The following is a 57,671-nucleotide window of genomic DNA, read 5'->3' on the forward strand; positions in this document are numbered from 1 at the left end:
GTTCCAGAGCCGGTTAAGCTTCCGATTATCACCTGATGGGTGGAAACCGGCAGCCTCCTCCAGTTGGAAATAATTATCAAAATGGCGGATACCAGCAAAGATATCCCCAAAATACGCAAATCCATTTCTACAATATCTTTTCCAACCGTCTTCATCACCTTTCGGCCTTGCAACAGTATTCCAATCAGAACAAATACCCCAAAGAGGATTACAGCCCTTCTAAAGGATATTATCCTGCATCCTATACATATTCCCAGGGCATTGGAGGTATCGTTGGAACCAACACTAAGAGCTATAAGAACAGAAGCTATAATTGGAATGGGCTGCATTCAGGTGGCGAGCTCATCGTAGGCTTATATTTATTATCTGCAGATAATCACTGGCATCTTCGATTAAATCGCTTATGCTGGTAAGATCATGTATAAAATCAGAGAGTGCTTTGCCCTCCCAGAAGTTTTTAATCTCTTTTGTCCGGAGCCTTTTGAGCAGGTCAAATTCTATCTCATCAACCTTCTTTTCATAAATTCTAATAGCCAGGCTTTTTTCTCTCAAATCAGCACGTCCGGATAATGTCTCAATGGCCGCTAAAAGCATCTCGCACATCTTCGCACTGATGTCCGCAATTCTGGCACAATCATCCTTTGTTTCTTCATCTAACTCTAAATCCGTGTATTCAATAGCCGCATCTTTCGTTACGTCCAGGGCATTATCTACTATCTCCACGAATCTGCATATATTAGGCCGTAGAAACGGTAAAAAGGCCCCTTCATAGATATTTGAAAATATCTCCCTCCTTACTATATCTCCCTCTCTTTCCAAATCGGAGACACTCGATATTAACTCCTTATCCCAGTTCTCTATCGCGGCCTTAAGGGTCGTACAGGCTGAACAAAGAAACCCCATGTGTTTCTTCATCTTATCTACGACTTCCAGTTCCTTCTTGCCGCCCAGAAACAGTTCTTTAAGCACTATGCCCCTCTATTGCTTTCTCTATCAGCGAACCAGCCATGACATCAAATAAAGATACAACCCCGCGGACTTTGCCTTCTTCACAGACAATGACCCTGGCAATATTAAACTTTTCCATCAAGGCCATGACATGCTCGATGGGCATGTCTTTGGTAACACATACCAATGGCTTGGAAGTAATTTCTCCGACCTTTATTTTCCTTGGGTTAAGATTCTTATTTATGATCTTAAACACAATATCTCTTACCGTGATTAATCCATAAACATCCTGTTCATCCTTGGGATTTACCAGTAAAGACCGGATCCTTTTATCAACCATCTTTTCTATGGCATCGTACACCGTGGCCTCGGGTTGTATGTATTCTATCTTTTTGTTCATTACCTCTTCTACCTTCATACGCTTTCCTCCAGTCTAACCGTACACATCCGGTATGCCCACTCCCTATGGGTCCTAACACATATTTCTAAACTATTTTATCCGTAGAAGCCATCTTTTTATTATCTACTATGTCGCCTGACGTTTCTGACAGAATGGCGGCCTTCATATAACGCCTGAGGCACAGACGAAGCCGTTAGGTTTGTAAGTTTCCGTTTGTGTTGTTGTTTATCTGCCGTTGGTCATGTATCTATTTTGATATTATCTCCTTTTTGCTTTGCAAAAAAGGCATTTAACCCTGCTGCTGAAAGATTTAATACAAAAGTCAACCAGAAACCAAAGGTATATTCAAGCTGTACCATACCCCCAGTCTGGTTAAGTACGTCATTATCCATCTTTGATTTGAGCAGTAAAAGCATAACAGCTCCAATGCCACCGATGATAGCTGTTACAATAGGACTTTTTTTAGTTTTCAAAAGGCTTAAACCTAACCCAACAATTACGGATAAAAAGGCGCAAATTGCCAGCGGTTCTCTTTTTAACTTTTGAGTTTGCTTTTGTTCAAACATCCCGGGTTGCTTAATGGTCGTGCCTGTAACCAATTGAATTCCGGTGAAACTGGCAACTTTCTGACCACCGCAAGAAACATTGACAAACGGCAGGAAGAAACAGATTAAAGCAACTCCAAAGATAGCCGGTGAAATTTTCCTAAGCCCACTTTCCATGATACTCCTCGTTTATCATGTTTTAATGACCAATGGCGTATAACGGGCTGGCAGGGCTTTTCACTAACCCTCCTAAAGCCTAATTTTTCGATTATTACTCCCCTCCCTACCGGGAAGCATCCCGAAGCCTGCCGAGCGAGCGATGTCCTGCCTATCGTCAAGCACAAACGAAGCCGTCTGGTTTTGGCTTTAGCTGTTTGCACTGTGTTAGGCGACGTGTTTCTTCAGTTCGATTGAGAGAGGTGTTTGCTCTTTCAGCGTACTAACTTTCAATATGGAAAATCCAATGACATTCCCTTCATTATCTACTTTTTCCATCACTGCGTCATTTTCTGTTTCTTTGAAATAGCCCGTCTTTCGTTCAAAGAGAACTTCAAGATAATCCCCTTCTTTATCATACCAAACTTTTATTGCTTCTCCCATAACACCTCTCCTTTTTTGATAGTGTCCGTAAAATACGCCGTTAATATAAAAACATCATCAACTCTTACTTCACGATAACACACAGATATTTCTCACCAGCAGGAGTCACCAGGTAATGGCGATAAAAGAGTTCCGCTTCTGAATCTGTCTTCGATCTGACAACAATCTCCGGCTGTGATAACGTTTCTGCAACCTTGTCAATTTGACCAGCCATTTCCGGATGATCATTCTCAAAATGTTCAAGACGCTCATCAGTAAGCCGCACGTTCCTATCATATAAATCCTTAAACCATCTGGTAGTCTTTTTATTTCACCTCCGAAGCAAGGCAACCCTTTTTCTGCACATTCTCTTTTCAAGTAGTCGTTTGGATGGCACGCTATAGAAACTTCTACCAAATATTCATTGTGCATAGCCCCTTTTTCTACTAATAAACCCTCACAATAAACCTTGGCTTCAAAGTTTTCAGTCGTAGATCCTTTTTGATTACGCGGGAAGTACTGACAATATAAATTTAATCCGGGTCTTTCAAAACACGCCAAAAAAGTTGCAATTGGCAATATTTCTTCAATCAACCCCTTGCAGCCATCTTTTCTTAATCTGAGGTTTGATATACCAGTCTCCGACTGCAACAAGCCCTCAAAGGCATTGAAAGCCTTATCGATAAAGGTTCTTGACTCCAATTTAGTTTCAAAATCTCTTAATTGAATCATCATCTATTGCGGCAAGTAATTTTGTACAACTCCTTCATAAGCGAACTGGTTCGGATATACCTCTAGATTTGGGGTTATATCCGAAGTACTTCGGATATTTCAACTCTAGCTGAAGACCAGAATCTCTCCCCTGCCAAATATATTGCCGATCCCTATTACGGCTCTCATATTCGCCTATAACCATCGGAATTGTCAAATATTTTTATAGGTGTGTGATATCGGCTAAAGCGCTTCAAGCAGTAATCTGATCGAAGGAACACTCTATATTGGGAGATTATGATGCGGCTACTTGTACCAGTTCTCCGGTGGTGTCAACAAAAAGTCCTGCAGAGGGATGCCGGAGCCTCCCACTAACAGCTTTTTCTTAACTGTAAATTCACTGGAAAAGGCCTCCAGCCCAGGCAGGGTACCCTTCTTCCGGCTGCTCTTTACCTCGATAGCGATTATAGTTTTGCCCCGGCTCAACACATAGTCTATTTCGCGGTTGCGGCTCGCCCAGTAGAATAATTCCATGTTCTTTCCTCTTATGGCATTAGCCAGTGCTGCGCCAACCGTTGATTCCACGAGGCGTCCCCAGAATTCTGTATCCTGCTTCGCCTCGCTTAAGGTAAAATGGGACTGTGCGGTCATAAGGGCCGTATTCAATACAAGCAGTTTGGGGCTGGAAGCCCTTTGGCGTACACGCTGTCCCGCATATTTAGACAACCCCGTCAATAAGCCGGCCCCGCTTAGAAGGTCAAGATAATGAGCCAGTGTAGTGGTGTTGCCTGCGTCCTGAAGCTGTCCGAGCATTTTTTGATAGGAGAGGATTTGGCCGGAATAGGCACAACCCAATTCAAACAGACGACGCAGCAAAGCGGGTTTATCCACGCGCGTCATCAATAAGATATCTCGTGAAAGCGTGGTTTCAATAAGAGATTCCAAGACATAACGCGACCATCTTTGGGGGTCATTAATCAGACCGGCTGCGCCTGGATAGCCGCCGTAGAAAATGAATTTATCCACATCCCATCCGAACGCCCGGTGCATCTCTTCAAAAGACCAGTGAGTGACCGGCACAACCTCGAACCGGCCAGCAAGGCTCTCGGTAAGCCCACGCTGGACGAGCAAGGGAGAGGAGCCAAGAATCATGACCTGAAGATGGATGCCGCTGGCGGTGTCTTCATCCCAAAGGCGTTTTACGCTTTCAGACCACCCGGGTATCTTTTGGATTTCATCCAAGACCAATAAGGCCCTTCGGGGTTCGCCCGTAGATCCGGCCTTGAAACGTGCAGTTTCCCATTGTTGTTCGATCCATATCCGATCCTTTAACGCAGGCTCATCGGCTGAGGCATAATGGCCCGGAATGGCTATGGATTCAAGTACCTGCCGGGCCAGGGTGGTTTTCCCGGTCTGGCGGGGGCCGGCCAAAACCTGGATAAACCGGCGCGTCTCGGTGAACCTGCTGAAAAGGACGTTAAATACCGCTCTCTTATACATAATTTGCCTTTTTAATTTTAACTCATAGCCTTGAGTAAAATTACTCAGGATGTTGAGTAATTTGTCTGAGTTAAAAAATTTATATAGTATTCCGGGCGTCATGTCAACAGCTACATGCTTAGGGTACATCTTTGGCGTACCATTTAACTTTTTCTCTCCTCCGCCGATATTTCCCATTGTGGATAATACGAAAGAAGATGTTATCGGCCATCGCGAGCGGCTGAAGGAACGCTATCTTAAGAATGGTGCGGCCGGGCTTCAGGGCTATGAGGTACTGGAACTCCTCCTGACCTATGCCCTCGCCCGCCGCGATGTCAAACCTCTGGCCAAGAAACTGTTAAAGGAGTTCAAATCCTTTCGGGGCGTACTCAGCGCCGCGCCGGATGAGCTTCAGACCATCCAGGGGTTGGGTAAACACACCGCCGCACTAATCAAACTGGTCCGGGACTGCTCGGATCTTTACCTAAAAGAAGAAGTCATGGGGAAAGAGACCATCTCCTCGCCCCGGGCCCTTATCGATTATTGCCGGTCGGCCATGGCCGGTCTCAAAAACGAGTATTTTCGCTGCCTGTTTCTCAACACCAAAAACAAGGTGCTGGCCGATGAAATAATACAGGAAGGAACCATCAGTCAGGCCGTGGTCTATCCCCGCAAGATAATAGAAAGGGCCATCCACCATAAGGCCACCGCCTTGATCTTCGTACACAACCACCCCAGCGGTGACGTAAAACCCTCCAGTGAAGACCTGTCCCTGACGGAGACCTTAAAGAAAGCGGCCGCGGCTGTAGGCATCGCCGTCCACGACCATTTAATTGTAGGCGAAGACGGGTGTTTCAGCTTCCGGGAAGAGGGGCTGCTGTAAGATAAGCATTCAGCCATCAGCTTTCAGCGGTCAGCCTTCCATAGGAGACTCGTGTGGTGCGTCATAAGCCCCTTTACTTTGATTGTCATCCCGGGCTTGACCCGGAATCCAGTCTTTTTGCCTTTCTGGATTCCTGCTTCCGCAGGAATGAAGGTTTTTGATGCCACAATATATGTAAAGAAATGTTGGACGCACTGCACTAGATTTTTCTTTTTGCTGACAGCTGATAGCTGATAGCTTCTTACAATAATAAAGGTTCTCATTGACCCCGGATTGGCTATTATGTTAGAGATTCGATAACCTATGCATGAACTATCCATCGCCCAGGGAATTCTTGACATCATCCAGAACGAGGCAGAGAAAAACGCCATTGAACGCATATCTGCCGTAAGGCTTAAACTGGGCAAGTTGACCGCCGTTGAACCCTCTTCCCTTTCTTTTTGTTTTGAGCTAATAACCAAAGGAACTCTGGCCGAAGGGGCAAGATTAGAGATAGATACCGTCCCGATCACCGGCCGCTGCGCCCAATGCGGAAGGGAATTTACATTAGAAGACCCTTTCTGCAACTGTCCGGGTTGTCAGGGTCTTAAAATCGACATCCTCACCGGTCGCGAATTTTACATTTGCGAGATCGAAAGCGATGATTAGATACACTATTCAGCCACAAAGTCACCAAGGCACAAAGGGTCGATATAATTTATGACTGGAAAGAATCACGGTTTAACAAAATTATTCTATAAAATCTTCGTGTCTTTGTGCCTTAGTGGCTAAATAAGTTAGGGTCAATGAAAGGAGCTAATCTTTGAAGGTATCCGTCGTCCGCAATATCCTGGAGGCCAACGAGGCCATTGCCCAAAAGAATAGAAAATTATTCAAGGGAAAAGGCATATTCACCATAAATCTCATGAGTTCACCTGGCGCGGGGAAAACCACCCTTTTGGAAAATACGGTCGAAGCGCTGAAGGACAGATTGCGTATGGCGGTAATAGAAGGGGATATACAATCCTCGGTCGATGCCAGGCGCATAGCCAAAAAAGGGGTTCAGGCCATACAGATTAACACTGACGGAGGTTGCCACCTGGACGCCAACATGATTCAGAATGTCCTCGCCCACCTGGACCTGGATAACCTTGACCTCCTTATCGTAGAAAACGTGGGGAACCTGGTATGCCCGGCGGAGTTTGACATAGGTGAAAACGTGAAGACCATGATCCTGAGCGTGACCGAAGGCGACGATAAGCCGCTCAAATATCCGGTCATGTTCCGTGAATCAACGGTCCTTTTAATAAACAAGATCGACCTCCTGCCATACACAAACTGCAAGATAAACAATATAAAGAAGGCCGTCCTTAAACTGAACCCAAAGATAAAGATATTCGAGGTCTCCTGCCGCACCGGAGAGGGCCTGGAAAACTGGTATAAATGGATCAGACAGCAGACAAAGAAAAAGTAACCCGCCGGATTAAGGCCACCGTCCATGGAATAGTACAGGGCGTGGGGTTTCGTCCTTTTATTTATCAACTGGCGCGGCGGTACGACCTCAAGGGCTATGTAACCAATACCTCCCATGGCGTAGATATTGACGTCGAAGGAGAGTCCCAGGCCATAGACTCTTTTTTAAAGGCCATCCGCTCTGAATCCCCTCCCCTGGCCAATATCACCGCCCTGGAGAAATCCGAACATCCCCCGGCCGGATACGGCGATTTTAGCATCCATGAAAGTCAGGCTTCAGACGGCCGCTCCGCCCTTATCTCCCCGGACATCTGTGTCTGCGACGAGTGTCTGGCCGAACTTCTGGACATTAAAAACCGCCGCTATGGCTATCCCTTCATCAACTGCACCAATTGCGGGCCCCGCTATACCATTATCGAAGATATACCTTACGACCGCCCCAAGACCTCTATGAAGTCATTTCCCATGTGCCCGGAATGTGAGGCCGAATACCGCGACCCCCTTAACCGCCGTTTTCATGCCCAGCCCAATGCCTGCTGGACCTGCGGCCCCCGGGTAACTCTTTACGACGCGAATAAAAACCGTGTAGTATGCAAAGACCCTGTCATTCAAGCGGCTAATCTTCTCCGTCAAGGCAAGATACTGGCCATAAAAGGCCTGGGGGGATTTCACCTGGTAGTTGACGCCACAATAGACGAGACCGTGCGTACCCTTCGCCAACGCAAGCACCGTGAGGAAAAGCCGCTGGCCCTTATGTCTCCGGATGTTGAAACCATAGAAACCTACGCCCGGGTAAATTCTTACGAATCAAAGGTTCTCCTATCGCCTCAGCGCCCCATTGTCCTTTTAAAAAAGAGGCCGCGCCCTGCCATCTCTGCCGGGGTGGCCCCGCATAATAAATATTTGGGGGTCATGCTCCCCTACACACCCCTACATTACTTACTGCTGAAACAAGGGTTCGTGGCGCTGGTCATGACCAGCGGCAATCTGAGTGAAGAACCCATTGCCATCGGCAACGATGAGGCCTTCCGTCGCCTGGGCCATATTACAGACTACTTTCTTATGCACGACCGGGATATCTATATGCGCTGCGATGACTCGGTGGTGCGGGTTAATAGAGGAAAGGCCCACCCTGTCCGCCGGGCCCGCGGCTATGTCCCGATGCCGATAATACTTAAAGAAAATATGCCGGAAATTCTGGCCTGCGGGGCCGAATTAAAAAATACTATTTGCCTGACTAAAGGACAAAACACCTTTCTCAGCCAGCATATCGGTGACCTGGAAAACCTGGAGACCCTGGAATCTTTTACCGAGGTTATTGAACATCTCAAGCGCATCCTGGAAATCACCCCCCGGATCATTGCCTATGACCTCCACCCCGAATATTTAAGCACCAAATATGCCCTGGCCCAAAATGACCTGACCAAATACGGCGTCCAGCATCACCATGCCCATATTGTTAGTTGTATGGCCGAACATGGGTTAAATGAAGAGGTGATTGGTCTGGGTATGGATGGAACCGGCTATGGCACAGACGGCGCTATCTGGGGAGGCGAAATACTGATAGCCCGCCGGGACTCATTCGAGAGGGCCGGGCACCTGGATTACGTCCCCTTACCCGGCGGAGCCGCCGCTATCAAAGAGCCTTGGCGCATGGCGGTAAGTTATCTCCATGAAGCCTACGGTGAAGGCTTTCTCAATTTAGATATCCCCTTCGTGAAAAATCACGACGAAAAAACCCTATCCCTCTTAGCCGCAGCCATTAAGAAAAAAATTAACACCCCCCTGACATCGAGCTGCGGCCGTCTATTTGACGGTATCGCGGCCCTTTTGTGTTTGCGAGATAAGGTAGCCTATGAGGGACAGGCCGCCGTGGAATTGGAGATGTCCATTACCGGCTACGGAGTGGCGGCCTATGACTACCGCATAGAAAAAAGAGATGGCAAATGGGCTGTGGATGTCAGGCCGATTATTGAGCAAGTCGTGACGGACATACAGAAAGAGACAAAAAAGGGACTTATTGCCCATAAGTTTCACCACACCCTGGCCCGGATGTTTACAGATATATGTATAAAGCTGAGGAGTGAACGAGGCCTCACGAAAGTGGCCTTAAGCGGCGGTGTTTTCCAAAATATGACTCTCCTCTCAAGGCTGACAAGTCTCTTGCGGAGAAACCGTTTTAAGGTCTATACTCACCGCATGGTGCCGACAAATGACGGAGGAATATCCCTGGGTCAGGCCGTAGCGGCATGTGCTATGGAGAAGAAAAAGGGCGGTGAAATATAGGGCGGTGAAATATAATGTAGGATGAAAAAACGTTGGCTAAGGTAGTTTCAGAGCTACGCTGGTGGATGCTGACTGTAACAAATGACCAGTCGTCTTGTGCGGTTGGCCCAAACACCCCAAATCAACAGAGCATTGACGATGGGAAGAATGCCAAGAATTAAACAAGAGTGGAGGCCCTAAGATGTTTGAAGCTATTGTACAGACAGTACGTGAACCCCTTATTGTACTGGATTCAGACTTGAGGGTTTTTTTAGCAAACCGCAGTTTTTATAAATCATTCAAGGTAACGCCTGAGGAGACTATAGGTAATCTTATATATGACCTCGGAAACCGGCAGTGGGATATTCCCAGGCTTCGGACGTTGCTGGAAGAGATTCTGCCCAAAGATAACAAGTTCGATGACTATGAAGTTGAGCATATATTTTCAAACATAGGACACAAAATAATGCTTCTCAATGCCCGCCGTATCACTCACAAAGAAATAGGTTCCCAGATGATCCTCCTTGCTATTGAAGATATTACAAAATTCAGAAAGCTGGAAAGAGAGCGAAAGAATATCCTGTCCATGTTTGCACATGACATGAAAAACCCTGCGCTCATATCGGAGGGTTTTCTGTCGAGACTCATCTTAGGCAAGACAGGGGCCCTGACGGAAGAGCAACAGGACTACCTTAAAATTATCCATAGTGAACTCAACAAATTATCACAATTAATATCAGATTTTCTGCAGTTTTCGAGATTTGAAGCAATAGAATATAAGCCTGTTTACGCTCCATTTAATATAGAAGAGGAAATTCGGAAAAATATTGAAGCGGAAAAAGTGGAGGCTGAAAAGAAAAAAATCATTATAGGCATTGAACACCCGGATACAATAACTCCTATAGTTAATGCAGATGCTGCTATGGTAAATCGCGTGATCAGAAATCTTCTCGTCAACGCAATAAAATATACCGACACTGGAGGAGCTGTAACAATCAAAATATCAGACCGAGGCAATGAAATACTTGTCTCTGTTAAAGATACAGGCATAGGAATACCGGAAGATCATCTGCCTTATATATTTGATGCATTCTACCGTGCGGGAAACTCAAAGGGTTCGGGGCTTGGGTTGTCCATTGCCAAAGCAATAATAGAAGGCCATGGAGGATGGATATGGGCTGAAAGCATACCCGCCAATGGCAGTACCTTTAGCTTCATTTTGCCGAAATAGCAAAATAATCTTTGGCGTGTAAGCGGCAAGGATGGCACAGCAGAGATATAAGAAATGAACAAAAAAAATATTTCATCTAAACTTCTTCGATTTTGGAAAATACTTGGACCCGGACTTGTTACCGGTGCAAGCGATGATGACCCTTCAGGCATTGCAACCTACTCACAGGCAGGCGCTGCATACGGACTTTCAACTCTCTGGACTGCACTTATTACATTTCCACTCATGGCTTCAATTCAGGAAATGTGTGCAAGAATTGGCTTGGTTACTTCACATGGTTTAGCAGGAACGCTTAAAACTCATTATTCAAAACCTGTTTTGTATTTAATGTTGTTGTTTAGTTTTCCTGCCATTGTACTGAATATTGGCGCTGACATTGCGGGAATGGGAGCAGTGGGTAATCTATTGTTCCCTTCCATTAAGGCAACGTATTTCAGCATTGTTTTCACCATCATACTTTTGGAGTAGTTATCTATGTGCCTAGCCGTACCTATGCAAGTCCTGGAGCTTAAGGAAAATACAGCCGTGGTGGATATGGGCGGCACGCGCAAGGCAGTACGCCTGGACGCTATTGACAGGCCGCCCACGGTAGGCGACTATGTGATTGTACACGCCGGATTCGCCATCCACTGCATTGACGAAGAAGAGGCCAAAATCACCCTGCAATACTTTGAGGAAATATTTGCCGATGAAACATCTCGATGAATACCGCGATCCGCATCTAGCCGGGAAGTTAATAGATAAAATAAAGGCGTTATCGCACCGGCCGGTCCGGCTTATGGAGGTTTGCGGAACCCACACCGTTTCTATATTCAGAAGCGGGATACGAAGCCTGCTGCCGCCCTCTATTACCCTGCTGTCCGGCCCCGGCTGCCCTGTCTGTGTCACGGCCACGGAGGAAATAGATAAGTTTATCAAGCTCGGCCAACAAAAGGATACGATTGTTGCTACCTTTGGCGACCTGGTACGCGTGCCGGGGTCCTCGTCGTCCCTGCAGAAGGAGCGGGCGGATGGGGCAGATATCCGCGTGGTCTATTCCACATTTGACGCCTTGGACATCGCCCGCCGGAATCCATCCCGCACGGTTGTCTTCCTGGCGGTGGGCTTTGAGACCACTGCGCCGACTATTGCGGCGGCAGTAAAAGAGACCAAAAAAGAAGGAATTGGCAACTTTTATATTATCCCGGCCCATAAGATTATCCCCCCGGCCATGGAGGCCCTTTTGGCCGGCGGAGAGCTGGCCATCGACGGCTTCATCTGCCCGGGGCATGTATCCGTCATCATTGGCGCAGATGCCTACCGGCCGGTCGCCGATAAATATCACATCCCCTGCGTAGTGGCCGGTTTCGAACCCGTAGATATATTGCAGACCATTTACATGTTATTGTCCCAGATTGAAGAGGGAAAGGCTATAGTGGAAATCCAGTACCGGAGGGCGGTCAACTTCACCGGCAATGAAAAGGCATTGGCCCTGCTCTCGGAGGTCTTTGAGACCTGCGACGCGCCATGGCGCGGGCTTGGCACTATACCTGATAGCGGCTTAAGATTAAGGGATAATTACCGCGCCCTGGATATTGAGACAAAGTTCGATCTAACCGTGCCCAGGACCCAGGATCATCCCGGTTGCAGTTGTGGGGACATACTGCGGGGCGTCAAAACCCCGCTTGACTGCGTCCTTTACCGGAAGGTCTGCACGCCTTCCAATCCCTATGGCCCCTGTATGGTCTCGACCGAAGGGACATGCGCAGCCTATTACAAATATCATGATTGATGATCTCGTAAAAAGTAAAATTTACCGCAGAGGTCGCCGAGAACGCTGAGATAACATATTAAATAGGTTAAAGTTTTCCTCTGCGGACTCTGCGTGCTCAGCAGTGAAAAGGCTTTTTTACGAATTGATCTTTATTGATATTCTTATTTTCTCTGTGTGCTCTGTGGTAAAAATCTTTTGGCAATACATTATTAAGCCTATGGAGATCCTATGAAACACGACCGGATACTTCTCGACCACGGAAGCGGAGGCCGGGCCTCGCATGAGTTGATCGCCTCTCTTTTCCTCCCCCAATTTGATAATGAATTCCTCAGAGAAATGAACGATAGCGCGGTTATGACCATCGGAGGGACCAAACTGGCCTTCTCTACCGATTCTTATGTAGTCGATCCCATTTTCTTTCCCGGCGGGGATATAGGCAGCCTGGCCATACACGGCACGGTAAACGACCTGGCCATGCGCGGGGCCCGGCCGCTCTATCTGAGTGTCGGGTTCATCATAGAAGAAGGGCTCCCCATGGCCGACCTTAAAGCCATAGCCGGCAGCATGAAAAATGCAGCGGCTGAGGCCGGGGTAGTCATTGCTACGGGAGACACCAAGGTTGTGCCCAAAGGCGCTACAGACAAGGTCTTCATAAATACCGCCGGCATCGGGATAATTGATCCGGACGTCAACATCTCCGGACAAAACGCCAGGCCCGGAGACAAGATAATCTTGAGCGGCACCATCGCCGACCACGGCATAACCATCCTTACCTGCCGGGAAGGCCTGCGATTCGATGCCCCCTTAAAGAGCGATTCCGCTCCCTTAAATACCCTGGTGGCCGAGATGCTGGCGGCGAGCCGGAAAATCAACGTCCTCCGCGACCCCACCCGTGGCGGTCTGGGCACATCCCTCAATGAAATCGCCGGACAATCCCGGGTAGGTATCCGTGTCCACGAAGAGACCATACCCGTTCGTCCCGAGGTACAGGCCGCATGCGAACTCTTAGGGATAGACCCGCTCTATTTAGCCAATGAGGGCAAACTGATAGCCTGCGCAGCGGCCCAGGATGCTGAAAAACTAATTGATATTATGCATAAAAATCCCTATGGCCGGGATGCCTGCATTATTGGCGAGGTCATATCCGATCATCCTGGTAAGGTATTTATGAAAACCATTATCGGCGGTAACCGAATCGTGGACATGCTTACCGGCGAACCCCTCCCGCGCATCTGCTGAATAAAAAGTCATCCATCAGTCATCAACTTTCAGCTATCAGCCATGGGCCATGCGTCATGTGCCTTTTCCTGCCAAGCGCTGAATATTTGCGAAAAAATACCCGGCCGGGAGACAAACATGGCCAAAATACTTGACTTTTGTGTATCGAGTGTTAAATTGCCCTGCTAGATTAATATTATTCACTATACAATTATAGACAGGGAGTGGTGGTTATGTTTTTTGGGTACTTGGTGTTGGGGGGAGGGGAAGCTGGATGCCGGGCATCAGAGTTAAAACAGATGAGTCCTTTGAATTTGCCCTAAAGCGTTTTAAAAAGCAATGCGAGAAGGCTGGCATATTATCCGAAATTCGTAAAAGGGAACACTACGAAAAGCCTAGTATTAAACGAAAAAAGAAAATATTGGCCGCGAAAAAAAGGGCGTTAAAGAAGACGCGCAGGTACGTAGAGAGATAATACTCTTAGTTGGAACCATTAAGCCGACAGGAAGTTTGTCTTAAAGCGCGAATATCCGCCCGATCTATTTTATACTTGTAATGCGTTAAGAGTTCTCACCCCGCAAATAAAGGGGGTGAGACATATCATAAGTTGACCGACAAAAAGTCATTAACATTATTACAGGCGCAACCGAGACAACGAAGATGGCCTGTCAAGGGATTTAACAGGCATTAAAGTCTAAGGGTTTGTTTTGCTGTCTTTCTGTATTATCTTGTTCGCCGTATAAAGTTGGTTTTCTCTCTGATTATTAAAAGGCCTCCTATACGGGCCCATACATAATGAGAAAGTCAACACAAATAAAAGGCGTCTCAAATTTGTCTTTATTCCAGTGTGTTTCCCGCCCACACAAGCCGGGGAAGCATGGGGCATTTTTGATTGTCAACCCCATCTGCTTTTCTGTGTCATCTTGCTTCGATTATTACGCCCGCCGGGTAGCTATTAACTATAGGATGGTTGCTTGATGGCGCTATTACCGGACAGTAAAATCGACGAAATCGGGAATACGGCCAACATAGTTGAAGTCATCAGTAACTATGTATCTCTAAAAAAAGTCGGCCGCAATTATCAGGGGCTTTGTCCGTTCCATTCTGAGAAGACTCCCTCTTTCAGCGTAAGCGAAGAAAAACAAATCTTTCATTGTTTCGGCTGCGGCATCGGAGGCAATGTCTTTAGCTTTCTAATGCGATACCACAACATATCCTTTGTGCAGGCAGTGCGAGACCTGGCCAAACAATATCAAATCCCCCTCCCTGATATCCGGACCTCCCCACATAAACGAAATGAAACAGACAAAACAGAACTAATTTATAACCTAAACGAAAAAGCTGCGGCCTACTATACTTACATTCTCAATAATCACCCGGAGGCCAAACCGGCCATGGCCTATCTGGAAAAGAGGGGGTTTCCCCCTGATCTAACCGCCTTATTCGGCCTTGGCTACGCACTGCCGAACTGGGACGGTCTTTGCCGCCAGTTAACCCGGCATAATCACCCTCTCCCCCTGGCAGAAGAGGCGGGATTGGTTATACAGAAAAAAAATGGGGGATATTATGATCGTTTCCGTAATCGCATAATCTTCCCTATCTTCGATGTCGCAGGAAGAGTTATTGCCTTTGGAGGCCGCGTCCTGGACGATACCCTGCCCAAATATCTCAATTCACCGGAAACACCTGTCTATCATAAAGGAAATTCCCTCTACGGCCTTCATCTGGCCAGGAATGAATTCAGACATAAAGGCCGTGGATTCATCGTGGAGGGCTATTTTGACTTTTTATCTCTCTACGCCTATGGCATAAAAAATGTCGTGGCTACGCTGGGAACAGCCCTGACCCCAAATCATATCCGGATCTTAAAAGGCTATGCCGAAGAGTTCATAATCCTCTTTGACTCTGATCAGGCCGGCGTCAATGCCGCTCTGCGGAGCATTCCCCTCTTTTTAAAAGAGGGGGCCTCAGCTAAGGTCTTGATATTACCCAGCGGTCATGACCCGGACACCTTTATCCGCGCCCATGGTGTTGAAAAATTTGAAGATATGGCGGATAAGGCCATGCCCTTGACTAAATTTTTGTTAGACAAACTTACTCAAAAATGGGGACAGTCTCTGGAGGGCAAGGCACAAATTCTCCGGGAGATAAGACCGGCTATCCAGGACATAACCGACCCCATCAAACGATCCCTCTACATAGCCGAGATAGCCGATAGCCTGAAAATAACCGAAGGGCTTATTGAAAAAGCGCTGCGCTGGAATTCGGATATGGAAACTCAAAAGGCGCTCATAAATATAAAGCCGGCGCCCGGAAATGCTGATTTATACCTGGAGAAAACGATTATAGAAATCCTGCTGTCTTATCCGCAATATCTACCAATTTTCTTAAAAGAAAGGAGGGGGGAAGATCTCTTTAAAGATGAAGGGCTTAAGTACATCTTTACTCACCTGAAAAGTATATTTGAAGAAGACGGTGCGGTCGATGCCAGACAATTGCTGGCGAGGGTTAAAGATCCTGCTATGGAAAGCAAGATCGCAGCCATTATGCTCGATGCCCCAACATACACCGGAACTGAGGTGGAATCAGTAGTACAGGATCTTCTAACTAAGGTCCGCGGGCGGGAACTGCAGCGTCAGACAAAAATGCTACTTGGACAAATCAAAGAGGCAGAAAGAACAAAACAATATGGTGTCGCCAACAATGCGGCCAAGGAACTCATGGAAGAGCATAAAAAGCTTTTGGTCCGGCATAAGGGATGATTAATCAAGTAGTTAAGGAGAAAAACCATATGGGCAAAGAGGTAGAGATGGAAGACCTGCGAGAGTTGCTTTCTATAAACGAAGAGGGACGTTACTGCTATAGCGAAAAACTACCGGAAGGCGTCATAGGTTCAGGACAATTAGAAGACACTGTTATCCCCTTTGAGGAGATAGAGATCGGTATCGTGGAAAATGCCAAGGCGGGCGTAGATGCTAAAAAGGCGTTTGTATCCGACCAGGAGTCAGACCGTGATGACGTAACCGTCGATTCAGAAATCATTACCGAGATATCAGACCCGGTCAAGATATACCTGCGAGAAATGGGTCTGGTCTCATTACTAAGTCGCGATGGGGAAGTAGAACTGGCCAAAAAGATCGAACAAGGTGAGCGGGAAATCATGGCCGCCCTCCTGGAAACACCGTTTGGACTGCAAGAAATCCTTAGCCTGGGAGAAAAACTAAAAAAGGGGCGGGTTAACCTCCGGGATATAGTAAAGGATCTGGATGAAGAAAATTCAGATGAAACGGAAAATATCCAGCGCGAACAAAAAGTGATCAGCCTGATCGAGACTGTTGGACGAATTAATAAAGAAAATAAAAAAATAAAAGATGAGTTGCTGGTTACTACCGAGGGTCCTGATTATAAAAAACGCCTCAAAAGAAAACTTATAAAGAATAAACTCGATATTATAAGGTTCCTTAAGGAAATCAAATTAGAACAAAACCAACTCGACAGAATCATTGGCAAGCTCTCCGGCATGGCTAATCAACTGGCCAAAACAGAAGAAACGGTCAAGAAATGTAGAAAAATTCTAAGTATTCCCATTAGCGATATAAAACGACTATTAGGAAAGCCCTTAACCCCTGAGAAAAACAGTAACCTGGCCAAGGCCCTCAAAATAAAACCCTCCAATCTTCGAGAAACGATTGCCACCCTCGCCATCTCCCTGAAGAAAATTCGGCACATCGAATCCGAGGCTAAGATAAGTTCAACCACTCTGAAAAAACTAGTCTTCCAAATAGAAAAAGGGGGCCAAAAAACTCAATATGCCAAGAATGAATTAATAAGGGCCAACCTGAGACTGGTAGTAAGCATAGCTAAAAAGTACACTAACCGCGGTCTGCAATTTCTCGACTTGATTCAAGAAGGTAATATTGGCCTGATGAAGGCTGTAGAAAAGTTTGAATATCAGCGGGGCTATAAATTCAGCACATACGCCACATGGTGGATACGGCAGGCCATCAACCGGGCTATTGCCGACCAGGCTCGGACCATACGCATCCCGGTGCATATGATAGAAACTATTAACAAGCTGATCCGCACTTCCCGATATCTCGTGCAAGAGCTGGGCCGCGAACCAACTCCAGAGGAGATTGCGGAAAGGATGGACTTCCCCGTGGATAAGGTACGTAAGATACTAAAAATCGCCAAGGAGCCCATATCGCTGGAAACTCCCATCGGGGATGAAGAAGACAGTCATCTCGGGGACTTCATAGAGGACAAGAAAACAGCTATACCCCTGGAGGCAGTAGTCAACATGGGTCTGATAGAACAAACCCGAAAAGTTCTGTCCACACTCACTCCACGAGAAGAAAAGGTCTTACGTATGCGTTTTGGGATTGGAGAGCAGACCGACCACACCTTAGAGGAAGTGGGGCAGGATTTTACTGTAACCCGGGAACGTATCCGTCAGATTGAAGCCAAGGCATTGCGCAAATTACGTCACCCTAGCCGGAGCAAACAATTGAAGGGATTTATTGAAAATTAGACCATTTTTTCTTGACAAGGGGTGATTAACCTTTTAATTAGAAGACACTTTGGGGGGCCCATAGCTCAGCTGGAAGAGCCACCGGCTCATAACCGGTAGGTCCCTGGTTCGAACCCAGGTGGGCCCATTATTTTGTTTCATGCTAAAAAATCCCTATGTAACACCTGAAAAGATATCTTTATGTCCGTATGAACCTTAAAAAGGTTCATAGAAAGGGTGCATCATCGGCAGGATGCACCTTTTTTATTGAAACGTTGCCTATGACCTTAATACAAGACATAATAAATATCATTGAGGAAATTGCTCCCTCCGCCTGGGCTGAGAAGTGGGACAATGCCGGCCTGCAGATAGGGTCATTGAGACAGCCGGTCAGCGCAGTCTTTGTGGCGGTTGATCCGACCGCTTCGGTCCTGGAACGGGCCATCAAGTCCAATGCCCAGCTCATAATAACCCACCATCCTCTTTTCTTTCACCCGCTCCGTCAGCTATCTCTTGAAACTTCAACCGGTAAGATCATAACCCGGGCTATACGTAAAAATATCTCTATATATTCCGCTCACACCAACCTGGACATGGCCCCGGACGGGGTCAGCAACGCCTTGATAGAAAGGTTGGCCTTAAAAGATATACATATCCTTAAGGAAGAGGAAACGCCGCCCCCGCCCCATAACAAACTCGTCCCTCTAGGTTACGGCTGCATCGGCACATTTAAGACACCCATAACCTTCAAGCAATTTATTACCAAAATAAAGACCGACTTACAGTTACCATATCTACAGATGGCCGGTAAGGCCCCGGCCAGGGTACGCAAGGTAGCCGTATGCGGTGGAAGTGGTTCTCAATTTATAGAAAAGGCATACAAATCAGGTGCAAACCTGTATATAACCGCCGAACTAAAACATAGCCATGCCCGTATGGCGGAAGAACTCAACTTCTGTGCCCTGGACATTGGCCATTTCCATTCTGAAAAGTTTGGTATGATGGCCCTGGCCCGATTAATACGTAAGAGGCTGGAAAAACAGGATCTAAAAGTTGACATAATAGAAGACCGAACAGAAAAAAGTCCTTTACAGTTAATAAAATGATTGGAGGAAACCACATTGCAACAAGAGGTAAAATTGCTCATCAAGCTCCAGGCCGTTGATCTGGAAGTAAAACACATTCAGGACAAAAAAGAGGAAGGCCCAAAGGGGTTGCGCCATATCGAAAAAAAGGCAGAAGAACAAGAAGAAGAGCTAAAGGCTATCCTGGAAAAACAAGAGGAACTAAAACAAAAGAAAAAAGGAAAGGAAACAGAGTTAGAAGACGAAATAGCTCATCTCAAAAAATGCCAGGGCAAGTTAATGGCAGTGAAGACAAACAGGGAATACCAGGCCCTCTTAAAAGAAATAGAGGAAATTAAAAAGGCGAATCGCAAACGGGAAGATGAGATCGTAGCCGTCATGGAAGATATAGAGCGGCTGGAAAAAGAAATCAAAGAAAAACAAGAGGAGCTAAGTAAAATTGGGGAAGAGATAAACATCGAAAAAGGGAAATTAGATTCGCTTTTTCAGAAATATGACAAGGCATTGGCTAAATTTGAAGGAAATAGGAAAACAATGGTCAAAGACATACCGGAGGAGCTCCTCAAACGCTATGATTTTTTGAGAAGCAAGAGAAACGGCCTGGCCGTAGTGGGTGTCCTAAATGCCGTATGCCTGGGATGTCACATGAATATCCCGCCACAATTGTATAATGAACTGCTTAAGGAAAAAAAGATGATATACTGCCCAAGCTGCCAACGCATAATTTACTACCAGGATGTCCCTAAGGCAGCAAATGAAAAAGGATAGTTTCTTTTCTCCTGCCCTAATCTGGATCCGCCGAAGGCGGAGAACTAAAAAAGTGATAGCACAATTTCAAATGGCAAAATGTCAAACAGCCTTCAGCTTTGAGTTTTGGGCTTTGGCATTCATTTGAACTTTAAACTTTGAACTTACCAACCAGAGTCTTTGCGTTATGAGATTGAAGATTTCCTGTCATAAAAAACGAGAATTTCAGAACTAACAGCCTAACGCACATCCGGCAATGGATCTTATTGAATAAATTGGTTAACTGTGCTATTTTTATAGTGACATAGTTAGAGTAGGCAAGGTGGTCGCTCGTCCTCTCCTGCAAAGCGAGGGGATAAGAGGAAAGTCCGAGCTCCAGAGGGCAAGGTGGTCCGTAACGCGGACTGGGGGTGACCCCAAGGAAAGTGCCACAGAAAATATACCGTCCGCCTCTGGCGTGATAAGGGTGAAAAGGCGAGGTAAGAGCTCACCGTCCCGGTGGTGACACCGGGAGCTAGGCAAACCCCACCTGGAGCAAAACCAAATAGGGGGACGTTTGAGGGCGGCCCGTCCGAGGTTCCCGGGTTGGTTGCTAGAGGCGTCAAGCAATTGACGTCGTAGAGGAATGACCATCGTCCACCTCCGGTGGATAACAGAACTCGGCTTACAGCCTACTCTAACTTGTTTTTCCATAACACCTTAGCTGTTTGAAAACATTGGATCACCTCAGCTCTCAACAGCCTGAAATGCTACAGATTCTTAAATTTGGAACTCAGGAACTCATGAAGAAAAATGCTGTCCTATTCCTGATTTCTTGATTTCCAGATTCATTCATATAAGTGGTAACACTTTAGGTTTTACAACGCATCACATTCACGACAGGCTTTCAAAAATCTAAATTGTTACGTTTTTTCAAGTTGTGGCGCCGCTAACGGCGTTTTTGCTTTTCTATAAATGAGCACCATAGCTATAATAACTGCAGCAGGCAAAGGGGTGCGGATAGGCGCGCCCGTCGCCAAACAATTTTTGCCTGTCCTTGGGAAACCTCTCCTCTGGCATACAATCAAGGTCTTTGAAAACTGTCCGGGTATTGATAATATCATCTTAGTGCTCCCCCCGGATATGGTTAAAATCGGCCGGGAACTATTCCAGACTAAGGGTGAATTTAAAAAACTATGGAAAGTGGTGGCCGGTGGAAAAACCAGACAACAGTCTGTAAGTAACGGGCTGCGGGCTATACCTGAAAAATACAAAATAGTCGTTGTGCATGATGGGGTGCGGCCGCTGGTCAATGAGGATACTATAAAAGAAGTAATAGAATTGGCCAAAGAAAAAGGGGCAGCCATTGCCGCTATGCCGGCGAACGATACGTTGAAGCAGGTTTCGGCCGACGGGTGCATTATAAGAACGGTAGAAAGAAGTCTTATATGGCAGGCGCAGACGCCGCAGGCCTTCCGTGCTGAACTCTTAAGAAGGGCATTTACAGAGGCCCAAAAAGACAATTTCTATGGTACGGATGAGGCCTCGCTCGTAGAGAGGCTGGAAGAACCGGTCTATATAATCAAGGGGGCTTCCACCAATATAAAGGTAACCACGCCTGCCGATCTAAAATTAGTGGAGATATTGCTGAGATATAGATATGGAGACAGCACATAGGGTAGGTTTTGGCTACGACGTACACCGCCTGGTAGAGGGCCGAAGACTGGTGATCGGTGGTGTGGAAATACCCTTTGAAAAGGGGTTGTTGGGCCACTCTGACGCCGATGTCCTTATCCATGCCCTGTGTGATGCCTTACTGGGCGCCGCCTGCGAGGGTGATATCGGACGTCACTTTCCGGATGACGACCTGCGTTATAAAGATAGCTCCAGTATGTACTTATTAAAAGAAGTTATGCATATCGTCAACCGTAAGCGACTTTGTGTGCGCAATGCAGACTTGACCCTCGTGGCAGAAAGGCCAAAGATTCAAAAAATCATCCCGCAAATGGTACAGAATATCAGCTCAGTCTTGAAAATATCCCCTCTTTGCGTAAACATAAAGGCCACCACCACTGAAGGACTGGGGTTTACAGGGCAGGGAGAGGGTATGGCTGCTTTTGCCGTGGTTCTCCTTGGACAAAACCCCTCGAGCGCCTGAAAAAGAGAGATAATATGACGCTTAGATTATACAACTCCTTTAGCAGTCAAAAGGAAGACTTTAAGCCTCTGCAGGATAACCAGGTCGGTATCTACGTCTGCGGTATTACTGCCTATGATGATTGCCATTTGGGCCATGCCCGCGCAGCCGTAGTTTTTGATGTCATCATTCGCTACCTGCGCCACCGTGGATTTAAGGTGACTCACGTACAAAACATTACCGATATAGATGACAAGATCATCAACCGGGCCAGAGAAAAGGGAGTCTCCTGTAAGGAGCTTTCCGAACACTATACCGGGGAATTCCACCGGGATATGGAGAGCTTGGGCGTGGCCCGGCCGGACGTGGAGCCAAAGGCCACCGAGCATATCCAGGATATCATCCGTTTGATTGAGACCCTGATAAGCAAAGGGTATGCGTATGCGGCTGAAGGTAATGTCTTCTTCTCTGTGGAAAAGTTCCCTGGTTACGGACGGCTTTCCCATCGCAGCCCGGAAGAGATGCAGGCCGGCGCCAGAGTAGAAATTGACCCCCGAAAACACCATCCCATGGACTTTGCCCTCTGGAAGACCGGCAAGCCGGGCGAACCCGCCTGGGAAAGCCCCTGGGGGCCGGGCCGGCCCGGATGGCACATAGAATGCTCGGCCATGAGTATCCGCTACCTGGGGGAGACCTTCGATATCCATGGAGGGGGACAGGACCTCATCTTTCCGCATCATGAAAATGAGATAGCCCAGTCCGTGGCCGCCACTGGAAAACCATTTGTACGCTATTTTGTGCACAACGGATTTGTGACCATAAATGGTGAAAAGATGTCCAAATCCCTTGGCAACTTCTTGACTATAAAGGATATCCTGTCCGGTTACCATCCTGAGGCCCTACGCCTGTTTTTACTCTCCAAACATTACCGCAGCCCCCTGGATTACTCAGAAGACTTTATCCGGGAGAAGCAGGTCAGTCTGGATAGAATATACGCTACATTAGGTGAGGCCCTGGAAATCACCGCCGCCCCTCCGGGTAAGCGCCCCGGCGCAGCTGCGACAGGAGTTTCGCTGCCGCCTGAAGCAGAAGCCGCCTGTGCCCGGATCAAAGATCTTAAAAAACTATTTTACCAGGCCATGGACGATGACTTTAACACGGCCCAGGCCATGGGCCATATCTTTGATGCGGCAAAAGGGATAAACACCCTCTTGCAGATCAGCAAAAAGGAGCCAGCCCGGGCCTGTCTGGATGCTATCGGGGCCGGCGCCTCGGCCATCAGGGAAGTGGGCCAGGTACTGGATCTCTTCGCTACCGAGCCCAGGGTCTATCTGGAAAAACGACGGACAGAAAAACTGAGAAAAATCCCTCTCCCGGAAAAAGAGATCAGCGATCTCATACGCCAAAGGGAAGAGGCCCGCACAAAGAAAGACTGGGCTGCCGCCGATACTATCCGCAAAAAGTTGGCCGGGGCCAATATAATTCTCAAAGACAGCCCACAGGGAACAACCTGGGAGATAAAGGAGTAAGTGTCCTTATTTAATCTGGTTTCAGACTTCAAGCCGCTAGGCGACCAGCCTAAGGCCATTGAGGCCCTCACCCGTTCCCTGCAGAAAGGCCACAAGCACCAGGTACTCCTCGGTGTTACCGGTTCCGGCAAGACCTTTACCATGGCCCACGTCATTGCCCGGACAGAGCGGCCCGCCCTTGTTATAGCCCCAAATAAGACCCTGGCCGCCCAACTCTTCAATGAATTCAAACAGCTTTTTCCCGAAAACGCCGTGGAGTACTTCGTCAGCTATTATGACTATTATCAGCCGGAAGCCTATATACCGCAAACAGATACCTATATCGCCAAAGACGCCTCTATAAACGACGCCATAGACCGCCTGCGCCATTCCGCAACCAGTTCCCTCCTGCAGAGGCGGGACGTAATCATCGTGGCCAGTGTATCCTGTATCTATGGCCTCGGCTCTCCCGATGAATATCGCAGCATGCACCTGGCCCTCGTTGAAGGGCAGGAACTTGGCCGGGAAGAACTCCTGCGGGCCCTGGTCGCCATGCTTTATGAGCGAAATGACATAGATTTTCACCGGGGGACCTTTCGTGTACGCGGCGACATCGTGGAGATATTCCCTTCCTGTGAAGAGGACCGTGCCATCCGCGTCGAATACTTTGGCGATACCATCGAGGCCATTAAGGAAATAGACCCGTTACGTGGGGTAGTCAGAAGGACTATGAAAGAGGCGCTCATATACCCTGGCAGCCACTACGTGACCACACGCCCCCGCTTGCTGCAGGCCATCGAGAGCATAAAGGCAGAATTAACGGAAAGGATCGATTTTCTCAGGGATCAAGGAAGTCTGGTAGAGGCCCAGCGCATTGAGGAGCGCGCCAATTTTGACCTGGAGATGCTGCAGGAGCTTGGTTACTGCCACGGCATAGAAAATTATTCACGCCACCTGACCGGCCGAAGACCCGGAGAACCTCCACCCACCCTCCTGTCTTATTTCCCGGAAGATTTTCTCCTATTTATCGACGAAAGTCACATCACCATCCCTCAGCTTCAGGCCATGTACCGGGGAGATCGCTCCCGCAAAGAAACCCTGGTGGGATACGGCTTTCGTCTGCCTTCGGCCCTGGATAATCGCCCGCTGAACTTCGCCGAGTTTGAACAACGCGCAAGGCGGGTAATTTACGTCTCCGCCACACCCGGCCCCCACGAACTTAAAAAGGCGTCCGGCCATATAGCCGAACAGGTCATCCGGCCTACCGGTCTGATTGATCCCAGGGTTATTGTGAAACCGGCAGTGAGCCAGGTCGATGATCTCCTGGAGGAAATAAGAAAACGCCTTAAGCGAAAAGAACGGGTCCTCGTAACCACACTTACCAAACGTATGTCCGAAGACCTGGCCGAATATTATGCAGAGCTGGGGCTCAGGGTAAAGTATCTCCATTCCGATATTGCCACCCTGGAAAGAACAAAAATTATACGGGACCTGCGCCTCGGAGTCTTTGATATCCTCATTGGCATTAACCTCCTCAGGGAGGGTCTGGATATACCGGAGGTCTCGCTGGTAGCCATCCTGGACGCAGACAAAGAAGGCTTTTTACGTTCGGAGCGCTCCCTGATTCAGACCTGTGGCCGGGCCGCCCGGAACATACACGGCGAGGTTATTTTCTACGCCGATCATATGACCACGGCTATTATGCGGGCGTTAGAAGAAACCGAACGCAGGCGGAAGCTGCAGGCCGGATATAACCGCCGGCACCATATTACCCCGACCACTATCAAAAAATCCATAAGGGATGTCCTTACCTCGGTTTATGAGGCTGACTACTACACGGTGCCCGTGGCCGCAGAAGAAACAGAGGCGTTTTTAACCGTTGAAGACATCGCCCGGCGCATAGAATCCCTGGAGGAAGAGATGAAGCGCGCCGCCAGGGACCTGGAATTTGAGCGGGCTGCAGAACTGCGTGACCGCGTACGCGCCCTCAGACAGCAGGAGTTGGCATGGCGTTAAGTGAGGATATTCTTTCTACTATTTCCCACGGAACAGGTGTGTATCTGTTCAAGGATGCTAAAGACCTCGTCCTTTATGTGGGAAAGGCCAAAGACTTAAGAAAAAGGCTCGCTTCATATTTTCAAAAAAGACGGGAACAGGGGACCAGGACGGAGGCCCTGTTCACCCGGGCCGCCTCTATCGAGACTATCCTGACGGAGAACGAGAAAGAGGCCCTCATCCTGGAATGCAACCTGATTAAAAAACACCGGCCTCGATACAATGTAGTTTTACGCGATGACAAAAACTATCTCTCGCTGCGTCTCGACCCTTGTCAGAAGTTCCCCCGCATTACCATCGTCCGGCGCCCGGCCGATGATGGCGCCATATACTTTGGCCCGTTTTCCTCCGCCGCGTCCGTGCGTGAGACTCTGCGCTCCCTGCAGCATATCTTCCCGCTGCGCCGTTGCGGTGACATCGTATTTAAATCACGTACCCGCCCCTGTCTCAATTACCAGATCAAACGCTGCGCGGCCCCTTGCGTTGGTCTGATTTCGGAAGAAGAATATCGAAAACTGGTTGCCCAGGTCGTTTTGTTCTTTCGCGGGCAACTCCAGGACCTCGTAAAAATCTTCGAAAAAGAGATGCAGACCCTCGCCGGCCGCCTGGAATATGAAAAGGCCGCCCTTTATCGGGATCGCCTATCGGCCATAAAACGGACTTTAGAAAAGCAATCCGTGACCTCCACACGCCTTGTTGACCGGGATGTCATCGGGCTATACCGGCAGGACGGGTCTGTCCAGATATCCATCCTTTTCGTCCGTAACGGGGCCGTGATCGGCCATAAAACCTTTCCTTTCCGGGAAGCGCCGGCGACAAACGAAGAGATATTATCCCATTTTCTAAGACAATTTTATGGTGAGGGGAAATACATACCCGGGGAAATTCTTATACCGCTGGCCATGGAAGACCATGCGGTGATCGCCTCCTGGCTCGGGGAAAAGACGGGAAAAAAGGTATCGATCTTGATACCCCAAAAAGGAGACAGGCATCGACTCTTGCTTCTGTCCATGAAAAACGCCGAGGGTTCCTTCCGCCAAAAACTAAAGGAGGAAGGGGATCGCCATAATCTCCTGACACTTTTGCAGGAAAAACTGGGCCTCAGGTATTATCCCGAACGCATCGAGGGCCTCGATATATCCAATATCGGCGGGGAAATGGCCGTGGGTTCCCTGGTAGCATTTATCAATGGCATCCCTGGTCGAAGCCTCTATCGACGATACAAAATAAAGTTGCCCGAGCGGCCGGATGATTACGCCATGATGCGTGAGGTGGTCTCACGGCGTCTGCGCCGGGCCAAAGAGGAAGATCCATGGCCGAATATGCTGCTCATAGACGGCGGTAAGGGCCATCTTAACGTGGCCAGGCAGGCATTGAAAGACCTGGGTTGCAGTGGCCGCGTGGACCTGATCGCTCTGGCCAAGGGGAAAAAGGGCGAAACAGACAAAGTATATCTCCCGGAACGTAAAAATCCCGTTTTATGGAAAAGGAACTCCCCGCTCCTCCTTTACCTGCAACGCATTCGGGATGAGGCCCACCGGTTCGCCATAGAATACCACCACAAGCTGCGCAAAAGGGGTTTAACCCGGTCGCTTTTGGATGAGATCCCGGGGGTCGGCAGTGTGCTCAAAAAAAGATTACTTATACATTTCGGCAGCGTAGAAAAACTGAAAGGGGCTTCAGTCGAAGAAATCGCCTCGGTCAAGGGGATAAATCCCTCTTTAGCGGCTAACATAAAGGCTTTTCTGGAAAATTATAAAAGGGCTCATTCCATAACAGAATGAGCCCTCGCTAACCCACCTTAAACTATATGAACTTTACCTAAAAAGTTTCTAAGCTATCTCTTTCTTGACCGAGACAGCCACCTTCCAGAGAACAGTTAATATCAGCGCGCCGGTCGCATACACCATCATAGAAACCGCCAGTTCCGGGATCGTCGGTGCATACTCTGTTACCCTTTCAAACATATTCGGAACAAACCCGGCCACCAACAAGGCCAGTCCTTTGTCAATCCAGCTCGCGCCAACCAGCATAAGAAGAGCCGGGATCAATATATTTTCGTTGTTCCGGAAGGCAGGCGGAATCAGTAAAACCAAGGAACCAAAGGCCATCACTACAGCAGCCCACATAAAGGGGACCAAAAGATTGTGCCCTTCCAGGCCGTAGAAAAGGTATTCAAATGAATGCATATGCCCTGGGATATTGCTGTAGAAGGCAGTGAATAGTTCAAGTCCAAAGAAGAAGACGTTGACACACATGGCATAGGTGATAATCTTCGCCAAAGATTGGATCGCCTCTTTCCCGGGATCGTACTTTGTCAACCTTCTCAACAGCAGGGACAGCAGAAGGAGTATCGCAGGCCCGGAACAAAACGCCGAGGCCAGAAATCGTGCAGCCATAATAGCGGTAAGCCAGTAATGTCTGCCTGGGATACCAGCGTAGAGGAAGGCCGTCACGGTGTGGATGCTGAAGGCCCAGATTACAGAAAGATACACAAGGGGCTTTATCCACGAGGCCGGCGTTACGCCTTTGCGTTCTGCCTGGAGTGTAGTCCAGCCGATAATGATATTCAGAAAGAGATACCCATTCAAAACGACCATATCCCAGAAAAGGATTGAATTAGGTGTGGGGTGCAAAATGACATTCAGGAGACGCTGTGGCTGGCCAAGATCCACGACGATGAAAAGCATACACATGCTCACCGCGGAGATGGCCATAAACTCCCCTAAAATAATCATCTTGCTAAACGCCTTGTAGTGATGGAAGTAGTAAGGCAAAACCAACATCACTGCCGAGGCGGCCACGCCGACCAGATAGGTAAACTGGGCGATATAAAAACCCCACGAGACATCCCGGCTCATACCGGTTATCTTCAGCCCCTGTGTGAGCTGTGTGTAGTAGGCAATAGAGCCCAACCCAATGAGACCAAGCAGCAACAATATCCATACATAATAGCCTTTACTTCCGTATAGTGCCTTCTCAAGCATAGCCCTTACCTCATACTATGTAATAAACGCAAGGTTGCGTACCCAGGTTTGGTTTACGCCGGATGCTGTAATTGGAACGAAGCACCTGCCTGACCTCTGAGTTCGGGTCATCCAGATCGCCAAAAATCAGCGCCCCATTGGAGACTTCCACGCAGGCCGGCATCAGCCCTTCTTCCAATCTCTCCGTGCAGAAGGTGCACTTTTCCACAACTCCGCGCATCCGCGTCGGATACTTTCGATTTTCCTCTTTGATATACGGCCGTGGGTCTCCGAAGTTAAAGCTCCTGGCTCCAAAGGGACAGGCAGCCATACAGAAACGGCACCCTATGCATCGGTGCATATCCATCATCACGATACCGTCTGGCCTTTTATATGTGGCCTTTGTGGGGCACACCCGCACGCAGGCCGGCTCGTCGCAGTGGTTGCAAAGCAACAGAAACGGCTTATGCTTAACCTCATCCGAGACAAATTTGTTCATATCATCCGGGAAGGCGTGCTCATATTCCTCGGTCCAGATCCATTTTACCTCTTGTTTCGTTCCGATGTCCGGGACATTGTGAACGCGATGGCAGGCCTCAATCATCCTTTTGCAATCGGCCTCGGTCAGCTTCCGCGTATCAATGACCATGGCCCATCTCTTTGCCGTTAACGCCTTTGGATTGGGTGAAACCTGCGAAGCCTCCACCGGGGCTCTTCGAAGCAAGTCAACAGCGGTCGCGCCTCCAAGCCCGGCTACAGCGGAGATTCCGACTATCTTCAGGAATTCTCTTCTATTGATGCCCATGCCACCTTCTCCTTCTCTTTCGGTTCGATATGGCAAGTCCAGCAGTACGGTTTTACATCCGTGTAATTATGACATTCGTCACAGAACTGCTTTTTATTCGAATGGCAGTTCATGCATTCATTCTGAAGGCTCATATTAAACGTCTTACCGCTACTGCTCACATATAACTTGTTCCCATCGCGGACCACGGAATCACGCCAGTCGTTAAGAATTTTCATATGCTCGGCCTGCATGAATGCCTTCGGCTCTATACACTTTTTCTCTGCCAACTGCTGGATTACAGGGGTGTCGATTTTTGGGTCTGGCTTCTTAGCGGCCTTGCCCACATTGCTCCAAAGCGGGAAGGTTACCAGGCCAACGAAAACGACCAGTCCGGTTATGATTTTGCCTCCGTCATACATCAGCCTCTTCCTCCATTCCCTTTAAGGGTCGAAAACGGAAATCTTGAGTCCTCTTCTTCTCTCCAGGTACGACCAGGGCATTCGCTACCATTTCATGGATACCTGTTACCTCCACCCCTGGCGCCCAGTAGTTACACAGAGTCACCAGCGTAGCCCGGTCAATGGCGCAGATGCAACCCAAGTGGTTCACGCCGTGTTTTTTTTGGACATACTGCACCGCGTTTCCTCTGGGCAGCCCACCCCGCAGTCTCATCTCCATCATCTCATCCGTACCCAGTCCGGCCCCGCCTGCGCAGCAGAAGGTCTGCTCCCGGATGGTATTCTCAGGCATCTCATGAAAATTATTACATACGTTCTTGATGACATAGCGCGGCTCCTCCAATATTCCCATGCCCCGAGCCGGGTTGCAGGAGTCATGGAAGGTTAGCGTTATGTGATCGTTTCGGCTCGGATCCAGTTTCAATTTGTTGTGTTTGATAAGGTCGGCAGTAAATTCACAGATATGCACCATCTTGGTGGAGTTGGCATTTTCGAATTTCGTGCCGGTAATAGGAGAGACCGGTTCTTCCAGAAAATCGGCCGGTCCGTTCATGGTGCCCATATATTGGTTAATTACCCTCCACATGTGGCCGCACTCCCCACCCAGGATCCATTTAACCCCCAGCCTCTTGGCCTCGGCATACATCTTGGCGTTCAGCCTCTTCATCATTTCATGTGAGGTAAATAGGCCGAAGTTCCCGCCTTCAGATGCATAGGTGCTCCAAGTAATGTCGAGTCCCATACTCTCCAAGTAATGAAATAGGTAGTGATATCCCATATAGGTGTAGGTGCCAGGATCACCAAAGATGTCTCCTGAGGGAGTAATAAATAGTATCTCTGCCCCTTTCCGGTTGAAACTTGGCGTCACCTTGATGCCGGTTACGGTCTCCAGGTCTTCTAAAAGGAATTCAGTCATCTCCTTGTAGGCATGGGGCTGAATGCCCATATGGTTTCCAGTCCGGTAACAATTCGCCACGGGCTCGAGTACCCAGTTGACGTTAAGGCCGATCAGGTTAAGGAGTTCCCGGCCGATTATGGTAATCTCCGCCGTGTCAATACCGTAGGGGCAGAATACCGAGCAGCGCCGGCATTCCGTACACTGGAAAAAGTAAAAGAACCACTCTTTTACCACGTCATAGGTGAGGTCTCTGGCCCCGGCCATCTTCCCCAGTATCTTTCCGGCAGTGGTAAAATGCTTTCTATATACCGACCGGAGAAGCTCCGCCCTCAGAACCGGCATATTCTTGGGGTCTCCGCCGCCGATGAAGAAATGACACTTGTCCGCGCAGGCGCCGCATCTTACGCAGATATCCATAAAGAGCCGGAAGGAACGATACTTTTCCAGCCGCTCGGCAATCCCTTCGAGGAGAATCTCTTTCCAATTTTCAGGCAGTTTCCAGTCCTCATCCATCGGCGCCCACTCCCGCGGATTCGGAAGGCCGACATACTTCAGATTCTTTGGCTTTGCCGGATAGATAAAGTTGCCGATCTTGAACTCCGGCTTGGTATCCATCCAGTCTTCTCGTGGCGGTTTATGATCGACTCTCGATACCACCTCGCGGTCGTAATAACCCATCTGATCTGGTTTAAACTTTTTTGCAGGACCTGCCATGGTTACTCCTTTTCCACTGGTAATCCAGCTTCTTTCATGTGTTCTCTGAATTCGTCTTCATATTCTTCGTAGGTATGGACCTTTACCGGGTAATTCCAGGGATTGATGTGTCTTACTGCCCGGTTGTTGTTAGCCAGATTTCTGGTGGGACTGAGGAAGACCCCGCCCAGATGCATCAGCTTGCTGAATGGGAAGTATGCAAACAGGGTGCTGACCAGGAAGAGATGGATGTAAAAAATAACACCAATCCCTTCCGGGATCTTGGGGCTGAAAGTGACCAGTCCCATAGTCAGCTCTTTCACGCCCACGATATTTGTCTTGAAGAAATAACGCATCAGAATACCACTCAGGGCTATGGCCAGAATCAGAAAGAGCGGAAAGTAGTCATTCGCCAGCGAGATGTACCGCAACTGGGGGACAAAGACCCTTCTCAAGAAAAGATACGCCACGGCCGCCAAAATGACCATATCCGTCTGATAGAACACAGGAACACCTATCTGTAAAATTCCGTCCAGCGTCTCAGCCCATTTTACGAAGAAAGGTATCGGCTCAGTAACAAATCTAAGGTGTCTAACTAAAATAGTCAGGAAGGAGTAATGAAAGGCTAAAGCGCCCAGCCAGAGCCACTTCGCCGAACCGTATCGAAGTATCGGCCCTTCTCTCAAATCAACCTTTGTGTTTCTGAACAGTGAACGGAAGAGAAAGACCTCCAACAACATCCTTATGATAACCTCACCGGTAGTAAACGGGTTATCGAATCTATTCCGTTTGACCCATGTCTGACTTTTTTGCTGGCCGCAGGTGGCAGGTATCCGAAATGGAACCGGCGAACGTCCCCACTGTACAACGCGACGAATGAACCCTATCAGAAATATAAGAAAGGCGGCATAGGGGATAAAAACACCGAAAAGGTAGTTCATTCCAGCGCCACTCACTCCCGCGTAAGCAATTAAGGTGAGCGCCAGGACTGCGATGAGGGGAAGCAAAAGTCTCATTTACCGTTACCTCACTTCGTTTAGGCTATCAATATTAGTATCTTTGGGATCCGGCTGTTCCTCCGGGATTTCGCCCATCATATTTGTTTTTTGCAACAATCTAAAGAGCCTGTTTTTCCACTCGGTTGCCCTGATTTCATAGACCTGCTCACGGCATTTCATGTAGATGTCAAAAGAGAGGAGGGCCAAGCCATCTATTCTGGACTCGACAAACAACAGCTCGTCAGAAAGCTGGTGCTTTTGGATATCAGATCCCAGCTCTTCCCGAATCAGTCTCTTGAGCACGAAGACAAAGGCAATAGCCTGCGTGGGGGTAAGGTCCTGAACCGCCCTGATTCGAATAACCTTGTCGAGAAAGGGAGAAACTTTCTCAGGATCCACCCCATTGAGAAGCTCTTCGAACAGGCCTTCTATCCCTTCAGATATCATAGCGCCTACGGGATTAGCGAACTGGTTCTTTTGTGACTTCAAGAAGTTGGCCGTGTCAGCCGGGTAGGTCTCCAGGATCGCGTCGATCCACTTTCTCACAATAGCGGATTTCTTTTGTAATAAAAGGCTTTCCAGGGTTATATCCCGAACTTGTTGGGGCGAAGACATGCTGTTAAATCCACCTGAATTTAGATACGGCTACCCTTGTAGCACGTTATTTCTTTCACTGTCAATAAAAAATATTATATGAATGGCGGCTCACTCAGTTTAGAATTCTATAGACAAATTCCGTTTGCGTGTCAAGAATAAAACGCATGTCTGGCTGTGACATTTTTCACTATGCCCTAAGACTTAAAGGCCTTAAATTAAGTTAGCTTAGTCAGGCCGTCAGAGTCACTGTATTAATTTTTATCAAAAAGGCTAAGTTGCGCATCTTGAATTCTTGCCAACGGTTTTCTGGAAAAAGGGTTTTCGTATTTTTTGAGATACTGCTCTATATCCTGCAGAAAAGGAGAGATTTTTTGTGATGACCTTGTGCCGAAAAGCAGGCGTTTTCTGGCGTAGCTCAGAAAGAGCTTTTCCTGCGTCCGAGTCAACCCCACATAAAACAGCCTCCTCTCCTCTGAACTATCTGTCTGCTTTTCCTTATTATACAGGTAAGGGATCAGGCCCTCTTCGCAGCCGGTAATGAATACCACCGGAAACTCCAGGCCCTTAGCGGCATGGAGGGTCATCAGGGTTACCTTTTCTGCCCTGGGGTCATAGAGATCTGCTTCACCCTGAAGTGCCAACTGGGTGAGAAAATCCGAGACATTGTCTCCGAACCGTTCAGAAAAAGACAGGATATAGCGTACGTCTTCCTGGAATTCTGTCTCTTTTGACAGATCACGAAAAAAATCGACACGTTCGTAAATCCGCTCCAATTTCTCTCGAACGGTCTTTCCTTTTAATGTTATTTTCAGCGGGTTCAGCCCATCTCTAAGACCCCGCATCCGCTTTCTATTGAAAAACTCCAACCTGTCCAGACCGCACCCTAAAGGCTCCAGCATCCTTAAACAAAAAAGGAGTTGAGCTGTCCCCTTCCGGTCCACGATCTTTTCTTTCCCCACTCTCTGGAATGGAATCCCCGAACGGATGAACGCCTCTTCCAGGACCTTTCCCTGCTCGTTAATCCGGTAAAGTACGGCAAAGTCAGAAAAACTCCGTTCGCCACCCTCTTCTGAAGTATCGATTTTCCTACTCTCCATAGAAAAGTGGCTGATCCCCCTGACCTCCGTCTCGATGCTCTTAACCACAAACTCGGCTTCAGCCTTCTCCGTAGGCAACTGCGCAATAGTTAGCCGGCGTGTCCCCTGGATACCGGACCAGAGGCCTTCCCGGACATCACCTTCCCCCATCACCTGCCTCGATGCCCGCAGTATCGTCTCTGTGGAGCGATAATTCTGCTCCAGGCAGAGTACCCTGGCCGTTGGATAATCCTCCTGAACTTTATGAAAATATCGAACCGATGAGCCTCTGAAACCATAAATCGCCTGATCCGGGTCGCCGATAACACAAAGGTCGTGGGTTGAAGGGGCCATGAGTCGAATGAGCCGGTACTGGGCATAATTGATGTCCTGATACTCGTCCACGGAAATAAAACGAAATCTCTCCTGATACTTCGCCCGGATGGCCTCGTGACCCTCAAGGAGTCGCACCACCTTAAAAATCAGATCCTCAAAATCAAGGAGGTGGGCCTCATCGAGCGCCTGCTGATAGGCCTCATAAATCCGGCCAAACAAATCCCGTGGGATATCTCCGGCTATGTCCTCCCAGCCGTCTCCTGGAGAAAGGAGATTCTGTTTCGCCCTGGAAATGGCCTCGCCCATCTTTCTCAAGTTGCAATCAGCAGGCAGAAGACCCTTGATCAGATAGTCTCGATCCGCCCCGGTCAGGATGGTAAACGGTTTCCTTACCCCGACTGCCTCGCCATTCCCCTTCAGGATATCAAGGCATAAGGCGTGAAAGGTCTTGATGGTTAACTCTTTTAGGACATTTGAATCCTTAATGAGTGAGGTCAGGCGATCCCTCATCTCTTCCGCGGCCTTGTTGGTAAAGGTAACCGCCAGTATCTCCTCCGGCTGCGCGATATGGTGTGAGAGTAAATAGGCTATGCGATGGGTGATGGTACGCGTCTTTCCGGTCCCGGGACCGGCCACAATCAAAAGAGGGCTGCCTGTATGCTGTACCGCTTCTCGCTGGATTGAATTTAGGGTGTTCAAAAGGGGGTCTTCAGTCTGCGAGGTATCTTCTTTTTTCGCCTCGGTCGAAGATGTCCACCTTTGGCGGATGTCGAATCTGTCCGAGTGCGGAAAAGGAGGATTTAACGGATGCCCGCCTTTATCAAAGGGGGGTGGGGGGGGATTTTCTTCATTGTGCCTTGTCCGCCGCAAGCGGGTGATTGTTTCATTGTCCCCTGCATCTTTTTGAGACATTAGCGTCTCACCGGACGCCTGAAACAGAGATTGCTGCCGGGATAGCCGGCCAAGTTCTTCATCGGTAAATAAACGAACCTTACCGAACTCGCCATCATACCCCGGATCGATATGAACCTCCTGACCCCTCATCTTACGGATCGCCTCGGCCAGGGTGGGCGAGCCTTTACTCTCGATTTCTTTCAGAGGACGCATCCTTAAGATATCAAGCTCCGGCCCAAGCTTCCTTAACAGTTCCTGATAATAGCCTTCCACCTTTTTACTCTTTGGCCCGCATCTCAATATTTCCGACAGGATGTCTGTCAAGGGAATAAGACTGGTAAATGGATGCGTTCTTTCCGGATATTGCCCTGCATTGCGATCAGCCAGTTCCTGCACGCGATACATTACCCCTATGGTTACCGGCTTACCGCAGACCGGGCAGAGTCCCTTGCAGCGCATGGTTTCCCGTGGAGAAAGCCGGACTCCGCATTTTCGGTGGCCGTCAAAATGGTACTTCCCTTCTTCAGGAAAGAATTCAATGGTCCCCAAAAACCGTCCGGGGTCGCCGGTCTTTAAGGCGTCTCTAATAGCAAAGTAAGAAAGCTCCGTGTCAAAAAGGTTCGCTTCGCGTCCCAGGTTTGCCGGAGAATGGGCGTCAGAATTGGATACTAAGGTCACCCCGTCCAGTTTAGATACCCTCCAGTTCATGGCCGGGTCAGAGGAAAGACCGGTTTCCGCCGCAAAGATATGGGGCGTAAGCTCTTCAAAGCACTCTTCAAGGGAATCAAACCCGGATTTGGAACCGAGCGCCGAAAACCAGGGAGTCCAGATATGGGCCGGAATTACAAAGGCATCTTCTGAGATATCCAGAACCGTCTCCAGAAGCGCCTTGGAGTCAAGACCCAGGATGGGCCGTCCATCGGAACGTATATTCCCGATCCGGGCCAGGCGGGCATTAATCTTCTCGGCGACGGAGAGGTCCGGGGCAAAGACGATATTATGAACCTTTCTAACCTTCCCATTCTTCTTATAAATATTACTGATCTCGACACTCAAGAGGAAGCGCACCAACCTTTTGCAGCTTGCCGGAATCTCTTTATCCATCTCCTTGGCCGACTGAGGCCTGAGCTTCCAAAGCCCTGGCTCCGCCGGTTCCAGTTTTTCCCGGATCTCAGAGAACCATTGAGGATGTGTAAAATCCCCCGTCCCTACCACGGTAATCCCTTTAAGCTGCGCCCAAAGGTGTAAGTTCTCCAAGTTAAGATTCCTGGCCGTAGCGCGGGAAAGGTAAGAATGGATATGAAGGTCAGCAATAAATTCCACGTCTGTCTCTCCAGTCATCTTTCTCCGTCTGTATATACGCCGGAATAGGGTAAGATGTAAATCACTAAGGTAAGATAAATTCGTTGACTACAAGAAAGGCAGGTAGTATACAAAAATAGAGTTATGTCCTAGGCGTAAGCCACCCAGGCTCGGGTGGCTTTTTCTTTTTGGAGACGGCAGTGAAACTGGTTTTTATCGATAATTACGACTCCTTCACTTACAACTTAGTCCAGCTCTTCAGCCAATTCCCGGTAGAGATAAATGTGTGGCGGAATAACGTCATAAGCCTATCCGACATCGAGAAGGCAAGCCCAGACGGTATTATTATCTCTCCGGGGCCAAAGACCCCGACTGAATCCGGGATCTGCAAGGATTTGGTCCGGCGATTTAAAGATACTTGCCCTATCTTGGGTGTCTGCCTGGGCATGCAGATTATAAACGAGGTCTTCGAAGGTCAGACGGTCCTATCGCCTCGCCCGGTGCATGGAGAAAAAGACAGAATTTTTCACAATGGAGAAGGTATCCTTGCTGATCTGCCTAATCCCTTTTGGGCGGCACGCTACCATTCGCTAACCATCAGAAAGGGATCGGACGATATCCGGGTAACTGCCTGGAATGAGGAAAACCTGATTATGGGGATTGCGTATCGAGATCACCCTATTTGGGGAGTCCAGTTTCACCCGGAATCTTTTATGACGGAATATGGTTATAAAATGGCTGATAATTTTCTGCGGTTAGTTAAACAATCCCATGCATAAGCTAAGACAGGTAACAGGAAAAATTGTAAATATAGAATCTCAACCGGTTGACTTCATCCGGAACGATGAAAAAATAGAGGACATTTTCGCTCCGTTGAGCAGCGATGCGAATGCCTTCCTCCTTCTAAGCGGCGGCCGGGGAGATTGTTCAAGGTACTCGTTCCTTGCCTGCGACCCATTCCTGGTAGTGCGGGCCTGGGGCAAAAGAATAGAGATAAACAACCGCCACACCGCTATCGAACTTGTTGGGAATCCGTTTGACATATTGCAAGAGATCTTAGACGGTCTCGATATGTCCTCTGTTGACATCCAACTCCCCTTTTATGCCGGCGCCCTAGGCTATTTTGGTTATGATCTCCGCTATCACCTGGAAAAGCTGCCGGACGTAGCAGAAAACGATCTTTCCCTCCCTGATCTGTATCTGATATTCCCAAGCATTATCCTTGTCCATGATCGAATAGAACAAAATTATCGGCTCGTCACCATTGAACATCAGTTGCATGGGGAGGAATCAGAAAAAGGCCATCAAAAGATAGAAAAACTCCGGACTAAAATCCGCACAGCGAGCCCGAATCCTCCCATACCTCTCTTTCCCAAATGGGGGCAAGGGGGAATTTTGAAGGGGGCCTGGAAGGATATTCAGATAAAACAATTTACCTCCAACTTCACCCACGATGACTACGTCTCCGCCATCAAACGGGTGCGCGAATACATTCGCCAGGGAGACATATATCAGGTCAACTTATCCCAGCGCTTTACCTTTGAATTTGATGGGCCTCCGTACTCATTCTTTCGCGCCCTTTTCGCCGATAATCCGGCCCCGTTTTATGCCTACCTGAACTGTGGCGATTTCTGCGTGCTTTCTACCTCTCCGGAACGCTTCATCCGGCGGGAAGGAAGTTATATCGAGACCAGGCCCATCAAAGGGACGAGGCCGCGCGGCAAAGACCCGGCAGAAGATGAAAGGATGAAAAAGGAACTCATCGAGAGTCCCAAAGAAGATGCGGAACTCTCCATGATCGTCGACCTTCTGCGAAATGACCTGGGAAAGGCATGTCTCCCCGGAACCGTTCAGGTAAAAGAACACAAGCGGGTAGAAGCCTATCAGAACGTCTTTCACCTTGTCTCCACTGTCACCGGTATGCTAAGAAGAGGTTGTACCCAGACGAACGTCTTAAGGGCCGTTTTTCCGGGCGGGTCTATCACCGGATGCCCCAAGATACGGGCTATGGAGATTATTGAGGAACTGGAACCGGTAAAAAGAGGCATCTATACGGGCTCTATAGGCTATGTAAGTCTCCATGATACCATGAACCTCAGCATAGCTATACGCACTGCCGTGTATAAAGACCGGCGAATCTACCTGTCCGTCGGAGGAGGAATAGTGTACCATTCCGATCCCGAGACGGAATATCAGGAGACACTACACAAAGGAGAGACATTTTTTAAGCTGCTGCATCAGGTAGATGATCTCACAAAAGAATATGACTAAGGAATACGTACTCCTCAATGGTGACATTATAGATGGCCGTAAGGCCTGTCTATCGGTCTTTGATCGAGGATTTCTATACGGAGACGGGTTCTTTGAAACCATGCGTGCCGAAAACGGTCGTGTGCTTTTCCTGGAAGCCCACCTGGAAAGGCTCTATCAGTCATGCAAGTTCTTCAACCTCGGCCTTCTAACCACGAAAGAGAGCGAGTGGACAGATAAGATCAACCTGCTTATCAAGAAAAATAACCTCAAGGAAACTGTTGCCGCCGTAAAAATCGTGGTGACGCGCGGTCCCGGTAAGCCTCAACTCGGGCTTCCCAAAGAGGAGGCGCCCACAGTCATCATCTATGCCCGCGAGTATGTGCCGCCGGCCCCCGAAAAGTATAATAACGGGCTGATAGTTGAGGTCTTCCCCTATCCGCGTCACTCTTTTTTGGCTGATTATAAAAGCCTAAATTATTTATTTTATCTCAGTGCGAGAGAATGGGCGCAGAAAAATGGCGCAGATGAAGCCATCGTCTTAAACGTCGATGGCACGGTCTCGGAAGGAGCAACCACCAATATTTTCTATGTCAAAGAAGGTTCCATTTTCCGGCCTGAATCGCCGCATTACCTGCGTGGGGTCATGGAAGGCCAGGTAATAAACTTTTTAAAGGAACAGGGACGGGAGATAGTTACTATGCCGACCACGGTTTCCATGCTGCTAGAGGCAGAAGAAGTCTTATTAACCAATTCCCTTTTAGGGGTGATTCCGGTCGCCAGAATTGGGGAAACTGCCCTTCCACTAGAAAAACCTTTATCTGCTCTCTTACAAGGTGTAAAATAATTTAAATAAGCAGTCCACAGCAGTCGGGAGCCAGAAAGCTGAAGGTTAAAAGCTGATAGTCATCAATAGTAACCCAGACACAGAGAAAAAATGGATTAAAAAGACAAAATATACTCTCTGCGTGCTTTGCGTCCTGGGGTGAAAACACACATGGCCGCTGATAACTTGCGCACCGGAATAGCCAACCTACCTCTGCATTACGGGAAGGCCCCCCGATGGCTCTTTTCCCGGATGGTCAAACTGGCCCGTGAAATCACCATCGTCATCGTGAGTGAATTCGGGCCGGAAGAGATGTTAAAAAAGCTCTCTAATCCCTTCTGGTTTCAGGCCTTCGGTTGCGTTTTAGGCTTTGACTGGCATAGCTCCGGCCTTACGACCACGGTCTGCGGGGCCTTGAAAGAAGGCATCAAAGATATCTCTCTTGATCTGGAACTGATGGTTGCCGGCGGCAAGGGGGCTGCCTCCCGAAAGACCCCGGACGAAATCTTGAAGACCGGGGATACCTTTAAAATCGAACCATCGCCGCTCATATACGCCAGCCGCATGGCGGCCAAGGTGGATAACAACGCCCTCCAGGATGGTTATCAACTCTATCATCACTGTTTTATATTTACGAATAGCGGTTCATGGGCCGTCATACAGCAGGGCATGAACGAGAGTACCCATTATGCGCGTAGATATCACTGGCTCGGCGAAGGGGTAAAGGACTTCGTCTGTGAACCGCATGCCGCTATTTGCTGCGATCAGAAGAAGCCTGTCTTTAATATGGTGGCCCAGGAAAGCCGGATCGCAAGGGAAACCGTAACTGCCTTATCCAGAGAAAAACCTGATACTTTAGTTCGGGAATTAAAGAAGATTCAGACGCTCTCTCTACCTCCCCGCCATGAGATACAGGGAGGTGACATAAATCCGGATCGGGTGGGTCAGGTCCTCCTCAAAACCCATGACCGCCAGCCGGAAGAGTTTTCCGTACTTTTAGGGATGCCCGGAGTCGGCGCCAAAACCATACGGGCCCTTAGCCTCATAGCCGAACTGGTCTATGGGGTAAAACCCAGTTTCCGTGACCCGGCCCGTTATAGCTTCGCCCACGGCGGCAAAGACGGCCATCCCTATCCGGTGGATAGAAAAATTTATGATCGATCTATTGAAGTACTTCAGAAAGCAATCTCACAATCGAAAGTGGGAAGAACGGAAAAGATGGAGGCTGTAAAGAGGCTCGCCCACTATGCACGGTGTTCTTAATATGTTATCATCCACCTGGCAGGCGATAACATTTACGCGGATTATTTCTCGCGCTTTTGAACATGCATAGCGAGCGAATATGATGCATTTTACCTTGCATACGGAGATTCCCCGTCCGCCCAGGCGGACTGCGGGGAGCTTCAATTTGAAAACTAAAGATGGCTGGAGCTTAAATAACGGGAATAAACGTGCCGAAGATTTAAAAGAGGGGTTGTATTCTCCGACTCGTATTTAAAACGTATATCCATAACAAGAGAAAAACGATGATCAACAAGATACATCTAGCACATAACAAGGTGATACTGATAGGAATCGTGCTTAGCGCAATCTTTTGGATTATTGAGGCGGCTATGCATGTTTATATCTTCCAGGACGGCACCTTTTTTCAACAGATACTTAGCCCGGAAACACACGAAGCCTGGATGCGCTCAATAGTAGTGCTCATGTTCATTGCGTTCAGCATTTATGCTGACTCTATCATCAATGTTCGCAGGCGGGCCGAGGAGGCAACCAGACAGGCATACGCAGAACTCAATCAGGTTCTTGATACTGCGGCTGACGGGATGCGCCTGGTTGATAACGACTTCAATATACTTCGGGTTAACGACACATTCTCGGCTCTATCAGGCATAGGCAAGGATGAAGCAATAGGTAGAAAGTGCTATGAGGTGTTTCGCGGCCCTCTGTGTCATTCTCCTGCTTGTCCACTGACCCGTATTTCCCAGGGCGAAGGGCGCGTCGAATGTGATGTTGAAAAAAAGCGAAGTGATGGTACCACAGTACCGTGTATTTTGACGGCAACTCCGGTTCGGACTCCCGGTGGAAAACTAGTTGGTATAGTTGAGGACTTTAAAGACATCACCGAACGGAAAAAGACAGAGGCAGCCCTGCGGGAGAGCGAAAGACAAAAACAGGCTATTCTGGACGCTTCAGTTGATATGATTGTGCAGATTGATAAGGAGATGCGGATAGTTTGGGCAAATAAGACGGCCGGGGCCATACTTAATGAAAAACCAGAGAATCTCACAGGACATACCTGTCATAAAGTTTATCAAAACTCCGACACTCCCTGCCCTGATTGTCCATGCAAAAGGGCCTTGGAAAGCGGGCAGATTGAGCACGGCATCAAGTATCAGCCGGCTATGAACGTTGTAGGAGAATCCTACTGGGAAGATTATGGGATACCACTCAAGAATGAATCCGGTGAAGTGGTTGGACTCATTGAGATAGCGCGGAATGTTACGGGAAAAATGAAGGCCGAAAAGGCCCTGAGAGAGAGTGAGGAAAAACTGGCGGGACTCGTCGATTCGATAACCGATCTCATGATCATGGTGGACGAACATTTTAATATCATATGGACAAACGACCTTGCAGCTAATTTCTGCCGCACGGATCTGGTTGGTGAGAAGTGCTATACTGCTTACCATAGAAGCAACGAAAATTGTGTATCGTGCATCGTGAAGGAATGTTTTAAGGACGGCGACGTCCACGAATTTGAGACGGAAATCGTCGGGCCGGATGGAAAACAGCGGGTCTTCTGGGGTACGGCGAGTGTGGCTGCGCGTTATGAGGATGGCCGTCCCAGGGCGGTGGTAGAATTTCTACGCGATATCACGGACCGTAAACAGGCTGAAAGGGATATCAAGATACTCAAACAACAAATGGAGTTCATCCTTGGGGCCACAAAAACCGGCCTCGATATTATTGATTCACAATTCAACATCCGATACATCGATCCGGAATGGAAAAAGCTATACGGCGATCCCACCGGAAGAAAGTGTTATGAATACTTTATGGGACGAAGCGAGATATGCCCTGGCTGTGGAATTCCCAGGGCCTTGGAAACAAAGGCCATTACCGTCACTGAAGAAATCCTGGTTAAGGAAGGTGATAGGCCAATACAGGTTACTACCATACCGTTCCAGGATGATAAGGGAGAATGGCTGGTTGCTGAAGTAAATGTCGATATTGCCGAGAGAAAACGGATCGAGGAAGAAAAAAGGAAAATCGAGGCCCAACTACTTCAGGCCCAAAAGATGGAGGCCATTGGTACTCTTGCAGGTGGCATTGCCCATGATTTCAATAACTTGCTTACGGGACTTCAAGGGCGTGTTTCGCTGATGCTCATGCATACCGATCACTCCCATTTCGAATACCTCAAGGAACTAGAGGACATAGTTCAAAGGGGAGCCCATCTGACCAAACAGCTTCTAGGCTTTGCCAGACGCGGAAAATATGAGGTTAACCCTACTGATCTCAATGAATTGATCGATAAGAGTTCCGGGATGTTCGGCCGTACCCAAAAAGAGATAAGAATTCACAGAAAACTCCGGGAAGGCATCTGGACAACTGAGGTAGATGCGAGTCAAATTGAACAGGTAATGCTGAATCTTTATGTGAATGCCTGGCAGGCCATGCCTGAAGGTGGAGATTTATATCTCCAAACTGAAAACGTTATACTTGATGAGAGCTATGTCCAGCCCTTCAATGTCAAGTCGGGCCGGTATGTCAAAATTTCGGTTACCGATACTGGAGTTGGTATGGATAAGGTAACTCAACAAAGGATATTTGAGCCATTCTTTACCACCAAAGAGATAGGAAGGGGAACTGGTTTGGGCCTTGCCTCTACCTACGGAATCATCAAAAATCATGGCGGCATCATAAATGTTTATAGCGAAATAGGTCACGGAACCACTTTTGCTATTTACCTGCCCGCCTCGGAAAAGAAGATAGTAAAAAAACAAAAGGCATCTGAAACGCTGCTGAGCGGTAACGAAACAGTCCTTCTTGTTGATGATGAAGATATGGTTATCGATATCAGCCGGGAGATATTGCAGACACTGGGCTACCAGGTTTTATCGGCCACAAGCGGACACGACGCCTTGGAAATTTATGCAAAGCATAAGGATACCATTGATGTAGTTGTCCTCGACATGATTATGCCGGGCATGGGTGGTGGTGCAGTCTATGATCGCTTGAAGGAGATCAATCCCAATGTAAAATGCCTGCTGGCCAGCGGATATAGCATGAACGGCCAGGCGACCGAGATATTGGAACGCGGTTGTAGTGGTTTTATCCAGAAGCCATTCAATATGGAGCAATTTTCACAAAAGGTAAGAGAAGTCTTGGATACATTAAACAGTAAGTAAGCGGAGAAAAGCCTCCTAAAAACCGCCTCTGCTTTTGAACCATTGGGGTTTGACCCCATAATCCCCTTTTGAAAACTGTCGCTTATTGCCCCCTCACCCTTTCTGTCAAACTCTTCCCTCCCACCGCCATTTTGTAAGAATCCAGAGATATAAGAGAACGGCGTTAACTCCTCTATCTGCCGTTCTCCTTTTTCTTCGATGCCCTCATCGTATGTCTCTGCTGGGCGGTGAGCACGGCCTTTCGCAGCCGTATGGATAGAGGGGTGACCTCGACCAGTTCGTCTTCGCCGATAAAATGTATCGCGCTTTCGAGCGTCATCAGTCTGGCCGGTGTGAGGATTACATTTTCGTCTCTCCCTGACGCGCGCATGTTGGATAGCTTTTTTTCTTTGCAGGGATTTACGTCGATGTCATTCTCCCGGTTATGCTCGCCGACCACCATGCCCTCATAAACGGCCTCACCTGGTGGAATAAAAAGCTGCCCCCTCGGCTCAAGGTTAAAAAGGGCGTAAGCTACAGACTTTCCTTGCCTGTCGGCCACCATGGAACCGGTAGAGCGCGCGGGGAAATCGCCCCGGTATTCCTCATAGCCTATAAAATACGAGTTCATGATGCCCGTACCTTTGGTATCGGTAAGGAATTCGTCCCGGTAGCCTATAAGCGCCCGTGAAGGAATGCTGAATTCTATCCTTACCCGGCCCCTGCCGTTATTGACAAGGTTTGTCATCTTGCCTTTCCGGATAGAAAGCTTTTCCGTCACAATCCCCAGAAAATTCTCACTACAGTCAATAAAAAGTTGTTCTATAGGCTCATGCCTTTTTCCATCCTTGTATTTGTAAATGACTTCGGGACGGCCTACACAAAGCTCAAATCCTTCTCTTCGCATGGTCTCGATGAGTATAGCCATCTGAAACTCGCCTCTGCCCTTGACAATGAAACTCTCTTTGTCCGCGGCTTCTTCTACCTTTATGGCCACGTTTTTCTGCATCTCCTTCCCGAGGCGCTCCCATATCTTGCTGGATTGTACGAACTTGCCTTCTTTCCCTCCAAATGGCGAGTTGTTTATGGTGAATTTCATGGAAACGGTAGGCTCGTCAACCGTTATCCGTTTCAGCGGCTTTGGGGAATCTTTCGTGCAGATGGTGTCGCCTATATTGACGGATTCCAGTCCTGAGAGGACAACAATATCGCCGGGCTCCACAAAATCAACCTCTCTGAGGTTCATTCCTTCGTAGATCTGTAGTTTTGAAATCTTGAGCGGGAGCTGTTTGCCTTGCTCATCAATACAAACCAGGCTGTCGTTGTATTTCGCCTTGCCATTGAAAACCCTGCCTATAGCCAGACGGCCGAGATAATCGGAATAACCCAGGTCTGCAACCAGCATCTGGAATGCTTCTTCCGGGTCATAGGAAGGCGCCGGTATCTCCTCCAGAATGGTGTCAAAAAGTACATGGAGGTTCTCACCTTTTTCCTCCAGAGCCTTCTGTGCAATGCCCTCACGGCCTATGGCATACAGCAAAGGGAAGTCAAGCTGTTCTTCCGTAGCGCCAAGGTCTATAAACAGGTCGTATATCTCGTTCAAGACTTCGTCAGGACGCGCATCTTTGCGGTCGATCTTGTTTATCATCACGATAATCTTCAGACCTGCCTCGAACGTTTTTTTCAGGACGAAACGCGTCTGGGGGAGAGGGCCTTCCGAAGCGTCCACCAGGAGAAGCGCGCCGTCAGCCATGCTGAGCGCCCGTTCTACTTCACCCCCGAAATCCGCATGTCCAGGGGTGTCTATGATGTTTATTTTTGTACCTTTCCAGACTACGGCGCAGTTTTTCGCGGCAATGGTGATGCCTCTTTCCCGTTCCAGGTCCATGCTGTCCATTATTCTTTCGTCCACTTCCTGCCCTACCCTGAACAATCCGCTCTGTCTGAACATAGTGTCAACAAGCGTGGTCTTTCCGTGGTCAACATGGGCGATGATGGCAATATTTCTTAGCTTTTCATTTTTTGCATATCTCTTCATCTGTTTACTTTCCTCTTTCCTTCCTCAAGATCAAAGCACGGCGAAATTAAAAACTGATAGTATACCCTTTAAGGGATCCATTGCAAAGGTTAAAGTTAAACAAAGCCTCCCTGAGTCTTAGGGAACCCCTATGTTTCTGAGCGAAACTTGTTGGAGCAGTCCGCCTTAGGCGGATCGAGGACGAGCTGGAAGGGGCAGGTATTCCCCACCTGCGAACCCCGAAAGGGTCGCTTGCGCAAGCCGTGAAGCGAAGAGACTAGGGGTTCCTAATGCCAGGAAGGGGGATATCTGGGGAGGCCGGGACTAAATCCTGGACTGTGATCTTCCCTATTCGAGTTTCTGCTTAAATCGTAAGACGCTTATGCCGATCGTGGATATGCCTATCACGGCCATAGCCAGCAGTTGAGGCCAGAGGATGTCAAGTCCAACGCCTTTTAGATATACCCCACGGATAACCGCCACAAAGTAGCGCAGCGGATTCAGATAGGTCAGGTATTGCACCCACTGAGGCATATTCTCAATGGGGAAGCCGAAGCCGGAGAGCATGACGGCCGGGTTAATGAATAAGAAACTGGCCATAAGGGCCTGCTGCTGGGTACGCGACACCGTGGAAAGGAAAAGGCCAAATCCTAAAGAACTTAAGAGAAACATTATAGCGCCGAGAAAGAGCACCAGAGGGTTGCCGACTATGTGAACCTGGAACAATAAGCGGCCAACTACGCTGATCAAAATGACATCGATAATGCCGACAACCGCAAATGGGCATAGTTTTCCCAGGATAAGCTCAATTGGCCGTATCGGCGTCACGAGGATCTGTTCTATGGTGCCGATCTCGTATTCTTTTACAATAGCCATGGCGGTAAGTATCATGGTGACTATGAAAACCACCAGGGCAATAACTCCGGGGACGAAAAAGACCCGACTTTCCAGGTTCGGATTATACCAGGTACGCGGCTCAACCGTGACCTCGCCATATTCTGCGACTAATTTGGCAGAAAGCGCACGGTTATAGGCACCCAATATCCGGTTTAAGTAGCCGACAATGACCATTGTGCTATTCGAATCCGTACCATCCAGAAGCGCCTGGATACTGGTGGGGTTCCCGCTCCGCACGTCATTGGCATACCCGGCCGGAATGACTATACCCAGGATGACGCTGCTTCGATCTATAAGCCCTTTAAGCTCCGGCATAGTCCTCACCCTGTGTTTTATGTCAAAATAGGCCGTGCTATCAAATCGGGAGAGTATCTCCCGGCTCTCCACGCTCTGATCATAATCCACAACTGCCGTGGGGATATGCTTTAGGTCAAAATTGGCCGCATAACCAAAAACTATTAGCTGCATGATAGGCGGGACCAGGAGGGTGAAGCGCATACGCTTGTCCCGCAAAAACTGAATGAACTCTTTTATAATGATGGTGCGTATGCGGTTGAACAAGGTGTACTTACTCCAGAAATTTTTTGAACTTCATATATGCCGCGGCTATACCGACCAGGCCGATTATGGCCAGGATTACGGTCTGCATCCATAACAAGTCTAACCCAAGCCCCTTGAGATAGATGGCCCTCAGAGCCGCAACAAAGTGCCGGGCCGGAATAACGTGGGTGATAATCTGTAATAGAGCAGGCATATTCATAATAGGAAAGAGAAAACCTGATAACAGGAAGGCGGGCAGAAACGTGGTAAATATGGCTAGTTGATTGGCCATGTGTTGATTTTTGGCGATGACCGACAAGAAGAAGCCAAAGGCAATGGAACCTATCATGAATATACCGGAGATAAATACCAGCACCGCGAAACTGCCGCGCAGAGGCACATCAAAAATCAATCGGCTGGAGGCTACGGCAATAAACATATCCACCATGCCCAGGACGAAATACGGGATGAGTTTTCCCAGGATAAGCTCCAGCTTTTTTACCGGGGTCGAGATGAGACCTTCCATAGTGCCCCTCTCCCACTCACGGGCCACCGTAAGGGAAGTCAAAAGCGCCCCGATCACGGTCATAATGACCGCAATCAGGCCCGGGACTATAGAATTCTTGCTCTCCATCTCTTCGTTAAACCAGACGCGCACCCGGGCAGTGACGGGAATTTTGTCCCTCCGGATTGTGCCGTTGAATATCTCGGTAATCCCGTTGACATAGCTCAGGACGATATTGGCCGTGTTGGGGTCGCTTCCATCCAGGAGTACTTGAACCGGGACTGCCTGGCCGGCAGATAATGCCCGTGAAAACCTGGCCGGGATGACGAGGCCGAATTTAATACGACCGGCGTCCATATCCCCGATGATTTCCGGATAGTTATCCCGGTAGCTGTGTACGGAAAAATACCGGGAGTTGGCAAAGAGTTGTATGAAATCGCGGCTCCTCTGAGTTCGATCCTGATCAAAAACAGCCATAGGAACGTGTTTAATGTCAAAGGTCACCGCATACCCGAAGAGGACAATGAGCAGAACAGGCAGTAATATAACCATAGCCAGGCTGCGGGGATCACGGTATATCTGGATAAATTCTTTCAGGGTAATGGCGTAAAGACGTTTAGGCCTGAACACGACTGGATTCCTTTGCGTCTTCCTGTTCGATAAGGGTAACAAAGACATCTTCCAGAGAAGGGACTATGGCCCGTATATTCCGGACCTCTATTACATTACCGGCCAGCCTTTCCCGGATGGCAACTTGCCCGGAGACCGGCTCTTGTACTTTCACGTGAAGCGTGTTTCCAAATATGGCGGTATCAAATGGAGGAGACCCACTTTGAAGCGCCGCCAGGGCCTCCACCAAGGGATGACAGGTGACCTCCAGGATCGATTCCTTCATATGCCGGCGTTTGAGCTCCTGCGGACTGCCGAGAGCAATAAGCCGGCCGCGATATATTAAGGCCAGATGATCGCAGTACTCGGCCTCATCCATGTAATGGGTAGTGACAAAGACCGTGACCCCCTGAGAGGCCATGAGATAGATAAGATCCCAGAAACGGCGCCGGGAGAGGGGATCGACACCGGATGTAGGTTCATCCAGAAATACAATCGCCGGCTCATGGAGTATGGCGCAACCCAGGGCCAATCGCTGCTTCCATCCGGTGGCGAGTGTAGCGGTGACGCTCCCCCTCTTTTCCGATAGGCCAACAAAATCCAAAATGAAATCTGTGCGTTCCTTCATTTTTTGACCGGAGAGCCCATATACCCCGCCGAAAAATGCAATATTTTCTCCAACCCTAAGGTCATCGTAGAGAGAAAACTTCTGAGACATATAGCCGATGTGCTCTTTAATCTTTTGGGATTCCCTGACGATATCAAATCCTCCGACCATCCCCTGTCCACCTGTGGGGCTGATCAGGCCACAAAGCATGCGTATGGTAGTCGATTTCCCCGCGCCGTTTGGACCCAGAAAGCCGAATATCTCACCCTTTCTTACATTAAAGCTCACCCGATCGACGGCGGTGAAATCCCCAAATTGTTTTACGAGTTCACTTACGCTTACCGAGTATTCCGGAGTCATCCTGCCTCGCCCTTCTTCTGTTCTCGTTGCACCAGGGACATGAAAACGTCCTCTAAAGAAGGGGACACAGGGGTAAAACACTCTGCCCGTATGCCGGCCCCTTTTAATCTTTCTCTCATCACAGGTTCCCGTCTTTTAAAATCATCGAGGTGGACGTGTATGCGGTCGCCGCTCACGATAACGTCCTGAACGCCCTCCAGTTCCCGGAGTAGAGATTTGACCCGCTCGCGTTCCCCACAGACAATCTCAGCTACCTGTCCGGGAAACCGGCTCTTTACGGCGGCCGGATCCCCCTCCAGGAGCATCCGCCCATGGTAGAGAAGTCCTATGCGGTTACATCGTTCCGCCTCATCCAGGTAGGCAGTCGAGACCAGGATCGTCACCCTCTCCTTAAGCAGCCCGTAAAGGATACCCCAGAAGTCGCGCCGTGACACGGGGTCCACGCCATTGGTTGGTTCATCCAGAAGGAGCGCTTTCGGCGTATGGATGAGCGCACAGATAAGGGCCACCTTCTGCTTCATGCCGCCCGAGAGGTTTTGCACAAGGCGATTTTTAAAATCAAAAAGGTTGGACATTTTCAGCCAGCGTTCGGCGCGCTCACGCCACAACTTGCCCGGAACCTCAAAGACATCCGCATAGAAACGGATATTTTCTTCCACGGTCAGATCAGTATAAAGGGCAAAACGCTGAGGCATGTAGGATATGTTTTCCTTGATCTTTTCCCGGTCGTGAAAAAGCCTGAAACCGGTTACTGTCCCTTCCCCTTTATCCGGTTTGAGGACACCGGAAAGGAGCCGCAGTGTGGTGGTCTTGCCGGCGCCATCCGGTCCGACCAGGCCGTATATCTCTCCTTCCTTGACCTGAAGGGTGAGATTATCCACGGCCGTAACGTCTCTGAAATTCTTCGTCAGATTTTGGACATCAATGGCAAACATGGCATTAATAAGCTGAACGCTGATAGCTGAGTGCTGACGGCTCATCCGGAATTTTTGGGTTTCCGGATGAAAACTAGTTAATTTAAGGCCCTGCTTTTATCCGGCAATCTGCAATCATGCCGGGTTTTAGTTCCCGGGCCTTGTTGTCCATATCTACTTTAATCCGGTAAACAAGCGTTACCCGCTCTTTCTCTGTCTGGACAGTCTTGGGAGTGAATTCGGCCTGAGATGAGATAAAAGATACCCTGCCCTTATAGACCCTTGCGGGATAAGAATCTGTAGTCACCAGGGCCTCTTGCCCCCATTTCACCTTACCCAGGTCTTTTTCATCAATATAGGCCCGGAGCCAGACATGGTCTATGTCTCCGAGCGTAAGAACAGGCCTGCCTGAAGATAAGACTTCGCCCGGCTCCGCCGCCTTGGAAAGCACTACCCCTGGGATGGGGGCATACACAGCGGCATAACTTAAGTTGGTCTCGGCAAGTTTCAAAGAGGCCTCCACCGATGCTGCCTGGGCACGGGCGGCCTCTATGTCCTCCTTACGGGGCCCCTCTTTTACCAATGCGTAGTTTTCTCCAGCCCGTTGATAGGCCTCCTGAGCTATTTTATAGGCCGTCGCTGCGTCATCCCGTGTCTTTTTAGATGCAATCCCGGCTTCGTACAGTGGCAACACCCGGTTTAAATCCTGCTCTTTGTTTTGCATCTCGGCCTCGGCCTGCTTCAATGCGGCACCGGCCTGCCTGATTTCCTGCACCCTCGAACCTGCCAGCAGCTCCTTTAACCTGGCCTGAGCCGCGGCCAAATTGGCTCTGGCCAAATTCACCTGATGTTTAAGGTCAGCGTCATCCAGGCGGGCTATGACCTCACCTTTTTCGACCCATTGACCCTCATCAAACCTCCTCTCTATGAGCCTTCCCGGAATCTTGAAGCTTATGGCCACCTCTGTAGCCTCTATGTTGCCGGAGAGCTTGATGAATTTCCCGTCTTCTTTGTTATTGGAGTACAGAATAATGGCGGCCAGGGCGATAGCAATCCCGGCTGCCAGAACAAAAACAACACGGACTTTTTTCATCTGTAAGTACCCTCTTATCTGTCATTCCGTGCTTGACACGGAATCCAGTCTTTTAGTTTCTGGATTCCTGCTCCCTGATCGGAGTCAGGGACAAGCTTCGCAGGAATACGCATCCGTTCACCGAAAAAGGCGTTTTTGTGCTTTTCACGGACAACGGTGAACCGATAACGGTGAACGGATATATCATTTTATAGCACTTTCATGTGTCTTTTGGAATAAAATTACCCCTACATTACTATCAAAAATTATTGACTTATCTTGTGGTTGCTGATAACATTTTTTAAAATAATGCCTAAAGGGGGATGGCACCATGTGTAAAACCTGTAAGGCCCACGCCAAGCCAAAACCGAAAGCAACCGCCAAGAAGGAAGAAAAGCCCGCCAAGAAGAAAGAGAAAAAATAAGGAATATATCTGATCTGAGGGTGTGGAAAGCGGCACGGCGGGAGAGTTTGTGCCGCTTTTCGCTTTTGAAAGACGTGAATTTCTCTACCCGGCACACAACAATAGGGAGGCTCCCATGGGCAGGGAAAAATGTAATCTTGGGGATTTCAGGGAAAAGGTAGACCTGTGGCTGGACGCGCAGCACATCCGAAAAATCTCCCTGATCGGCAAGAATCGCTTATCCGTACTTTTTATGGATAATATAACGGACGAGTTTGAGCTGGAAGGATGCGGCGGCGGCGATATAGAATCTTTTTTGATGGAAATGAAAAAGAAAGGTATAATTGTAGAAAAATAATTTAGCTAGTTCCCATCCGCAACCTAAAATTTTCGGATGAGCACTAGTTATTATGGAGCGCGTAAAATGACCGATGCTGGCGATATAATGCCGGAAGGAGAAGATATCCGCAACGCAGTGAAGTGGATATCCGAATGCCGGCTGGAAAAGAAGGACATCCCGTTACACGTCTTACTGGAAGAGGCCTGTGTCAGATTCGATTTATCCCCCAAAAAGGCGGACTTTTTACGCCGTCTTATATGCGGGGAGGTATCGGAGGAGAAATAACATTTCTCTGATTCTCACCCCTTTGTGAACACATTCCGAATAATATCCCGATATCACCTCAGCATCGCTATCGTCACCCCATCCCCTCCCTCGGACAACTCCCCACTCCTGAATTGCTCAACCAGGGGATGACCGGTGAGATATTCACGCACGGCTTTCCGCAGTATACCTGTCCCCAGTCCATGAATAATGGTTACCTCTCTGCGTTCCGCCAGGGAAGCATGATTGAGAAAAGGCTCCAGTCCGGATAGGGCCTCGTCAACCCTCAAACCGATCAAGTTCAACATATCTGGAACCGTCTCTAGTGTTCCTGCTTTTTTATCAGAAGCAGCCCTTACTTCCGGGACCTTTCCTTTTTCAGCGACAATGTCCGAAACCGGTACCTCCCATTCCATCTTTCCGGCCTTCACCCGCACCCGGTTATGACTTCGGTCAACTCTCATCACCGTGGCATCATAGCCCACGGACCTGATAAATACGGTGTCTCCTTCCTTTATCTCACCGATCGATAAGGAAGGCTCTTTATCGAATTCCCGCAGCTTCTCTTCGACCTCCTGCTGTATCCTTACAACCCTCTTCACGGCCTCGCGGCCCTTCTTCTGCTTTTTCGCCTCTTCCAGGACGGCATAGATCTGCCTCTTTGTCTCCGAAATAATATCTTTGGCCTCCCGGTATGCCTTTTCCATTATCTCTGCCTTTAGCTTTTCTGCCTCGGTCAGTCTTTCATTTAAAAGCTTCTCTTTTTCTTTAGCCTCTGCCCTTTGCCGCTGTAGCTCATTAAGTCCCTCTTCATGCGCGGCCCTTTTCTCCTTCAACTCTGTAAGAAGCTTGTGGAATTCCACGTTCACATTGCCCAGCACATTTTTCGCGAAATCAAGGACGTGCGCGGGGAGACCATATCTCCTGGCTATCTCGAGGGCATGGGACTGACCTGGCTCTCCCACCTTCAACCTGTATAAAGGACTCAGCGTGGCGTGATCGAATTCCATAGAGGCATTTACCATCCCCGCTGTCCTATGGACAAAACCCACTATGTCCATGAGGTGTGTAGTAGCGAAAACAAGGGCGCCTTTGCCTTTTAGCTCTTTTAAAACAGCACAGGAAATAGCCGCTCCCTCCACCGGGTCCGTCCCGGTGCCCATCTCATCTAACAAGATGACCGTCTTTGCATCGGCCTCTTTGAGTATCTCTGCGATATGAGAGACATGAGCGGAAAAGGTGGACAGGCTGCTTTCTATGGATTGTTCATCTCCTATATCAACGAGTAGCCGGCTGACCTGGGGAAGGGTGGATGAGGAATCAGCCGGCACAGGAATGCCGGATAAGGCCATGAGGAGGAGCAGCCCCAGCGTCTTGATGGCGACGGTCTTGCCTCCGGCATTGGGGCCGGTTATGACCATCACGGTATGATCGCCATCGAGGCTGAGATCAAGGGGCACCACCTCCTCTATGCCTCTTTCTTTCTGTGACAGCATAAGGAGCGGGTGTCTTGCCCTCACCAGTTTAATTTCAGATGAACCGGTTATCCGGGGCGTTTCCATTTGCAGGTAATCAGCAAACCGGGCGATACTATCCAGGACATCGAGATAAACGATGGTCTTGTACTGCGCCTTAATTTCGTCCGCTTCTTCTCTTATCATCTTGCAGATAACTTTTAAGATGCGAATTTCTTCTGCCTTGGCCTCGGCGACAAGATTCTCCAGCTCGTTGGCAATTCCGATTATCTCTAATGGCTCTGTAAAGGCCGTCTCGCCTGATCTTGAGACATCATGGACCACGCCCGGCACCTGACCTTTGGCATCCATTCTCACCGGGATAACCCACCGGCCGGCCCTCTGAGTAATAAAGTCATCTTGTAAAAAGGGGGTCACACTCCGGTCCTTTACTGCCTCCTCCAATCTCTTTCTTATCTTTGCCTCCATGCCTCTTATTCGGCTTCGCAGATGAGAAAGGGTCGGGCTCGCGCTGTCCAGGATATTCCCTTCGCCATCGATAGACCTCCCGATAGCGGCGAGTATATCGGGGAATCCGGTTAAATGGCCGGCTAGGCTAGCCAGCCCGGGAAGGGGACCTTCCTCTGCAATCTGCGCGGATATCTCAGAAATTATCCGCAGAACAGGCACAAAGGCTATAAGTTCGCCGGGATCAAGGACAGCGCCCTCAAGCCTTGCCTGTTCAAGGGCCTGGGATATGTCCTGAAAATGAGATAACCTGAGTGGAGTACCTGCCTGGGCCAGCCCCCGAATCTCCTTGACCTGCCCGAATCTTTCTTCTATATCGCCCCGGTTACTTAGTGGGGAAATATCCAAAACAGCCTGCCGCGAGGCATCACTATGGGAAAAGCCGAAAATTGTATCCAGGATTTTGTCGAATTCCAGGATCTGAAGCGCTTCTCTGCTTATCATGAGGACTCAGGATTGATGCCGTACTTACTTTTTGTTCTTTTTCTCTTCCTTGCCTTTTGCTTCCTTATTCTCTCCTGCGCAAGGCCGCGGCCGGTCACTTGGCCTGATAGCGCCGCGATCCGCTCTGCAAGCTCACGCCGGGCCAGGAACCGGTTAATAGACTGGCTCCGGTCCTTCATGCATTTTACCTCTATTCCGGTAGGCAGGTGTTTCAAATAGACACAGGTGGAGGTCTTGTTCACCTTTTGCCCGCCTTTTCCTGATGACCGGATGAATTTCTCCTCGATATCCTTTTCCTGGATACCGAGGGCCTCCATAGTCTCCGTTAGCCACTTATTCTTCTCTTCACTTATAGCGAAAGCAGGCATTATAAAGGTCTTTGGTTATGATTCCGGATTCCCGCTGAAGTTTATCCGCCGCAGGCAAGCGGAGATGACGATTTATACGCAATTATTTATGACGTTACGTATAACCGAAATTTCTGACTCTTACTTCCTGCGGTAAACGTTCAAGCCCACCTTCTTGTCCTCAGCGCCGGGGACGCTGATGTTCCCTTCCGTGGAAGCGATAATGATGGTCTTGCCCGAGGATGACGGGCCGAATTCTTTGGATAAATCCACTGTAATGGTCAGGATATTCCCTTCAACTTTCATCTCTGCATTTTTCATGTTCTCTGCTCCCTTATGTAAAATGTAATTTGTATTTATGCTGCCCGGTAATTCTTGTTTTAATGTGTTCTAACTGTTTATAATCTCCATAATTATCGCATTCCCTCCACAATCTCCGCCCTTATCAAAGGGCGTATGGAGGAGGGGTTTTTGGTCAGCAGCGAGGATTTGGTTTAAGAGGGTAGTGAAAGTATCCGTTTGCGAATTTTTAGTCTCACCGGTTCGGGCAGTTTCAAAAATTCCTTTTCTACCTTTGAGATAATCTCAATAGAATATTTATCCATTTAATTGTCATGCTCTTTTAAAAAGTCTCTGAATGGTCTGCTCTGGCCTTTTACCCTACTTTCTGCTATGGCTATATCTATAAGATCCTCGCGGAGTTTTTTGTCCTTTAATATGGATGACAGAAAAATATCTTGCTCTTTTCGCGGCAAAGTTTTGAATGCTGCCAAAAAAACTTCTGCTGTTGCTCCTTTTGTTCTCATAACTTACTCCCTTAGTAAAATCGTACTTATTTTACGCCTTCCCCTCCACAATCGCAATCTCCCTCTCTGTCAATCCATACAATTGGTAAGGACCGTAGGGGAGGTGAATTGAAGCTCCCCGCAGCAAGCTGCGGGGAATCTCCGTATGCAAGGTAAAATGCATCGTATTCGCTTGCTATGCATGTTCAAATTGTAAGTGCACCGCCTGATGTCTGCCAGAACGCTTCAAGTGGAGACCGGTAGTTGAGGCGCTTTCTTGGTCTATGATTAAGCTTTTTTAATGCAAATGCAAGATATTCTTCAGTGATCTTTCTAAAATCTGTTCCTTTTGGACGGTACTGACGAATAGGACTATTTGTATTTTCGTTTGTCCCACGCTGCCAAACGGCATAGGGGTCCATTTCCGTCTGAGGCAAAACATCCAAGGTTTGCCGCATTTTTTTCGGAATGCGCCGAAACAACTTGGTGTCCACTTTTTGGGGTAAAGATCAGGCATAATCAACTGGGGCAACGCGTGACATGGCCCTCCGCTCGAAGAACAAGCCTCCTATCTCACTATGGGTGACGCGTCTTTGTCAAAGGGATTGGTTCTCATGGCCAGAGAAAAGAGATAAGGGTAGTTGGTTTTTAGATGTTTCATGTAGTACACCCACTGACGGCCTAAAAGGCTATAGGCCCTCTTTATGTCACCGGCGAGATGAGCATAGTCAGTATCCGGTAACCGGCTCAGGTCCTTTCGGCTTGCCAACTCTTCTTTCAAATGGAAGACGGCCCTGAGGAGTTCAGTGAATATCTCATGTTCCAACAGCACCGGATTTTCCAGCAATCGCAGCAGAAGAACGCTTTTTGCTTCGAGGAAACCCCGCAAACCTTCCAGGTCCGTTTTTGTGATATCAACCATATAGTCGTATTTCTCAACGCGCTTTTCGAGGCCGAAGAAGTCCCTGTCAGACCAATCGCTCCTTATGATAAGCTCCCTTTGCAGGATTTCCAGGTTGGGATCGGACCGGGAAAAAGAAGCCAGCAGGCCGGTTCCGACCTCGCTGAAAAACAGTCCGATCACCATGTTCAACTTTTCCATTCTGACCTGTTTTTCCCGCTTGTTCAGCAACAACTCCGTGGCGTTTGCCACTACTCCGAGGAATGTTCCAACGCCCATTACAATGAGAAGGATGGTCAGCATCTTGCCTGTCTGCGTGGCGGGGTGGATATCTCCATAACCCACCGTGGTTATCGTGACCATTGTGAAGTAAAAGGCATCTGGCAGAGAAAGCCCCTCAATGGCCATGAAGCCGGCGGTTCCCAACAGCACAATGCCCAATAGAAGGATAAGAAATATGCGTAATCGAAATCTTATGTGGTTCATATCACCGCATCGCGTGGATTTCCCTCTGTTATTTGAACAACTGTAAATAGGCAGCAAACAGATACATCTTGCCCCGCTTACCGCCGGTGATTTCTGAAATTAATAACCCCGGCTGTTATTTTAGATTATCCATAAGAACCAAAATAATACAATTCATTATTTCAGTTCTTCACGTAAACAGATCATACCAACCTCGTCTTCCCGGTCACCTCCCCAAGAAGTCTGCTCCCCACTTCTTCAT

The 57,671-nt window shown here is 48.6% G+C and carries 52 protein-coding genes, 1 tRNA gene and 1 other RNA gene (1 of these 54 only partly in view); 28 read left to right on the plus strand and 26 right to left on the minus strand.

The window, feature by feature from the left end:
• The 7 genes from RDU59_00280 to RDU59_00310 form a co-directional block, all read right to left on the minus strand.
• Positions 1-329 carry the 5' portion of an anion permease gene (locus RDU59_00280; GenBank protein ID MDQ7836920.1) on the minus strand. Its footprint begins 601 nt before the window's first position, so only the first 329 of its 930 coding nucleotides appear in the window; the start codon lies at positions 327-329; its stop codon lies beyond the left edge, outside the window.
• 13 nt (positions 330-342) lie between these two features.
• Positions 343-969, minus strand: coding sequence for a TIGR00153 family protein (locus RDU59_00285; GenBank protein MDQ7836921.1), 627 nt, complete (start codon positions 967-969; stop codon positions 343-345).
• Positions 962-1,366, minus strand: coding sequence for a CBS domain-containing protein (locus RDU59_00290; protein ID MDQ7836922.1), 405 nt, complete (start codon positions 1,364-1,366; stop codon positions 962-964). Before RDU59_00290 ends, RDU59_00285 begins: the two co-directional genes overlap by 8 nt.
• A 221-nt stretch (positions 1,367-1,587) precedes the next feature.
• On the minus strand, positions 1,588-2,070 hold the full coding sequence (locus RDU59_00295) for a hypothetical protein (protein ID MDQ7836923.1): 483 nt from the start codon (positions 2,068-2,070) through the stop codon (positions 1,588-1,590).
• Positions 2,071-2,277: 207 nt separating this feature from the next.
• Positions 2,278-2,493 carry a DUF2283 domain-containing protein gene (locus RDU59_00300; protein ID MDQ7836924.1) on the minus strand — a complete coding sequence of 72 codons (216 nt, stop codon included), beginning with the start codon at positions 2,491-2,493 and terminating at the stop codon, positions 2,278-2,280.
• A 105-nt stretch (positions 2,494-2,598) separates the two neighbouring features.
• Complete coding sequence (locus tag RDU59_00305) at positions 2,599-3,207, minus strand: hypothetical protein (GenBank protein ID MDQ7836925.1); 609 nt, start codon at positions 3,205-3,207, stop codon at positions 2,599-2,601.
• A 282-nt stretch (positions 3,208-3,489) separates the two neighbouring features.
• Positions 3,490-4,683 carry an ATP-binding protein gene (locus RDU59_00310; protein MDQ7836926.1) on the minus strand — a complete coding sequence of 398 codons (1,194 nt, stop codon included), beginning with the start codon at positions 4,681-4,683 and terminating at the stop codon, positions 3,490-3,492.
• Between the two features lie 178 nt (positions 4,684-4,861).
• Here RDU59_00310 and radC point away from each other — a divergent pair, with 178 nt between their 5' ends.
• The 21 genes from radC (at position 4,862) to uvrC (ending at position 27,269) form a co-directional block, all read left to right on the plus strand.
• Positions 4,862-5,545, plus strand: coding sequence for a DNA repair protein RadC (radC, locus tag RDU59_00315; GenBank protein MDQ7836927.1), 684 nt, complete (start codon positions 4,862-4,864; stop codon positions 5,543-5,545).
• A 303-nt stretch (positions 5,546-5,848) separates the two neighbouring features.
• Complete coding sequence (gene hypA, locus RDU59_00320) at positions 5,849-6,193, plus strand: hydrogenase maturation nickel metallochaperone HypA (GenBank protein ID MDQ7836928.1); 345 nt, start codon at positions 5,849-5,851, stop codon at positions 6,191-6,193.
• 154 nt (positions 6,194-6,347) lie between these two features.
• Positions 6,348-6,998: a hydrogenase nickel incorporation protein HypB gene (gene hypB / locus RDU59_00325; GenBank protein MDQ7836929.1), complete on the plus strand. Its 651-nt coding sequence runs from the start codon at positions 6,348-6,350 to the stop codon at positions 6,996-6,998.
• Positions 6,968-9,283: a carbamoyltransferase HypF gene (gene hypF / locus RDU59_00330; GenBank protein ID MDQ7836930.1), complete on the plus strand. Its 2,316-nt coding sequence runs from the start codon at positions 6,968-6,970 to the stop codon at positions 9,281-9,283. The genes hypB and hypF overlap by 31 nt, the downstream gene beginning before the upstream one ends.
• A 181-nt stretch (positions 9,284-9,464) precedes the next feature.
• Positions 9,465-10,493, plus strand: a complete 1,029-nt coding sequence (locus RDU59_00335) for an ATP-binding protein (GenBank protein ID MDQ7836931.1) — start codon at positions 9,465-9,467, stop codon at positions 10,491-10,493.
• 54 nt (positions 10,494-10,547) lie between these two features.
• The gene (locus tag RDU59_00340; GenBank protein MDQ7836932.1) at positions 10,548-10,961 is read left to right on the plus strand and encodes a divalent metal cation transporter; all 414 of its coding nucleotides are present in this window, start codon (positions 10,548-10,550) and stop codon (positions 10,959-10,961) included.
• Between the two features lie 6 nt (positions 10,962-10,967).
• Entirely contained in the window at positions 10,968-11,198 is a 231-nt protein-coding gene (locus RDU59_00345; GenBank protein MDQ7836933.1) for a HypC/HybG/HupF family hydrogenase formation chaperone, read from the plus strand.
• Positions 11,182-12,264, plus strand: coding sequence for a hydrogenase formation protein HypD (hypD, locus tag RDU59_00350; GenBank protein ID MDQ7836934.1), 1,083 nt, complete (start codon positions 11,182-11,184; stop codon positions 12,262-12,264). Before RDU59_00345 ends, hypD begins: the two co-directional genes overlap by 17 nt.
• A 210-nt stretch (positions 12,265-12,474) precedes the next feature.
• Entirely contained in the window at positions 12,475-13,485 is a 1,011-nt protein-coding gene (gene hypE / locus RDU59_00355; GenBank protein MDQ7836935.1) for a hydrogenase expression/formation protein HypE, read from the plus strand.
• Positions 13,486-13,738: 253 nt separating this feature from the next.
• A complete protein-coding gene (gene rpsU, locus RDU59_00360; GenBank protein MDQ7836936.1) occupies positions 13,739-13,939 on the plus strand; it encodes a 30S ribosomal protein S21 in 201 nt (66 codons plus the stop codon).
• A gap of 502 nt (positions 13,940-14,441) precedes the next feature.
• The gene (gene dnaG, locus RDU59_00365; protein ID MDQ7836937.1) at positions 14,442-16,226 is read left to right on the plus strand and encodes a DNA primase; all 1,785 of its coding nucleotides are present in this window, start codon (positions 14,442-14,444) and stop codon (positions 16,224-16,226) included.
• Between the two features lie 29 nt (positions 16,227-16,255).
• Entirely contained in the window at positions 16,256-17,995 is a 1,740-nt protein-coding gene (gene rpoD, locus RDU59_00370) for an RNA polymerase sigma factor RpoD (protein ID MDQ7836938.1), read from the plus strand.
• Between the two features lie 54 nt (positions 17,996-18,049).
• Positions 18,050-18,122 (plus strand) — tRNA-Ile (locus tag RDU59_00375).
• 61 nt (positions 18,123-18,183) lie between these two features.
• The gene (locus RDU59_00380; GenBank protein ID MDQ7836939.1) at positions 18,184-19,080 is read left to right on the plus strand and encodes a Nif3-like dinuclear metal center hexameric protein; all 897 of its coding nucleotides are present in this window, start codon (positions 18,184-18,186) and stop codon (positions 19,078-19,080) included.
• A 15-nt stretch (positions 19,081-19,095) separates the two neighbouring features.
• Entirely contained in the window at positions 19,096-19,827 is a 732-nt protein-coding gene (locus tag RDU59_00385) for a C4-type zinc ribbon domain-containing protein (protein MDQ7836940.1), read from the plus strand.
• 289 nt (positions 19,828-20,116) lie between these two features.
• An RNA gene (gene rnpB, locus RDU59_00390) (RNase P RNA component class A) lies at positions 20,117-20,488 on the plus strand.
• A gap of 272 nt (positions 20,489-20,760) precedes the next feature.
• Positions 20,761-21,462 (plus strand): 2-C-methyl-D-erythritol 4-phosphate cytidylyltransferase, encoded by a 702-nt coding sequence (gene ispD, locus RDU59_00395; protein MDQ7836941.1) that lies wholly within the window; start codon positions 20,761-20,763, stop codon positions 21,460-21,462.
• Complete coding sequence (gene ispF / locus RDU59_00400) at positions 21,446-21,943, plus strand: 2-C-methyl-D-erythritol 2,4-cyclodiphosphate synthase (protein ID MDQ7836942.1); 498 nt, start codon at positions 21,446-21,448, stop codon at positions 21,941-21,943. The genes ispD and ispF overlap by 17 nt, the downstream gene beginning before the upstream one ends.
• Before the next feature lie 14 nt (positions 21,944-21,957).
• Positions 21,958-23,451: a cysteine--tRNA ligase gene (cysS, locus tag RDU59_00405; GenBank protein ID MDQ7836943.1), complete on the plus strand. Its 1,494-nt coding sequence runs from the start codon at positions 21,958-21,960 to the stop codon at positions 23,449-23,451.
• Positions 23,452-25,446 carry an excinuclease ABC subunit UvrB gene (gene uvrB / locus RDU59_00410; GenBank protein MDQ7836944.1) on the plus strand — a complete coding sequence of 665 codons (1,995 nt, stop codon included), beginning with the start codon at positions 23,452-23,454 and terminating at the stop codon, positions 25,444-25,446. It begins immediately after the preceding gene.
• A complete protein-coding gene (uvrC, locus tag RDU59_00415; GenBank protein ID MDQ7836945.1) occupies positions 25,437-27,269 on the plus strand; it encodes an excinuclease ABC subunit UvrC in 1,833 nt (610 codons plus the stop codon). The genes uvrB and uvrC overlap by 10 nt, the downstream gene beginning before the upstream one ends.
• Positions 27,270-27,317: 48 nt before the next feature.
• Here the strand turns inward: uvrC and nrfD are convergent, their stop codons facing one another.
• From nrfD to RDU59_00450, 7 genes are all read right to left on the minus strand, one after another.
• The gene (gene nrfD, locus RDU59_00420) at positions 27,318-28,472 is read right to left on the minus strand and encodes an NrfD/PsrC family molybdoenzyme membrane anchor subunit (GenBank protein ID MDQ7836946.1); all 1,155 of its coding nucleotides are present in this window, start codon (positions 28,470-28,472) and stop codon (positions 27,318-27,320) included.
• 10 nt (positions 28,473-28,482) lie between these two features.
• Complete coding sequence (locus RDU59_00425) at positions 28,483-29,256, minus strand: 4Fe-4S dicluster domain-containing protein (GenBank protein MDQ7836947.1); 774 nt, start codon at positions 29,254-29,256, stop codon at positions 28,483-28,485.
• On the minus strand, positions 29,229-29,657 hold the full coding sequence (gene dsrJ / locus RDU59_00430; GenBank protein ID MDQ7836948.1) for a sulfate reduction electron transfer complex DsrMKJOP subunit DsrJ: 429 nt from the start codon (positions 29,655-29,657) through the stop codon (positions 29,229-29,231). Before dsrJ ends, RDU59_00425 begins: the two co-directional genes overlap by 28 nt.
• Entirely contained in the window at positions 29,650-31,272 is a 1,623-nt protein-coding gene (locus RDU59_00435) for a (Fe-S)-binding protein (GenBank protein ID MDQ7836949.1), read from the minus strand. The genes dsrJ and RDU59_00435 overlap by 8 nt, the downstream gene beginning before the upstream one ends.
• 38 nt (positions 31,273-31,310) lie before the next feature.
• On the minus strand, positions 31,311-32,303 hold the full coding sequence (gene dsrM / locus RDU59_00440) for a sulfate reduction electron transfer complex DsrMKJOP subunit DsrM (GenBank protein MDQ7836950.1): 993 nt from the start codon (positions 32,301-32,303) through the stop codon (positions 31,311-31,313).
• A 6-nt stretch (positions 32,304-32,309) separates the two neighbouring features.
• A complete protein-coding gene (locus tag RDU59_00445; protein MDQ7836951.1) occupies positions 32,310-32,900 on the minus strand; it encodes an RsbRD N-terminal domain-containing protein in 591 nt (196 codons plus the stop codon).
• A 233-nt stretch (positions 32,901-33,133) separates the two neighbouring features.
• Positions 33,134-36,529 carry a UvrD-helicase domain-containing protein gene (locus RDU59_00450; protein MDQ7836952.1) on the minus strand — a complete coding sequence of 1,132 codons (3,396 nt, stop codon included), beginning with the start codon at positions 36,527-36,529 and terminating at the stop codon, positions 33,134-33,136.
• 161 nt (positions 36,530-36,690) lie between these two features.
• On the opposite strand from RDU59_00450, the gene RDU59_00455 reads away from it, so the two are divergent.
• The 5 genes from RDU59_00455 (at position 36,691) to RDU59_00475 (ending at position 43,978) form a co-directional block, all read left to right on the plus strand.
• The gene (locus RDU59_00455) at positions 36,691-37,269 is read left to right on the plus strand and encodes an aminodeoxychorismate/anthranilate synthase component II (GenBank protein ID MDQ7836953.1); all 579 of its coding nucleotides are present in this window, start codon (positions 36,691-36,693) and stop codon (positions 37,267-37,269) included.
• Positions 37,262-38,761 (plus strand): aminodeoxychorismate synthase component I, encoded by a 1,500-nt coding sequence (pabB, locus tag RDU59_00460; protein MDQ7836954.1) that lies wholly within the window; start codon positions 37,262-37,264, stop codon positions 38,759-38,761. Before RDU59_00455 ends, pabB begins: the two co-directional genes overlap by 8 nt.
• Positions 38,754-39,587 (plus strand): aminotransferase class IV, encoded by an 834-nt coding sequence (locus RDU59_00465; GenBank protein ID MDQ7836955.1) that lies wholly within the window; start codon positions 38,754-38,756, stop codon positions 39,585-39,587. Before pabB ends, RDU59_00465 begins: the two co-directional genes overlap by 8 nt.
• 150 nt (positions 39,588-39,737) lie before the next feature.
• On the plus strand, positions 39,738-40,829 hold the full coding sequence (locus RDU59_00470) for a DUF763 domain-containing protein (protein ID MDQ7836956.1): 1,092 nt from the start codon (positions 39,738-39,740) through the stop codon (positions 40,827-40,829).
• A gap of 263 nt (positions 40,830-41,092) precedes the next feature.
• A complete protein-coding gene (locus tag RDU59_00475; protein MDQ7836957.1) occupies positions 41,093-43,978 on the plus strand; it encodes a PAS domain-containing protein in 2,886 nt (961 codons plus the stop codon).
• 172 nt (positions 43,979-44,150) lie between these two features.
• On the opposite strand, the gene typA is transcribed toward RDU59_00475, so the two are convergent.
• The 6 genes from typA to RDU59_00505 all read right to left on the minus strand — a co-directional run bounded on the left by typA (position 44,151) and on the right by RDU59_00505 (position 51,499).
• Entirely contained in the window at positions 44,151-45,995 is a 1,845-nt protein-coding gene (gene typA, locus RDU59_00480; GenBank protein MDQ7836958.1) for a translational GTPase TypA, read from the minus strand.
• Positions 45,996-46,322: 327 nt separating this feature from the next.
• Positions 46,323-47,432 carry an ABC transporter permease gene (locus RDU59_00485; GenBank protein MDQ7836959.1) on the minus strand — a complete coding sequence of 370 codons (1,110 nt, stop codon included), beginning with the start codon at positions 47,430-47,432 and terminating at the stop codon, positions 46,323-46,325.
• A 7-nt stretch (positions 47,433-47,439) separates the two neighbouring features.
• Complete coding sequence (locus tag RDU59_00490; protein MDQ7836960.1) at positions 47,440-48,546, minus strand: ABC transporter permease; 1,107 nt, start codon at positions 48,544-48,546, stop codon at positions 47,440-47,442.
• Positions 48,533-49,492 (minus strand): ABC transporter ATP-binding protein, encoded by a 960-nt coding sequence (locus RDU59_00495; protein ID MDQ7836961.1) that lies wholly within the window; start codon positions 49,490-49,492, stop codon positions 48,533-48,535. Before RDU59_00495 ends, RDU59_00490 begins: the two co-directional genes overlap by 14 nt.
• Positions 49,489-50,472: an ABC transporter ATP-binding protein gene (locus RDU59_00500; GenBank protein ID MDQ7836962.1), complete on the minus strand. Its 984-nt coding sequence runs from the start codon at positions 50,470-50,472 to the stop codon at positions 49,489-49,491. Before RDU59_00500 ends, RDU59_00495 begins: the two co-directional genes overlap by 4 nt.
• Before the next feature lie 37 nt (positions 50,473-50,509).
• A complete protein-coding gene (locus tag RDU59_00505; protein ID MDQ7836963.1) occupies positions 50,510-51,499 on the minus strand; it encodes an efflux RND transporter periplasmic adaptor subunit in 990 nt (329 codons plus the stop codon).
• Between the two features lie 518 nt (positions 51,500-52,017).
• Here RDU59_00505 and RDU59_00510 point away from each other — a divergent pair.
• Together RDU59_00510 and RDU59_00515 are read left to right on the plus strand one after the other, a co-directional pair.
• Complete coding sequence (locus RDU59_00510) at positions 52,018-52,239, plus strand: hypothetical protein (GenBank protein MDQ7836964.1); 222 nt, start codon at positions 52,018-52,020, stop codon at positions 52,237-52,239.
• 66 nt (positions 52,240-52,305) lie between these two features.
• Positions 52,306-52,506: a hypothetical protein gene (locus RDU59_00515; protein MDQ7836965.1), complete on the plus strand. Its 201-nt coding sequence runs from the start codon at positions 52,306-52,308 to the stop codon at positions 52,504-52,506.
• 53 nt (positions 52,507-52,559) lie between these two features.
• Here the strand turns inward: RDU59_00515 and RDU59_00520 are convergent, their stop codons facing one another.
• The 6 genes from RDU59_00520 to RDU59_00545 all read right to left on the minus strand — a co-directional run bounded on the left by RDU59_00520 (position 52,560) and on the right by RDU59_00545 (position 57,430).
• Positions 52,560-54,911 carry an endonuclease MutS2 gene (locus RDU59_00520; protein MDQ7836966.1) on the minus strand — a complete coding sequence of 784 codons (2,352 nt, stop codon included), beginning with the start codon at positions 54,909-54,911 and terminating at the stop codon, positions 52,560-52,562.
• Positions 54,908-55,279 carry a peptide chain release factor-like protein gene (locus tag RDU59_00525; protein ID MDQ7836967.1) on the minus strand — a complete coding sequence of 124 codons (372 nt, stop codon included), beginning with the start codon at positions 55,277-55,279 and terminating at the stop codon, positions 54,908-54,910. Before RDU59_00525 ends, RDU59_00520 begins: the two co-directional genes overlap by 4 nt.
• A gap of 120 nt (positions 55,280-55,399) precedes the next feature.
• Positions 55,400-55,579: a hypothetical protein gene (locus tag RDU59_00530; protein MDQ7836968.1), complete on the minus strand. Its 180-nt coding sequence runs from the start codon at positions 55,577-55,579 to the stop codon at positions 55,400-55,402.
• A gap of 284 nt (positions 55,580-55,863) precedes the next feature.
• Positions 55,864-56,064: a hypothetical protein gene (locus tag RDU59_00535; GenBank protein MDQ7836969.1), complete on the minus strand. Its 201-nt coding sequence runs from the start codon at positions 56,062-56,064 to the stop codon at positions 55,864-55,866.
• A gap of 185 nt (positions 56,065-56,249) precedes the next feature.
• Complete coding sequence (locus RDU59_00540; GenBank protein ID MDQ7836970.1) at positions 56,250-56,525, minus strand: hypothetical protein; 276 nt, start codon at positions 56,523-56,525, stop codon at positions 56,250-56,252.
• A gap of 86 nt (positions 56,526-56,611) precedes the next feature.
• Entirely contained in the window at positions 56,612-57,430 is an 819-nt protein-coding gene (locus RDU59_00545; protein ID MDQ7836971.1) for a potassium channel family protein, read from the minus strand.
• Positions 57,431-57,671 lie beyond the last annotated feature (241 nt).

The organism is Thermodesulfobacteriota bacterium (assembly GCA_031082315.1).
GTDB lineage: Bacteria > Desulfobacterota > QYQD01 > QYQD01 > QYQD01 > QYQD01.

Coding starts and splice junctions, on each gene's coding strand:
- RDU59_00520 (MDQ7836966.1), bottom strand. CDS start 54,911: ATGATAAGCAGAGAAGCGCTTCAGATCCTGGAATTCGACAAAATCCTG.
- RDU59_00340 (MDQ7836932.1), top strand. CDS start 10,548: ATGAACAAAAAAAATATTTCATCTAAACTTCTTCGATTTTGGAAAATA.
- hypA (MDQ7836928.1), top strand. CDS start 5,849: ATGCATGAACTATCCATCGCCCAGGGAATTCTTGACATCATCCAGAAC.
- dsrM (MDQ7836950.1), bottom strand. CDS start 32,303: ATGAGACTTTTGCTTCCCCTCATCGCAGTCCTGGCGCTCACCTTAATT.
- hypF (MDQ7836930.1), top strand. CDS start 6,968: ATGGATCAGACAGCAGACAAAGAAAAAGTAACCCGCCGGATTAAGGCC.
- RDU59_00425 (MDQ7836947.1), bottom strand. CDS start 29,256: ATGGGCATCAATAGAAGAGAATTCCTGAAGATAGTCGGAATCTCCGCT.
- RDU59_00450 (MDQ7836952.1), bottom strand. CDS start 36,529: ATGACTGGAGAGACAGACGTGGAATTTATTGCTGACCTTCATATCCAT.
- hypE (MDQ7836935.1), top strand. CDS start 12,475: ATGAAACACGACCGGATACTTCTCGACCACGGAAGCGGAGGCCGGGCC.
- RDU59_00345 (MDQ7836933.1), top strand. CDS start 10,968: ATGTGCCTAGCCGTACCTATGCAAGTCCTGGAGCTTAAGGAAAATACA.
- uvrC (MDQ7836945.1), top strand. CDS start 25,437: ATGGCGTTAAGTGAGGATATTCTTTCTACTATTTCCCACGGAACAGGT.
- rpoD (MDQ7836938.1), top strand. CDS start 16,256: ATGGGCAAAGAGGTAGAGATGGAAGACCTGCGAGAGTTGCTTTCTATA.
- RDU59_00300 (MDQ7836924.1), bottom strand. CDS start 2,493: ATGGGAGAAGCAATAAAAGTTTGGTATGATAAAGAAGGGGATTATCTT.
- hypD (MDQ7836934.1), top strand. CDS start 11,182: ATGAAACATCTCGATGAATACCGCGATCCGCATCTAGCCGGGAAGTTA.
- RDU59_00380 (MDQ7836939.1), top strand. CDS start 18,184: ATGAACCTTAAAAAGGTTCATAGAAAGGGTGCATCATCGGCAGGATGC.
- cysS (MDQ7836943.1), top strand. CDS start 21,958: ATGACGCTTAGATTATACAACTCCTTTAGCAGTCAAAAGGAAGACTTT.
- rpsU (MDQ7836936.1), top strand. CDS start 13,739: ATGCCGGGCATCAGAGTTAAAACAGATGAGTCCTTTGAATTTGCCCTA.
- RDU59_00505 (MDQ7836963.1), bottom strand. CDS start 51,499: ATGAAAAAAGTCCGTGTTGTTTTTGTTCTGGCAGCCGGGATTGCTATC.
- ispD (MDQ7836941.1), top strand. CDS start 20,761: ATGAGCACCATAGCTATAATAACTGCAGCAGGCAAAGGGGTGCGGATA.
- RDU59_00535 (MDQ7836969.1), bottom strand. CDS start 56,064: ATGAGAACAAAAGGAGCAACAGCAGAAGTTTTTTTGGCAGCATTCAAA.
- nrfD (MDQ7836946.1), bottom strand. CDS start 28,472: ATGCTTGAGAAGGCACTATACGGAAGTAAAGGCTATTATGTATGGATA.
- dsrJ (MDQ7836948.1), bottom strand. CDS start 29,657: ATGTATGACGGAGGCAAAATCATAACCGGACTGGTCGTTTTCGTTGGC.
- RDU59_00525 (MDQ7836967.1), bottom strand. CDS start 55,279: ATGCCTGCTTTCGCTATAAGTGAAGAGAAGAATAAGTGGCTAACGGAG.
- RDU59_00500 (MDQ7836962.1), bottom strand. CDS start 50,472: ATGAGCCGTCAGCACTCAGCTATCAGCGTTCAGCTTATTAATGCCATG.
- RDU59_00305 (MDQ7836925.1), bottom strand. CDS start 3,207: ATGATGATTCAATTAAGAGATTTTGAAACTAAATTGGAGTCAAGAACC.
- RDU59_00545 (MDQ7836971.1), bottom strand. CDS start 57,430: ATGAACCACATAAGATTTCGATTACGCATATTTCTTATCCTTCTATTG.
- ispF (MDQ7836942.1), top strand. CDS start 21,446: ATGGAGACAGCACATAGGGTAGGTTTTGGCTACGACGTACACCGCCTG.
- RDU59_00495 (MDQ7836961.1), bottom strand. CDS start 49,492: ATGACTCCGGAATACTCGGTAAGCGTAAGTGAACTCGTAAAACAATTT.
- RDU59_00290 (MDQ7836922.1), bottom strand. CDS start 1,366: ATGAAGGTAGAAGAGGTAATGAACAAAAAGATAGAATACATACAACCC.
- RDU59_00470 (MDQ7836956.1), top strand. CDS start 39,738: ATGGCCGCTGATAACTTGCGCACCGGAATAGCCAACCTACCTCTGCAT.
- RDU59_00335 (MDQ7836931.1), top strand. CDS start 9,465: ATGTTTGAAGCTATTGTACAGACAGTACGTGAACCCCTTATTGTACTG.
- RDU59_00295 (MDQ7836923.1), bottom strand. CDS start 2,070: ATGGAAAGTGGGCTTAGGAAAATTTCACCGGCTATCTTTGGAGTTGCT.
- RDU59_00465 (MDQ7836955.1), top strand. CDS start 38,754: ATGACTAAGGAATACGTACTCCTCAATGGTGACATTATAGATGGCCGT.
- RDU59_00310 (MDQ7836926.1), bottom strand. CDS start 4,683: ATGTATAAGAGAGCGGTATTTAACGTCCTTTTCAGCAGGTTCACCGAG.
- RDU59_00530 (MDQ7836968.1), bottom strand. CDS start 55,579: ATGAAAAATGCAGAGATGAAAGTTGAAGGGAATATCCTGACCATTACA.
- RDU59_00435 (MDQ7836949.1), bottom strand. CDS start 31,272: ATGGGTTATTACGACCGCGAGGTGGTATCGAGAGTCGATCATAAACCG.
- typA (MDQ7836958.1), bottom strand. CDS start 45,995: ATGAAGAGATATGCAAAAAATGAAAAGCTAAGAAATATTGCCATCATC.
- dnaG (MDQ7836937.1), top strand. CDS start 14,442: ATGGCGCTATTACCGGACAGTAAAATCGACGAAATCGGGAATACGGCC.
- RDU59_00510 (MDQ7836964.1), top strand. CDS start 52,018: ATGGGCAGGGAAAAATGTAATCTTGGGGATTTCAGGGAAAAGGTAGAC.
- pabB (MDQ7836954.1), top strand. CDS start 37,262: ATGCATAAGCTAAGACAGGTAACAGGAAAAATTGTAAATATAGAATCT.
- RDU59_00475 (MDQ7836957.1), top strand. CDS start 41,093: ATGATCAACAAGATACATCTAGCACATAACAAGGTGATACTGATAGGA.
- RDU59_00445 (MDQ7836951.1), bottom strand. CDS start 32,900: ATGTCTTCGCCCCAACAAGTTCGGGATATAACCCTGGAAAGCCTTTTA.
- RDU59_00515 (MDQ7836965.1), top strand. CDS start 52,306: ATGACCGATGCTGGCGATATAATGCCGGAAGGAGAAGATATCCGCAAC.